The organism is Streptomyces sp. NPDC003691, from assembly GCF_053981115.1.
Genome location: NZ_JBSFNQ010000002.1, coordinates 173015 through 229907, shown reverse-complemented (window position 1 = coordinate 229907; position 56893 = coordinate 173015). Strand labels below are relative to the sequence as shown.

51 protein-coding genes and 1 riboswitch (2 of these 52 cut by a window edge) are annotated in these 56893 nt (G+C 73.4%); of the genes, 29 read left to right on the top strand and 22 right to left on the bottom strand.

What is annotated here, in order from left to right; genetic code table 11:
- The 6 genes from ACWDR0_RS02105 to ACWDR0_RS02080 all read right to left on the bottom strand — a co-directional run.
- Positions 1–112, bottom strand: the beginning of a protein-coding gene (locus tag ACWDR0_RS02105; protein WP_456349653.1) for an SLC13 family permease. 1304 nt of this gene lie to the left of the window's left edge; the window shows 112 of its 1416 coding nt (coding positions 1–112); its start codon is at positions 110–112; its stop codon lies beyond the left edge, outside the window.
- A 167-nt stretch (positions 113–279) separates the two neighbouring features.
- On the bottom strand, positions 280–942 hold the full coding sequence (locus ACWDR0_RS02100) for a response regulator transcription factor (RefSeq protein WP_456349652.1): 663 nt from the start codon (positions 940–942) through the stop codon (positions 280–282).
- Positions 939–2399, bottom strand: a complete 1461-nt coding sequence (locus ACWDR0_RS02095; protein WP_456349651.1) for an ATP-binding protein — start codon at positions 2397–2399, stop codon at positions 939–941. The genes ACWDR0_RS02100 and ACWDR0_RS02095 overlap by 4 nt, the downstream gene beginning before the upstream one ends.
- A complete protein-coding gene (locus ACWDR0_RS02090) occupies positions 2386–2817 on the bottom strand; it encodes a small secreted hydrophilic protein (RefSeq protein WP_456349650.1) in 432 nt (143 codons plus the stop codon). Before ACWDR0_RS02090 ends, ACWDR0_RS02095 begins: the two co-directional genes overlap by 14 nt.
- A gap of 236 nt (positions 2818–3053) precedes the next feature.
- A complete protein-coding gene (locus tag ACWDR0_RS02085; protein ID WP_456349649.1) occupies positions 3054–3335 on the bottom strand; it encodes an Lrp/AsnC family transcriptional regulator in 282 nt (93 codons plus the stop codon).
- The gene (locus ACWDR0_RS02080; protein ID WP_456349674.1) at positions 3332–3997 is read right to left on the bottom strand and encodes a rhomboid family intramembrane serine protease; all 666 of its coding nucleotides are present in this window, start codon (positions 3995–3997) and stop codon (positions 3332–3334) included. Before ACWDR0_RS02080 ends, ACWDR0_RS02085 begins: the two co-directional genes overlap by 4 nt.
- A gap of 374 nt (positions 3998–4371) precedes the next feature.
- Here ACWDR0_RS02080 and ACWDR0_RS02075 point away from each other — a divergent pair, with 374 nt between their 5' ends.
- The 5 genes from ACWDR0_RS02075 (at position 4372) to ACWDR0_RS02055 (ending at position 10024) form a co-directional block, all read left to right on the top strand.
- Positions 4372–4614 carry a hypothetical protein gene (locus ACWDR0_RS02075; protein ID WP_456349648.1) on the top strand — a complete coding sequence of 81 codons (243 nt, stop codon included), beginning with the start codon at positions 4372–4374 and terminating at the stop codon, positions 4612–4614.
- A gap of 46 nt (positions 4615–4660) precedes the next feature.
- Positions 4661–6022 (top strand): NYN domain-containing protein, encoded by a 1362-nt coding sequence (locus tag ACWDR0_RS02070; RefSeq protein ID WP_456349647.1) that lies wholly within the window; start codon positions 4661–4663, stop codon positions 6020–6022.
- A 398-nt stretch (positions 6023–6420) separates the two neighbouring features.
- A complete protein-coding gene (locus ACWDR0_RS02065; RefSeq protein WP_456349646.1) occupies positions 6421–7455 on the top strand; it encodes an NlpC/P60 family protein in 1035 nt (344 codons plus the stop codon).
- A gap of 212 nt (positions 7456–7667) precedes the next feature.
- The gene (locus tag ACWDR0_RS02060; RefSeq protein ID WP_456349645.1) at positions 7668–8702 is read left to right on the top strand and encodes an NlpC/P60 family protein; all 1035 of its coding nucleotides are present in this window, start codon (positions 7668–7670) and stop codon (positions 8700–8702) included.
- Between the two features lie 41 nt (positions 8703–8743).
- Entirely contained in the window at positions 8744–10024 is a 1281-nt protein-coding gene (locus ACWDR0_RS02055) for a hypothetical protein (protein WP_456349644.1), read from the top strand.
- On the opposite strand, the gene ACWDR0_RS02050 is transcribed toward ACWDR0_RS02055, so the two are convergent.
- On the bottom strand, positions 9981–11417 hold the full coding sequence (locus tag ACWDR0_RS02050; protein WP_456349643.1) for a glycosyltransferase 87 family protein: 1437 nt from the start codon (positions 11415–11417) through the stop codon (positions 9981–9983). The genes ACWDR0_RS02055 and ACWDR0_RS02050 overlap by 44 nt on opposite strands.
- A 151-nt stretch (positions 11418–11568) precedes the next feature.
- On the opposite strand from ACWDR0_RS02050, the gene ACWDR0_RS02045 reads away from it, so the two are divergent.
- Entirely contained in the window at positions 11569–12723 is a 1155-nt protein-coding gene (locus ACWDR0_RS02045) for a glycosyltransferase family 4 protein (RefSeq protein WP_456349642.1), read from the top strand.
- A gap of 946 nt (positions 12724–13669) precedes the next feature.
- Here ACWDR0_RS02045 and ACWDR0_RS02040 read toward each other — a convergent pair.
- On the bottom strand, positions 13670–15475 hold the full coding sequence (locus tag ACWDR0_RS02040) for an AMP-dependent synthetase/ligase (protein ID WP_456349641.1): 1806 nt from the start codon (positions 15473–15475) through the stop codon (positions 13670–13672).
- Positions 15476–15781: 306 nt separating this feature from the next.
- Here ACWDR0_RS02040 and ACWDR0_RS02035 point away from each other — a divergent pair, with 306 nt between their 5' ends.
- The 6 genes from ACWDR0_RS02035 to ACWDR0_RS02010 all read left to right on the top strand — a co-directional run bounded on the left by ACWDR0_RS02035 (position 15782) and on the right by ACWDR0_RS02010 (position 21049).
- Positions 15782–16564, top strand: a complete 783-nt coding sequence (locus ACWDR0_RS02035; protein ID WP_456349640.1) for a metallophosphoesterase family protein — start codon at positions 15782–15784, stop codon at positions 16562–16564.
- 160 nt (positions 16565–16724) lie between these two features.
- Positions 16725–17174, top strand: a complete 450-nt coding sequence (locus ACWDR0_RS02030; RefSeq protein WP_456349639.1) for an SRPBCC family protein — start codon at positions 16725–16727, stop codon at positions 17172–17174.
- Positions 17174–18382, top strand: a complete 1209-nt coding sequence (locus ACWDR0_RS02025) for an ArsA family ATPase (protein ID WP_456349638.1) — start codon at positions 17174–17176, stop codon at positions 18380–18382. The genes ACWDR0_RS02030 and ACWDR0_RS02025 overlap by 1 nt, the downstream gene beginning before the upstream one ends.
- Before the next feature lie 65 nt (positions 18383–18447).
- Positions 18448–18963 carry a DUF5304 domain-containing protein gene (locus ACWDR0_RS02020; RefSeq protein ID WP_456349637.1) on the top strand — a complete coding sequence of 172 codons (516 nt, stop codon included), beginning with the start codon at positions 18448–18450 and terminating at the stop codon, positions 18961–18963.
- Between the two features lie 139 nt (positions 18964–19102).
- Positions 19103–20050: an ROK family glucokinase gene (locus tag ACWDR0_RS02015; protein WP_456349636.1), complete on the top strand. Its 948-nt coding sequence runs from the start codon at positions 19103–19105 to the stop codon at positions 20048–20050.
- 234 nt (positions 20051–20284) lie between these two features.
- Positions 20285–21049 (top strand): endonuclease/exonuclease/phosphatase family protein, encoded by a 765-nt coding sequence (locus ACWDR0_RS02010; protein ID WP_456349635.1) that lies wholly within the window; start codon positions 20285–20287, stop codon positions 21047–21049.
- A 343-nt stretch (positions 21050–21392) separates the two neighbouring features.
- On the opposite strand, the gene ACWDR0_RS02005 is transcribed toward ACWDR0_RS02010, so the two are convergent.
- Entirely contained in the window at positions 21393–22019 is a 627-nt protein-coding gene (locus ACWDR0_RS02005) for a hypothetical protein (RefSeq protein ID WP_456349634.1), read from the bottom strand.
- A complete protein-coding gene (locus ACWDR0_RS02000) occupies positions 22012–22791 on the bottom strand; it encodes an alpha/beta hydrolase (RefSeq protein WP_456349633.1) in 780 nt (259 codons plus the stop codon). Before ACWDR0_RS02000 ends, ACWDR0_RS02005 begins: the two co-directional genes overlap by 8 nt.
- 300 nt (positions 22792–23091) lie before the next feature.
- Here ACWDR0_RS02000 and ACWDR0_RS01995 point away from each other — a divergent pair, with 300 nt between their 5' ends.
- The 5 genes from ACWDR0_RS01995 (at position 23092) to ACWDR0_RS01975 (ending at position 28466) form a co-directional block, all read left to right on the top strand.
- Positions 23092–23838 carry a lysophospholipid acyltransferase family protein gene (locus tag ACWDR0_RS01995; protein ID WP_456349632.1) on the top strand — a complete coding sequence of 249 codons (747 nt, stop codon included), beginning with the start codon at positions 23092–23094 and terminating at the stop codon, positions 23836–23838.
- Positions 23839–23927: 89 nt separating this feature from the next.
- Entirely contained in the window at positions 23928–25178 is a 1251-nt protein-coding gene (gene macS, locus ACWDR0_RS01990; RefSeq protein WP_456349631.1) for a MacS family sensor histidine kinase, read from the top strand.
- Positions 25175–25894: a response regulator gene (locus ACWDR0_RS01985; RefSeq protein ID WP_456349630.1), complete on the top strand. Its 720-nt coding sequence runs from the start codon at positions 25175–25177 to the stop codon at positions 25892–25894. The genes macS and ACWDR0_RS01985 overlap by 4 nt, the downstream gene beginning before the upstream one ends.
- A gap of 254 nt (positions 25895–26148) precedes the next feature.
- Complete coding sequence (locus ACWDR0_RS01980; RefSeq protein ID WP_456349629.1) at positions 26149–27177, top strand: 6-phosphofructokinase; 1029 nt, start codon at positions 26149–26151, stop codon at positions 27175–27177.
- 284 nt (positions 27178–27461) lie between these two features.
- The gene (locus tag ACWDR0_RS01975; protein WP_456349628.1) at positions 27462–28466 is read left to right on the top strand and encodes a 2-hydroxyacid dehydrogenase; all 1005 of its coding nucleotides are present in this window, start codon (positions 27462–27464) and stop codon (positions 28464–28466) included.
- Between the two features lie 2 nt (positions 28467–28468).
- Here the strand turns inward: ACWDR0_RS01975 and ACWDR0_RS01970 are convergent, their stop codons facing one another.
- On the bottom strand, positions 28469–30532 hold the full coding sequence (locus ACWDR0_RS01970; protein WP_456349627.1) for an anthranilate synthase family protein: 2064 nt from the start codon (positions 30530–30532) through the stop codon (positions 28469–28471).
- Between the two features lie 526 nt (positions 30533–31058).
- On the opposite strand from ACWDR0_RS01970, the gene ACWDR0_RS01965 reads away from it, so the two are divergent.
- Both ACWDR0_RS01965 and ACWDR0_RS01960 read left to right on the top strand, forming a co-directional pair.
- Positions 31059–32411, top strand: coding sequence for a class II 3-deoxy-7-phosphoheptulonate synthase (locus tag ACWDR0_RS01965; protein ID WP_456349626.1), 1353 nt, complete (start codon positions 31059–31061; stop codon positions 32409–32411).
- Positions 32412–32669: 258 nt separating this feature from the next.
- The gene (locus ACWDR0_RS01960) at positions 32670–33044 is read left to right on the top strand and encodes a (2Fe-2S)-binding protein (RefSeq protein ID WP_456349625.1); all 375 of its coding nucleotides are present in this window, start codon (positions 32670–32672) and stop codon (positions 33042–33044) included.
- Positions 33045–33103: 59 nt separating this feature from the next.
- Here the strand turns inward: ACWDR0_RS01960 and bfr are convergent, their stop codons facing one another.
- Positions 33104–33583, bottom strand: coding sequence for a bacterioferritin (gene bfr, locus ACWDR0_RS01955; protein WP_456349624.1), 480 nt, complete (start codon positions 33581–33583; stop codon positions 33104–33106).
- A 159-nt stretch (positions 33584–33742) separates the two neighbouring features.
- On the opposite strand from bfr, the gene ACWDR0_RS01950 reads away from it, so the two are divergent.
- A complete protein-coding gene (locus ACWDR0_RS01950; protein ID WP_456349623.1) occupies positions 33743–34375 on the top strand; it encodes a sulfite oxidase-like oxidoreductase in 633 nt (210 codons plus the stop codon).
- Between the two features lie 223 nt (positions 34376–34598).
- Here ACWDR0_RS01950 and ACWDR0_RS01945 read toward each other — a convergent pair whose 3' ends face one another.
- The 5 genes from ACWDR0_RS01945 to thiO all read right to left on the bottom strand — a co-directional run bounded on the left by ACWDR0_RS01945 (position 34599) and on the right by thiO (position 40238).
- Positions 34599–35465 (bottom strand): deoxyribonuclease IV, encoded by an 867-nt coding sequence (locus ACWDR0_RS01945; protein WP_456349622.1) that lies wholly within the window; start codon positions 35463–35465, stop codon positions 34599–34601.
- 106 nt (positions 35466–35571) lie between these two features.
- Positions 35572–37566 carry a Stk1 family PASTA domain-containing Ser/Thr kinase gene (gene pknB / locus ACWDR0_RS01940; protein WP_456349621.1) on the bottom strand — a complete coding sequence of 665 codons (1995 nt, stop codon included), beginning with the start codon at positions 37564–37566 and terminating at the stop codon, positions 35572–35574.
- A 207-nt stretch (positions 37567–37773) separates the two neighbouring features.
- Positions 37774–38559, bottom strand: coding sequence for a thiazole synthase (locus tag ACWDR0_RS01935; RefSeq protein ID WP_456349673.1), 786 nt, complete (start codon positions 38557–38559; stop codon positions 37774–37776).
- Positions 38560–38724: 165 nt separating this feature from the next.
- Positions 38725–38940, bottom strand: coding sequence for a sulfur carrier protein ThiS (gene thiS / locus ACWDR0_RS01930; protein ID WP_456349620.1), 216 nt, complete (start codon positions 38938–38940; stop codon positions 38725–38727).
- Positions 38937–40238: a glycine oxidase ThiO gene (thiO, locus tag ACWDR0_RS01925; RefSeq protein ID WP_456349619.1), complete on the bottom strand. Its 1302-nt coding sequence runs from the start codon at positions 40236–40238 to the stop codon at positions 38937–38939. The genes thiS and thiO overlap by 4 nt, the downstream gene beginning before the upstream one ends.
- Positions 40235–40348: riboswitch (TPP riboswitch) on the bottom strand. It overlaps the preceding gene by 4 nt.
- Before the next feature lie 105 nt (positions 40349–40453).
- Here thiO and ACWDR0_RS01920 point away from each other — a divergent pair.
- The 6 genes from ACWDR0_RS01920 (at position 40454) to ACWDR0_RS01895 (ending at position 45825) form a co-directional block, all read left to right on the top strand.
- A complete protein-coding gene (locus ACWDR0_RS01920) occupies positions 40454–40795 on the top strand; it encodes a hypothetical protein (protein WP_456349618.1) in 342 nt (113 codons plus the stop codon).
- Positions 40796–41164: 369 nt separating this feature from the next.
- Positions 41165–42445, top strand: a complete 1281-nt coding sequence (locus tag ACWDR0_RS01915; protein WP_456349617.1) for an NAD(P)/FAD-dependent oxidoreductase — start codon at positions 41165–41167, stop codon at positions 42443–42445.
- Between the two features lie 130 nt (positions 42446–42575).
- On the top strand, positions 42576–42941 hold the full coding sequence (locus tag ACWDR0_RS01910) for an Rv2175c family DNA-binding protein (RefSeq protein ID WP_456349616.1): 366 nt from the start codon (positions 42576–42578) through the stop codon (positions 42939–42941).
- 169 nt (positions 42942–43110) lie between these two features.
- Positions 43111–43776 (top strand): thiamine phosphate synthase, encoded by a 666-nt coding sequence (thiE, locus tag ACWDR0_RS01905; RefSeq protein WP_456349615.1) that lies wholly within the window; start codon positions 43111–43113, stop codon positions 43774–43776.
- A gap of 69 nt (positions 43777–43845) precedes the next feature.
- On the top strand, positions 43846–44763 hold the full coding sequence (metF, locus tag ACWDR0_RS01900; protein ID WP_456349614.1) for a methylenetetrahydrofolate reductase [NAD(P)H]: 918 nt from the start codon (positions 43846–43848) through the stop codon (positions 44761–44763).
- A gap of 39 nt (positions 44764–44802) precedes the next feature.
- Positions 44803–45825, top strand: coding sequence for a hypothetical protein (locus ACWDR0_RS01895; protein ID WP_456349613.1), 1023 nt, complete (start codon positions 44803–44805; stop codon positions 45823–45825).
- A gap of 136 nt (positions 45826–45961) precedes the next feature.
- On the opposite strand, the gene ACWDR0_RS01890 is transcribed toward ACWDR0_RS01895, so the two are convergent.
- The 4 genes from ACWDR0_RS01890 to ACWDR0_RS01875 form a co-directional block, all read right to left on the bottom strand.
- Complete coding sequence (locus ACWDR0_RS01890; protein ID WP_456349612.1) at positions 45962–47485, bottom strand: phytoene desaturase family protein; 1524 nt, start codon at positions 47483–47485, stop codon at positions 45962–45964.
- A 565-nt stretch (positions 47486–48050) separates the two neighbouring features.
- Entirely contained in the window at positions 48051–48659 is a 609-nt protein-coding gene (locus ACWDR0_RS01885; protein WP_456349611.1) for a TetR/AcrR family transcriptional regulator, read from the bottom strand.
- Between the two features lie 124 nt (positions 48660–48783).
- Entirely contained in the window at positions 48784–50862 is a 2079-nt protein-coding gene (locus ACWDR0_RS01880; protein WP_456349610.1) for a YhgE/Pip family protein, read from the bottom strand.
- A complete protein-coding gene (locus tag ACWDR0_RS01875) occupies positions 50834–51688 on the bottom strand; it encodes an ATP-binding cassette domain-containing protein (protein WP_456349609.1) in 855 nt (284 codons plus the stop codon). The genes ACWDR0_RS01880 and ACWDR0_RS01875 overlap by 29 nt, the downstream gene beginning before the upstream one ends.
- A 174-nt stretch (positions 51689–51862) precedes the next feature.
- On the opposite strand from ACWDR0_RS01875, the gene ACWDR0_RS01870 reads away from it, so the two are divergent.
- The 3 genes from ACWDR0_RS01870 (at position 51863) to ACWDR0_RS01860 (ending at position 54314) form a co-directional block, all read left to right on the top strand.
- Complete coding sequence (locus ACWDR0_RS01870; protein WP_456349608.1) at positions 51863–52444, top strand: SAV_6107 family HEPN domain-containing protein; 582 nt, start codon at positions 51863–51865, stop codon at positions 52442–52444.
- 414 nt (positions 52445–52858) lie between these two features.
- A complete protein-coding gene (locus tag ACWDR0_RS01865) occupies positions 52859–53641 on the top strand; it encodes a class I SAM-dependent methyltransferase (protein WP_456349607.1) in 783 nt (260 codons plus the stop codon).
- A gap of 256 nt (positions 53642–53897) precedes the next feature.
- Positions 53898–54314 carry a DUF3040 domain-containing protein gene (locus tag ACWDR0_RS01860; protein ID WP_456349606.1) on the top strand — a complete coding sequence of 139 codons (417 nt, stop codon included), beginning with the start codon at positions 53898–53900 and terminating at the stop codon, positions 54312–54314.
- Between the two features lie 361 nt (positions 54315–54675).
- Here the strand turns inward: ACWDR0_RS01860 and ACWDR0_RS01855 are convergent, their stop codons facing one another.
- Positions 54676–56893 carry the 3' portion of a transglutaminase family protein gene (locus tag ACWDR0_RS01855; protein WP_456349605.1) on the bottom strand. The gene runs 209 nt beyond the window's last position, so only the last 2218 of its 2427 coding nucleotides appear in the window; the start codon falls outside the window, past its right edge; its stop codon occupies positions 54676–54678.

Here is a 56893-nt window from a genome sequence, read left to right as displayed (position 1 = left end):
GGGTGATCCGGGCGTCGCCGCTCAGTCCGGGGAAGTTGCCGGGAACGACGAGCAGCGCGCAGATGCTGAGCGCCACACAGAGGGTCACGGCCTGTCGGAGGTTCAGTGTCACGGATAAGAGGTTTCACCCGGGCGGTGAGCACTTCATGAGCCGATGATGAAAGGAACTTCACCAAAGCGCCCGGCCGGGGGCGCATCGCAGCACGAGGGGTGACGCGAAGGAGCCGTACGGCGTGTTCACCGTACGGCTCCTTCGCGCGCGCCCCTGCCGGGCGCGGTTCACTCCGGCAGGCGGTAGCCCATTCCGCGCACCGTCTCCACCCGGTCGGCGCCCAGCTTCTTCCGCAGCGCGCGGACATAGACGTCGACGATGTTGGAGCCGGGGTCGAAGTCGTACCCCCAGACATGGGAGAGGATCTGCTCCCGGGACAGCACCTGTCCCGGATGGCGCAGAAAGAGTTCGAGCAGCACGAATTCACGGGCCGTCAGATCGACCATCCGCTCCCCGGAGCGGGCCCGGCGGGTCCGCAGGTCGAGGGTGAGTTCGCCGTTGCGCAGGACGGTGACCTCCGGCGCCCGGGCCGCCGTGCGCAGCCGCAGCCGGACCCGGGCCAGCAGCTCCTCGAAGCGGAACGGCTTGGTCATCCAGTCGTCGGCGCCGCCCTCCAGACCGGCCACCGTGTCGCGTACGGAGTCCCGGGCGGTGAGCACGATCACCGGCACCGTCACCTGGGCCTCGCGCAGTTGCCGCAGGACGGTGAAGCCGTCCCGGCCGGGCAGCCCGATATCGAGGATCACCAGATCGAAGCCGCCGGTGACGGCGTAGTCGTAGGCGGCGTCCCCGTCGTGGACGACGCTGGTGGTGAAGCCGTTGGCGCGCAGCCCCTTCTCCACGAACGACGCGATGCGTTCCTCGTCCTCGACGATGAGTATCCGGTTCACGGGGTGGCCTCCTTCTGGAGTACGAGGACGAAGGTGGCGCCGCCGCCCTCGGTGGGCCGCAGCTCGACGTGCCCGCCGTGCCCTTCGGCGATGGCCTTCACGATGGCGAGCCCCAGCCCGGCCCCGGTGGCCCGGGAGCCGCGCCGCGCGGTGCCGCGCCGGAAGCGTTCGAAGATGACCTGGGCGTCCTGGGGCTGTACCCCGGGGCCGCTGTCGGCGACGTACAGCTCGATCCGGTCGCCCTCGTCGCGCGAGCCGATGCTGACCCGCTGGCCCGTGGTGGTGTGCTGGACCGCGTTCTGCGCCAGCTGCACCATGGCCTGGGTGATCCGCTGCGGGTCGAGCATGACCTCGGCGTCGACCGCCTCGGCGAGCTGCCAGTTCCGCTCGCCCAGCGCCCGGGCCTTGACGAAGACATCGGCGGTCAGCTCCCCGATCTGGACCGGTTCCGGGGCGACGAAGTCCGGCCGCTCGGCCTTGGCGAGCAGCAGCAGGTCCTCGACGATCCGGCTCATCCGGTCGAGTTCCTCCATCACGATCCGGACGGTCTGCTCCCGTTCGGCCGGGTCGTCGCCCATCAGCTCCAGATGGCCCCGGACGATGGTGATGGGGGTGCGCAGTTCGTGGCCCGCGTCGTCGACGAACTCGCGCTGGGCCGCGAACGCCCGCTCCAGCCGGTCGAGCATGGCGTTGAAGGTCTCGGCGAGCGCGGCGATGTCGTCGCGGCCCTGGACCGGGATGCGCTGGGTGAGGTCCTGCTCGGTGAGCTGGGCCGCGGTGGTGCGGACCAGCCGTACGGGACGGAGGATGCGGCCCGCGACGACCCAGCCGATACCGGTGGTCATCAGCAGGGCCACCCCGGATATCGCGAGCAGCATATGGAAGACGTCGGCCGCCTTCTGCTGCTCGCCCGCGGGGTGGATGGCGACGACGAACGCCGCCGCCGGGTGCCCGTTGGGGGACTCGATGGGCACCTTGGCCCACCGGATGTCGCCCTCGGGGCGTTCGAGCACTCCGGCGGAGTCGTCGGCCCTGAAGATCTGCTGCCGGGACGGCTTGTCCTCCACCAGGGGGTAGGCCATGCCGTGGTCCCGGCTCTGCTGGATCTTGTTGTGGCCCTCGGCCGGATTGAAGACCAGGCCGAGCAGCTCCTCGTCCGGGTCCGGGTACTGGCGGGTCAGGAAGGTTTTCAGCAGTTGGTGCGGATCGGTGAAGGGCTGCCCGGTCGCCGGGTCGCGGCCGTGTTCGACGAAGCTGGCGAACTCGTTGGTCTCCTGCACCAGAAGACCGTTGATCCGCTGGTCGGCGTCGCGCAGCAGTACCGAGCGGGTGGCCAGGGCGACCGCGGCGAGTGCCACGGCCATGACAATGAGCAGCCAGAGGAGGATCCGGGCCCGGGCGGAGACCGTCCGGAGCCGTGCGACGACCCAGCGGCGCAGCGGTTCAGCCGTCGTCACCGAAGTCGTCGCCTCCCGGGCCGTCGTCGTCCCCGCCGTTGTTGCCCTGGCCGGGATTGGTCGCCCCGCCGCCGCTGCCGCCGCCCGTGGCCGCGCCGCCCGTGTTTCCGCCGTTGGTCCCCGGCCGGCCGGTCACGGCGCTCCGGGACGGGGAGGTGGTCACCGAGGGGCCGTCGTCGTCGCCGGGGTTCTCGCTCACCGGGGGCGCCACCGTCTCGTCGCCCTGGGTCGGTCCGGGGCTGCCGGCGGTGCCGGTGGGCCCGCCGGGCGAGCCGGAGGGTGTGCCCGAGTCCAGCTTCACCTTCGGCGGGACCTTCGGGGTGTCGGAGCTGTCGGTGAGGGCGTAGCTGGTCACCGCGATCCCGAGGGGGATCGCGACGACGGCGATCAGGGCCGCGATGCGGTGGGAGAAGAGCATGATGTCGATGGTGGGAGCCGCAGGGCGTCATCCGGATGAGAAGAGGATGAAGAATTCTTCATCTGAAGGTTTCCTGCGGGGAAACTCGCAGGTGGTGGGGCTGGTGCGCAGGCTGTGACGACGGCCACGCGCCGGGCGCGCCATGGCGGGCCGCCGGGCCGGGCCCGCTGTGCCCCCGGCTGCCGCGCTCGTGGTGCGCTTCCTGCGCCCACGGACTGCGGTGGCGCCGTACGCCGTCAGGCGTCGAGGCCGATGGCGAACGCGGCCTCCAGATCGTGCTGGGAGTACGTCCGGAACGCGACGTGCGTATCGGTGCCCAGGACCCCGCCGATCCTGCTGATCCGGCCCGGGATCACCTCCGCGAGGTCCTCGTGCCGGGCCACCCGGACCATGGCGATCAGATCGTAGGTCCCGGTCACCGAGAAGACCTCGCTCACGTTCTCCAGCGCCGCGATCTCGTCGGCGATCTCGGGGATCCGGTCCACGCTGGTCTTGATGAGCACGATCGCGGTGATCACGGCTGGCTGTCTCCCTCGGTGGCCGCTGCTGGGGCCTTCACTCTAGCCGGACGCCGGAATCGTCCCCACGCGTAGAGGAAGCCGGTCCCGAACCCCACCAGATGCGCCAGATAGGCCACGGCGGGCGAGCCCTGGCCCAGCCCGGTCGCCGCGAGCCACTGGAGCACGAACCAGAAGACCAGCACCACCCGGGCCGGGAACCGCAGCGGAAGGAAGAAGAGGAACGGGAAGAGACTGGTGACCCGGGCTTTCGGGAAGAGGAAGAGAAAGGCACCGAGCACGGCCGAGATCGCCCCCGAGGCGCCGACCAGGGTCTGCTCGGAGTCGGCGTTGGCGGCCGCGTAGGCGGCCAGCGCCGTATAACCGGCCCCCAGATAGAAGAGGGTGAACCGCAGTCGTCCCAGGTGTTCCTCGGTCATGGCGCCGAAGACGTAGAGGAAGAGCATGTTCCCGAGGAGATGCAGCCAGTTGCCGTGGACGAAGAGCGCGGTGAGCGGGGTGAGCAGGGTGCCCGGCGCCCCGTCGGCGAGCCGGGCGGGGATCACCCCCCAGCGGGCGAAGTACGCGCCCCGGGCCGCGGTGAGGGCCTCCCCGGAGCCGTAGGAGGGATGGAGCCCGGAGACCGGCCCCAGCAGGAAGGCCGCGCAGCAGACCGCGATCAGGGCCCAGGTGACGACCGGGGTCCCGGTGCCGGGGACCGCATCCGGCGGCGTAGGGCCCGCTCCGTCCTCCGGTGTACGCCCCGCTCCGGTCCCCGTCGTACGGCGTACGCGTGCGCTCGTCGCGGCGGCCCGCCGTACCGCCGCGACGAGCACGCGCCGGGCCGCTTGTTGCCAAGGACTCACGGGACAGATGATGGCGTAAGGGGTGCTATCGGTACAGGGTGCCTCGCCGTGTCACCGCACCCCCTCGAGGCCATAGAGTTACGGGCAGTACACCCGCAGTTCGACGGCGCACCGCGCGGTGACCGGATCAACCGCACGAACCGTAAGGGACAGACCGGATGCAATCCGCGACGAACAGGACGGACGGAACGATGAAGACGGTGCCCACGCCGACGGCCGACACCCGCTGGCGCTGCACGCTCTGCGGCAACCTCACCCGCTTCGATGTGACCCGCTCCTCCAAGGTCGTCGAGTACGTCCATCTGGACCTGGCCGGGGAGCCCGCCGTCGAGGAGCGGGAGGTGCTCAGTGAGACCATCGAGTCCGTGCGCTGCCGCTGGTGCAACGCCGTGGATCAGATCGAGCTGGTGGACAGGCCCGGCGCGGCCTCCTGAGCGGAGGCGGCCGGGTCTCGGTTGACGGGTAGTGGGGTGACGGAGCGTGGAGCAGCCTGAGAGCGGCGCCCGACCGGCCGGGCCGGCCGGTGATGCCGCGGAGGTGCTCGACCGGCCGTTGCCGGAAGGCGTCCGGCGCAGGGTCGTGGCGCTGGTCGCCGACGCCTTCGGCGGGCTGACCGTGTCGGAGCTGCCGGCCCAGCTGCGGCAGTACGCCCGTTTCACCCCCTCCCGGCGCGCCAGGCTCGCGGGGAACGCGATGGCGGCGGCGCTGGAGAGCGATCCCGTCTTCCGGCAGCGCATCGGCGACCGGATCACCACCGCCCAGCCGGAGCTGTGCGCCGCCCTGGCCGCCGGTGCCCCGCCGGCCGCCGCCGATCCGCTGGACGTGGCCGCCGCCGCGTACGTCCTGCGGCCCGCCGGATGGGTGAAGCTGGTCGCCGCCGCGGGCGAGGAGGCCCAGCGGGTGGACGCCGAGCGGGCCGACGAGGCCGGCCGGCAGGAGCTGGAGCGGCTCCGGGACGAGCTGACCGAGGCCCGCACCCTGACCCGCGGCGAGACCGAACGGCTCCGGGCGGAGCTGGAGAGCTCCCGCAAGGAAGCGGAATCGCTTCGCCGGAAACTGCGCAGCGCCGAGAGCGACATCAAACGCGGTGAGGCCGCGCTCCGCCGGGCCGGTGCCGAACTGGAGACGGCCCGGGCCGAGGCCGCGGCCCAGGTGTCCGCCGCCGAGAGCGAGACCCGCCGCCTCAAGGCCCGGCTCGGGGAGGCCGAGGCGGCCGTCGAGGCCGGGCGCCGGGCCGCCCGCGAGGGCCGGTCCATCGAGGACATGCGGCTGCGGCTGCTGCTGGACACCGTGCTCGACGCCGCCCAGGGCCTCCGCCGCGAACTGGCCCTGCCGCCCGCCTCCCTGCATCCGGCGGACACCGTGGACGCCGTGGCGCCCGGCCGGATGTCGCCCAAGGACATCGCGGCCCGCGCCCTGTCCGAGACGGATCCGGCGCTGCTCGACCAACTGCTCTCGCTGCCGCAGGTCCATCTGGTCGTCGACGGCTACAACGTCACCAAGACCGGCTATCCGACGATGCCGCTGGAGAAGCAGCGGCTGCGGCTGCTGGGCGGGCTCTCGGTACTGGCCGCCCAGACCGGCGCGGAGATCACCTGTGTCTTCGACGGCGCCGAACTGGCCGCGCCCGTACTGCTGGCCCCGCCGCGCGGGGTGCGGGTGCTGTTCTCCAAGGCCGGGGTGACCGCGGACGAGCTGATCCGCCAGCTGGTGCGGGCCGAGCCGCCGGGCCGGCCGGTGGTGGTGGTCTCCACCGACCGCGAGGTCGCCGACGGCGTCGCCAAGGCCGGGGCCCGCCCGGTGGCCTCGCTGCTGCTGCTGAAGCGCCTCTCCCGGGTCTGAGCCCCGGCCGCCGCCGCTGCCGGGCCGGGTGCCCCTTTTCGGCTCGGTGCACCCTTTGGTGCGGCTTCGGTTCTCCTGTGATCTCTTGTCAGTTCTTGTTGCCTGTTGTTGCCTCTTGGGGCGGAACGGTCGGTCAACCACCCCTGACACAGGGTGGGGCGAGGGTAAAGAATGCGCGAACGGCCGGAATTTTTCGGATGAGGATTTGAACTGATCACAAGAGTGTTACTAGGGTCGGGCCTCGAACCTTCGCACGGTTGATCACCCACCCGGGGTGGCAGCGAAGAACCGCCGAGTCCGCCACCGCCGGCCGTTGATACGGGGGAGCCGCCGGAGCGGAGCCGGGGATGTTCGTTCCCCCTCCGGCAGGCGGTCCCGAGGAGAAGGAGCCCGACTCCGTGGCGTCCCACCGTCGTGCCAAGCAGCCGGGCCGTACCCGTGTCACCGTGCTCACCGCGACCGCGGCTGCCGCCGTGGCCCTGAGCTCCCAGAGCGCCAACGCCGCCCCGCAGCCCAGCAAGAGCGAGGTCAAGGCGAAGGTCGACAAGCTGTACGAGGAGGCCGCGCAGGCCACCGAGAAGTTCAACGGGGCCAAGGAGAAGCAGGAGAAGCTCCAGAAGCAGGTCGACGCCCTCCAGGACCGCGTCGCCCGCGGCCAGGACGAACTCAACACCCTGCGGAACAACCTCGGAACGGTCGCCGCCGCCCAGTACCGCTCCGGCGGCATCGACCCGGCGCTCCAGCTCTTCCTCTCCTCCGACCCGGACACCTATCTCGACAAGGCGTCCGCGCTCGACCAGATCGGCAGCCGCCACAGCGATGCCATCGACGCCATCCAGGAGAAGCGGCGCGACCTCGCGCAGCAGCGCAAGGAAGCCCAGGGCAAGCTCACCGACCTGGCCGAGACCCGCAAGCAGCTCGGCACCAAGAAGCGCGAGGTGCAGGCCAAACTCGGCGCCGCACAGAAGCTGCTGAACACCCTCACCGCCAAGGAGCGGCAGGAACTCCAGCAGGAGCAGACCCGCGCCAACCGGTCCGACGCGAGTGCCCGCCCCGACCTCGGCAAGTCGCTGCCCGGATCGAGCACCGCCGCCGCCGCCTTCGCCGCCGGCCAGAGCAAGATCGGCAAGCCGTACCTCTGGGGCGCCACCGGCCCCAACTCCTTCGACTGCTCCGGCTTCACCTCCTGGGCGTACAAGCAGGCCAACGTCAAGCTCCCGCGGATGTCCCAGGACCAGGCCAACGCCGGTACCCGGATCTACAAGAAGAGCGACCTCAAGCCCGGCGACCTGGTCATCTTCTACGGCGACCTGCACCATGTCGCCCTGTACGCGGGCAACGGGCAGATCCTCCACTCGCCGCGCTCCGGAGCCGTCGTACGTTACGAGTCCATGAACAACATGCCGTTCCAGTTCGGTGTCCGGATCGGCTGACGCCCGCCGCCGGCACCTTCCCGCGCCACACCCGGGCATGCCGCCCGATCGGGCGAATCCCGCGCCCCCGCACTGACGCCGCGCCCCGCCGTTGACCTGTGGTCTCCCGGCGGGGCGCCGCCGTATCCGCCCGCGATGCCCGTGCCCGCGGTGTGACCATCCGGCTACTGTCTGCCGCGCACGAATCCCCGTACGCGGAAGGAGCGCGCTCCGTGGCGTCCCATCGACGGCCCCCACAGCCCGGCCCCACCCACGGTGCCCGGCTCACCGTCCTGTCCGCCGCCGCGGCCGCCACGGCGGCCGCGTTCGGCGCTGCCCCCGCGGGCGCCGCCCCCGGCGAGCCCGGCACCCCGCAGACCGCCCGCGCCGGAGTCGACAGACTGCTCGCGGACGCCGAGCGGGCCACCGAGGACTTCAACCTGGCCGGCGAGCGCGCCGCGAAGCTGCGGCAGCGCACCCGGGCCGCCCAGGAAGCCCTCGCCCGCGGCCAGGAACGGGTCAACCGGATGCGGGGCGCCCTCGGCGCCGTCGCGGGCGCCCAGTACCGCCTCGGCGGCACCGACCCCGCCCTGATGCTGCTCCTCTCCTCCGACCCCGATACCTTCCTGCGCCGGGCCGAGGTCCTGGACCGGATCGCCGCCCGGCAGGCAGGCACCCTCAACGCCTATCTGCACGCCCAGCGCCAACTCGCCCAGCAGCGCGCCGAAGCCGTCCGCGACCTCGCCGAACTGGAGCGCTCCCGGGCCGCCGTCGCCCGCCACAAGCGCTCCGTCGAACGGAAACTCGCCGCCGCCCGGCGGGTGCTGAACACCCTGCCCGCCGGGGAACGCGACCCCTACGCCAGGGCCTCCCGGTCCGGCCGGGGCCCGCTCTCCGGCCCCGGCGCCGGCGGCGCCCCCTCCGCCCGCGCCGCCGCCGCGGTGGAAGCCGCCCGCAGCGCCGTGGGCCGCCCCTACATCTGGGGTGCCAACGGCCCCTCCGGTTTCGACTGTTCCGGCCTCACCCAGTGGTCGTACGCCCAGGCGGGCATCGGACTGCCCCGTACCTCGCAGGCCCAGCGGTACGCCGGACAGCGCGTCCCGCTCTCCCAGGCCCGCCCCGGCGACCTCGTCGCCTACCGCGACGACGCCAGCCATATCGGCATGTACGTCGGCAACGGACAGGTCGTCCACGCGCCCTACCCCGGGGCCGCCGTCCGCTACGACCCGGTGGGCATGATGCCCGTCTCTTCGGTCACCCGCGTCTGAACACCCGTCCGCCGGGCCCCGCGTTCCGTACGATCTGCCGGGTGGCTGTGCACGGAAGGCCGGACCGGATCCGAGAGACCCCCGGGGACCGGCCGAGCGAACAGAACCGGGGACCGGGACGGCGGCGGGCCCTGGCGTCCGGCTTTGCCCTGGTGCTGGGCGGGGCGGCGGGCTGCGGCGTGGACCCCCGGGCGTCCGGCCATACCGTCGACTCGGTCCAGGAGACCCTCAACGCCCGGGCGGCCGCGCTGCTCCTCCGGGACGAGGAGGCATATCTGGCCGTTGTCATGCCCGACCGGGCCGAACTGCGGTCCACCGAACGCAGGCTGTTCCGCAATCTCGCGGGTGTGCCCATCGGCTCCTGGACCTACCGGCTCGGCGCGGTCCGGCGGGACGGCCCCCGGGTCTTCGCCGACGCCGAACTCCACTACCGGGTACGGGGCTACGACACCGCGTCCGTCGTCGTCCCCCGCCGCCTCGAACTGGGCCTGCGCGACAGCCGCTGGTTCGTGACCGCGGACCGGCCCGGCAAGGGCGCCGCCGAGCAACTGTGGCAGCAGGGGCCCGTCAGCGTCGTCCGCGGCCGCAACTCGCTGGTCCTGGCCGTCGGACGGCCCGAGGACCGGCTCCGGGCCCTGGCGGACGCCGTGGACCGTACGGTGCCCGCCGTGTCCCGGGCCTGGCCGGTCCCCTGGGCCGGGCGGGTCGTGGTCATGGTCCCCAAATCGCTGGAGGCCATGGGCGGCCTGCTGGGCACGCCCCCGGCCGCCTACCGCGGCATCGCCGCCGTGACCACGGGGGAGACCGGGACATCGGCGGCGGTCCCCGCCGACCGGGTCATCGTCAACCCCGTCGCCTACGACAGCCTCGGGGACGTCGGCCGGAACGTGGTCCTCACCCACGAGACCACCCATGTCGCCACCCGCAGCGCGACCTCCGCGGCCACCCCCATGTGGCTCTCCGAGGGCTTCGCCGACTGGGTCGCCTACCGGGAGAGCCCCCGGGAGACCGGCCAGAACGCCCCCGAACTGCTGCGCGCCGTCCGGCGCGGCGAACCGCCCGCTCTCCTCCCCGACGACCGCGAGTTCTCCTTCGGTGGCGACCAGTCGACCCTGGCCCGCGCCTACGAGGGCGGCTGGCTCGCCTGCGAGCTGATCGCCTCCGAATGGGGCGAGGACACCCTCGTACGCCTCTACCGCCGGATCGGCGAGGGCGGCGACCGCACCGCCGTCGTGGCCAAGGCCATGCACCAGCTCCTCGGCCTCGCCCCGGAGGAGTTCACCGCGCGCTGGCGGGAGTATCTGAAGGACCGGCTGAGATAGCGGGAGCCGGAGCCGCCGCGGCTCCCGGGGACCCGGTCGCGGCGCCCGCCCGGGGGACCGTGGCCCGCCACAGTGCCCGGCACGCCGTCAGCGACGCCGCGACCAGCAGGGCGTTCCGCACCACGATCAGCGCCACCCCCGCCGGGCTGCTCGTCACCACCTCGCCGAAGAAGACCGGGAACTCCAGCACGGTGACCGCCGTCGCCGCGAGCACCAGCACGGCGGGCGCCGTCATCCGCGCCGGGCGCCGCAGCAGACAGACGGCGGCCAGCCCGACCAGCCAGAGCAGGTACTGCGGGCTGATCACCCGGCTGGTGGTGGTGAACAGCAGCACCGCGGTGAACGCGGCATCGGCCACCACCCCCGGCCCGCCGCAGGCCCCCAGGATCCCGGGCCGGGCGCCGTAGGGCCTGCGGCCCGGGGTCGTCGCTCCGGTCCCGGTGGCCGTTCCGGCGGGGCCGGTCCCGCCACCGGCCGTTGCGGCGGACTCGGTCACTCCGCGGGCCGCCGCCGTGGCGCGCAGGCGCCACAGCACCAGCCAGGCCAGCGCGGCGGCGGCCAGCACCAGGGCGGCGCGGGACACCACCGGGACATACGGCCCGAGGAACTCCAGGGAGCCGTAGTGCAGCAGCACCTGCCCCTCCCAGTCGCCCACCAGCCGCCATACGTGGAACACCAGCGCCCCCAGGGACTCCACCTCCGTACCCCGGTCCCGCTGGTGGCCGAGGAAACCGAACGCCCCCGGCACGGCGAGCGAGACCGCCAGAACCGCCGCCGCCGTCACCGCCGCCGCCCGCCACACCGCCGCCCGGGCCACCCCCGCCAGGAGCAGCACCGGCCAGACCTTCAGCAGCGCTCCCAGCGCCACCAGAGCCCCCATGAGCCGCGGCCGCCGTACCCCCGCGACCAGCGCCGCGACCGCGACCGCCGTGACCATCAGGTCGTAGCGGGCGTACGCGGTGGGCCCCAGCAGCGGTACTCCCGCCACCCACACCCACACACCCCGCGACGACCCCCCGGGGCGGCGGGCCCCGGCCACCAGCAGGGCCGTCACCGCCGCGTCGCACAGCAGCGCCAGGACGAAGAACGCGGTCGCGTACTCCAGGAACGGCAGCGCGGCGGGGGACAGGATCGCCAGCGCGGCGGCCGGCGGGTACTGCCAGGTGACGTCCCCGAGCGGGAACGTCCCGGTGCGCAGCACCTCGTACCAGCCCCGGTAGATCACCGATACGTCCGAAGTGACATCGGGCCCGGGGACGGTGACCACCTTGAACACACAGAGCAGCAGAACGGCCCGGGTCGCCGACCACACGGCGGCCCCGGGCCACCCCAAGACCCGTCCTGCTCCCTCTCCGCCGTTCCCCACGGTGCCCTCGCGCCACCCGTCGGTCATCGCCGCCCCTTCTCCCGGCAGGCGCCGCCCCACGGTCCGGCGGCCGCACCCGCACATGATGCAGCGGCCGGGACCGCCGGACCGTGAGGCAGGGCCGGAGGGACGCCGTCCCCGGGCCGGCACCGGAGCCGGTTGGTACTGTCGGCGCACGATGCACAAGACCCTGATCGTGACCAACGACTTCCCGCCGCGGCCCGGTGGCATCCAGGCGTTTCTGCACAACATGGCCCTGCGGCTGGACCCCGGCATGCTCGTCGTCTACGCCTCCACCTGGAAGCACGGCCGTGAGGGCGCCGAGGCGACCGCCGCCTTCGACGCGGAGCAGCCGTTCACCGTCGTACGGGACCGGACGACCGTGCTGCTGCCGACCCCCCGGGTCACCAGCCGCGCCACCGGTCTGCTCCGGGAACACGGCTGCACCTCCGTCTGGTTCGGCGCCGCCGCCCCCCTCGGGCTGATGGGCCCCGCGCTGCGCCGCGCGGGCGCCCGGCGGATCGTCGCCACCTCCCACGGTCACGAAGCGGGCTGGGCCCAGCTGCCCGGCTCCCGGCAGTTGCTGCGCCGCATCGGCGAAGGCACCGACACGATCACCTACCTGGGCGAGTACACCCGCTCCCGGATCGCCGCCGCGCTCACCCCGGCCGCCGCCGGACGCATGGTGCAGTTGCCGCCCGGCGTCGACGAGAAGACCTTCCACCCGGACTCCGGCGGCGCCGCCGTACGCGAACGGCTCGGCCTCACCGGCCGGCCGGTCGTCGTCTGCGTCTCCCGCCTCGTGCCGCGCAAGGGCCAGGACACCCTGATCCGGGCGCTGCCGGCGATCCTGGCCCGGGTCCCCGGCACCGTCCTGCTGATCGTCGGCGGCGGGCCGTACGAGAACGACCTGCGGCGGCTGGCCGAGAACACCGGCGTCGCCGAATCCGTCCGCTTCACCGGCGCCGTGCCGTGGGCCGAACTGCCCGCGCACTACGGTGCGGGCGACGTCTTCGCCATGCCCTGCCGCACCCGCCGGGGCGGGCTCGACGTCGAGGGGCTCGGCATCGTCTACCTGGAGGCGTCCGCGACCGGGCTGCCGGTCGTCGCGGGCGATTCGGGCGGCGCGCCGGACGCCGTACTGGACGGCGAAACGGGGTGGGTGGTCCGCGGCGGCACCGGCGAGGCCGCGGTGGCGGAGTCGGCCGACCGGATCGCCACCCTGCTGGCGGACCCGGAGCTCCGCCGCCGGATGGGCGAACGGGGCCGCCGGTGGGTCGAGGAGAAGTGGCGCTGGGACCTCCTCGCCACGCGCCTCCAGGACCTCCTCTAGCGCCCTTGCGTGCGGGGGCGCCTCCCGCTGGGGTTCCTCGGCCCGGGTAGCCCCGGGGGCCCTGCTTCCCGCGGGGTGCGGGTTGCTTCTGCGCCTCAAACGCCGGCGGGGCGGGGGCGCCTCCCGCTCGGGTTCCTCGCGCCCAGGTCTCCCGGGGGTGTGCCTTGCCCGCGGGGTGCGGGTTGCTTCTGCGCCTCAAACGCCGGCGGGGCTGAAAGGCTTTGTGACCGTTGCTTCGTGGGGTCGTGACCGGTCTTGTCTGGGTTCGGGTGGGTCGTGGGCCTCCGGGCTCACCTCCTCGCCGACGGCGATGCACCGCCCCCGGGAGCAGCCTTGCTTGTCGCCATCGGCTGCGGGGGCGACCCTGCACCCCACTCCCACGTGACCCCGACTTGAGCAGCACCGCAAAGCCCCTGATGGTGTCGCCGTCACCGGGGGAGGACAAATCTTGCGGTCACCCACCCTCGGAGGGTGCGCCCCTCTCGGGGTGCGGTCACCCATCCCCGGGGATGTGCTCAGCCCGGAGGTTGGGCTCACCTGTCGGCGGCTTGGGGTCCGGGGGCTTCCATGCAACGGGTCCGTGGGGAGGGGGGTGCAGGGTCGCCCCCGCAGTGGGCTGCGACAAGACGGGACGCGTTTCAGTGGCGGTGCATCGCAGCCTGCGAGGAGGTGAGCCCGGAGGCCGCCGACCTGCCCGAACCAGACAGGACCGGGTGACGACCCCACGAAGAGCGTGACTCGACCACCCCGGGGCGCCCGCACCGGGCAAGGGCCGCAGGCACGAGTACCCAGGGGCGCGAGGAACTGCGCGACCAGCCACCAACGACCCCGCAGCCGGACACGCGGAAACAGCACCCACGGCGCCCCGGGCCCAACGCGCAGGCACCACGCAGGTGCGGCACCCCCAGGGGCCCCTGGACCACAGGCCCCCCCAGCGGGAGGCGCCTCAGCGGGAGGCGCTCCGGTAGAGGGATTCGATTTCGTCCGCGAAGTCCTTCGCCACCACACTCCGCTTCAGCTTCAGCGACGGCGTCAGATGGCCCGCGTCCTCGGTGAACTGCGCCCCCAGCAGCCGGAACTTCCGTACCGACTCCGCCTTGGACACCGCCGCGTTGCCGTCGTCGACGGCGCGCTGGATCTCGGCCAGCAGATCGGGGTCGTCCCGCAGGGACTCCGCCGTCGAGCCCGCCGGCTTGCCGCGCCCCGCGGCCCAGCGGCCCAGGAACTCCTCGTCGAGGGTGATCAGCGCGCCGACGAACGGGCGGCCGTCGCCGACGACCATGCACTCGGCGATCAGCGCGTGCGACCGGATCCGGTCCTCGATGACCGCGGGGGCGACGTTCTTGCCGCCCGCGGTCACCAGGATCTCCTTCTTCCGGCCGGTGATGGAGAGATAGCCGTCCTCGTCGAGGGTGCCGATGTCCCCGGTGTGGAACCAGCCGTCGCGCAGGGAGTCCGCCGTCGCCGCCTCGTTGTTCCAGTAGCCCTCGAAGAGGTGCTCGCCGTGGAGCAGCACCTCGCCGTCGTCGGCGATCCGCACCACCGTGCCGGGCAGCGGCTGGCCGACCGTGCCGATCTTCTGCCGGTCCCAGGGGTTGAAGGCGGTCGCCGCGCAGGATTCGGTGAGCCCGTAGCCCTCCAGCACCGTGAATCCGATACCGCGGAAGAAGTGCCCGAGGCGTTCGCCGAGCGGCGCGCCGCCGGAGATCGCGTACTCGCCGCGGCCGCCGAGTACGGCCCGCAGCTTGCGGTAGACCAGCCGGTCGAAGAGGGCGTGCCGGATCCGCAGTCCGAGGGACGGCCCCTGCGGGGTGTCCTGTGCCCGGCTGTAGTCGATGGCGGTCAGCGCGGCCCGGTCGAAGATCTTGCCCTTGCCGTCGGCCTGGGCCTTCGCCCGCGCCCCGTTGTAGACCTTCTCGAACACCCGGGGAACGCCGAGTATCACCGTAGGCCTGAAGGCCGCGAGATCGTCGGTGAGGGTCTTGATGTCGGGCAGGGTGCCGAGTTTGATCGGCGCCATGATCGCGGCGAGTTCGGTCATCCGCCCGAAGACGTGCGCGGCGGGCAGGAACAGCAGGACGGAGCTGTCGCCGGTGCGGAAGAGCGGCTTGAGGCGCTCCACGATGTTGCCGCACTCGGCGAAGAACGCGCGGTGGGTGAGGACACAGCCGCGCGGCCGCCCGGTGGTGCCCGAGGTGTAGACGATCGTGGCCACGTCGTCCGCCTTGAGCGCGGCGCTGCGTTCGTCGACCGCCGAGTCCGCCAGTTCCGCGCCCGCCGCGGTCAGCTCGTCGACGGCACCCGCGTCGATGCGCCAGACGGAGCGGAGCTTCGGCAGATCGTCCCGGACGGAGTCCACGGCGGCGACGTGCGCAGCGCTCTCGACGACGACGGCGACCGTGCCGGAGTCGGAGAGGATCCACGCGATCTGCTCCGCGGAGCTGGTCTCGTACACGGGGACGCTCACGGCCCCCGCGCTCCAGATCGCGAAGTCCAGCAGCACCCACTCGTAGCGGGTGCGGGACATCAGGGCGACCCGGTCGCCGGGCGCGACACCGGAGGCGATCAGGCCCTTGGCGACGGCGCGTACCTCGGCGAGGAACTCGCGGGCGGTGACATCGGTCCAGCCGCTGTCGGTCCGGCGGCCCATGACCGCGACCTCGGGGTACTGAGCGGCGTTGCGGTGGATGAGATCCGTCAGATTCCCGTCGGCCGGGACCTCGTACAGAGCCGGAAGGCTGAACTCGCGCAAGACTGCTGCTCCTCATCGGGCGCCGGCGCCACAGCTTCGTGGTGGGTGCACTGGGCTGCCCGGACGTTACCCACCGGTAGTCGTTCCGGGTAGAGGGTTCCGGCCAGATGTTCCGTGCGTCACACCCGCCGTCGGCATACCGCAGATCCTCCGGGCACGACCTGGTCCCACGGTAGTCCACCGGTACCGCAACCCGGAAGAACGGCAGGTCCGCCGCGCGGAGCGGGCCCCGCGGCCCGGCCGGACGCCCCGGATACGACTTACGCTGATCAGCGGGGCCGGCCGGAGTCAGGGGAGGGTGTACGGGTGGGTACCAGAATCAATGTCGTCAGCGATGTGCACGGCAACGCGGCGGACCTCGCCCGGGCGGGCGCCGGGGCCGATGCCCTGATCTGCCTGGGCGACCTCGTGCTCTTCCTCGACTACCACGACCATTCGCGCGGGATCTTCCCCGACCTCTTCGGCGTCGAGAACGCCGATCTGATCGTCTCCCTGCGCACCGCCCGCCGCTTCGACGAGGCCCGGGACCTGGCCCGCGGCCTCTGGGCCGGACTCGGGCTGGGCGAGGGGGGCCGGGAGGCGCTGATCGAGGGAGCCGTCCGCCGCCAGTACGCCGAGCTGTTCGCGGCCTTTCCCACCCCGACCTACGCCACCTACGGCAATGTCGACATCCCGGCGCTCTGGCCCGAGTACGCCCGCCCCGGCGTCACCGTCCTCGACGGCGAGCGCGCCGAGATCGGCGGACTGGTCTTCGGCTTCGTCGGCGGCGGGCTGAGCACCCCGCAGCGCACGCCCTACGAGATCTCCGACGAGGAGTACGCGGCGAAGGTCGAGGCGCTCGGCGAGGTCGACGTGCTCTGCTCGCACATTCCGCCGGAGGTGCCGGAGCTGACCTACGACACGGTCGCCCGCCGCTTCGAGCGCGGCAGCACGGCCCTGCTGGACGCCATCCGCCGGACCGCGCCCCGGTACGCCCTCTTCGGCCATGTCCACCAGCCGCTGGTGTCCCGGATGCGGGTCGGCGCGACCGAGTGCGTCAATGTCGGCCACTTCGCCTCGACCGGGCGGCCGTGGACCCTCCGGTGGTGACGCCCGGCCGCCGCCCCGCGTGATCGTCCGGGGCGTGGACCGGGGGCGTCCCCGGTCGCGATAGCCTGCACACCACATATTCACCCCTTCACCCCGGGACGTACGGCATGGGCCCGTGTCCCGGCCGGGTACCGGTACCGCACTGTGAGGAGCCGCGGCGATGGCGGAACACACCAGCTCGAGCATCATCATCGACGCGGCGCCCGCCGAAGTGATGGGCGTGATCGCCGACTTCGACCGCTACCCCGAGTGGACCGGCGAGGTGAAGCAGGCCGAGGTGGTCGCGCGGGACGCCGAGGGGCGGGCCGTGGAGGTCCGGCTGGTCCTCGACGCCGGGGCCATCAAGGACGACCACACCCTGGCGTACACCTGGAGCGGTGCCGACGAGGTGAGCTGGACCCTGGTGAAGTCGCAGATGCTGCGCGCCATCGACGGCTCGTACACCCTCCGCCCGGTGGACGGCGGCGAGCGCACCGAGGTCACCTACCGGCTCACCGTGGACGTCAAGATCCCCATGCTCGGGATGATCAAGCGGAAGGCCGAGAAGGTCATCATCGACCGCGCCCTTGACGGGCTGAAGAAGCGCGTCGAGAGCGGATCCGCGCACTGATGCGTACGGTCCTCGTCACCGGGCTCGGCGGCGCGGGCCGTACCACCGTCGCGGCGGCGACCGCACTGGCCGCCGCCCGCGACGGCCGCCGGACCCTGCTGCTCTCGCCCGGGCCGGGGGAGGCGCTGGCGGCCGTCCTCGGACTGGACGCGCCGCCGTCGGCCGTGCCCGGCGAGGCCGCTCCCGGGCTGCGGGTGGCGCGGATCGACGCGGGGGCCGACTTCCGTACCGAGTTCCTCGCCTTCCAGGAGCGGGCCGGGGCGGCCCTGGAACTCCTCGGCGCGGCCCCGCTCGCGGGCGAGGAGCTGACGGAACTCCCGGGCAGCGGCCAGTTCGCCCTGCTCCGGGCGATCGCCCGGCATACCCGCGGGGATACGGCACCCGATCTCGTCGTGGTCGATCTGCCGCCGCTGGCCGAGACCGTCGCCCTGCTCGCGCTGCCCGGCCAGCTCCGCCGCTACCTCCGCAGACTGCTGCCGGCGGAACGGCAGGCGGCCCGCGCCCTGCGGCCCGTGCTGGCCCAGCTCGCCGGGGTGCCGATGCCCGCGCAGTGGCTCTACGACACCGCCGCGGGCTGGGACCGCGATCTGGCCGCGGTGGAGGACCTGCTCGCCGCGCCCGGCACCGGTCTGCTGCTGGTCGCCGAGCCGACCCCGGCGGCCACCGACGCCCTGCGGGCCGCCCGGCCGGGGCTGGCGCTGCACGGGCTGCGGGTCGCCGCGCCCGTCGCCAACCGGCTGCTGCCCGCCCACTCCGCCGACCCCTGGCTGGCGGGCCTCACCGCCGAACAGAACAAATGCCTCGACGAATGGGGCGAGTGGACGGAGTGGGGCGAGGTGCACCGGGTACCGCATCTGGGGCGCGAGCCGCGCGGCGCCGACGACCTGGCCCGGCTGGCGGTCCCCGTGCCGGATCCGGTGGCCCCGGCGGACGGCCCCGGAGCCACCGGGGGCCTCGGGGACGTCGAGGACCGGCGGGCCGGGGACGGGATCCTCACCTGGACCATCCCCCTGCCGGGCGCCACCAAGGACCGCCTCGGTCTGGTCCGCCGCGGCCGTGAACTCGTCCTCACCGTGGAACCGTTCCGCAGGATCGTTCCCCTGCCGTCCGCGCTCCGCCGCTGCACGGTCACCGGCGCCGCACTCGCCGACGGTGTGCTCACCGTCCGGTTCACCCCCGACCCCGGGCTCTGGCCCGAGCGGGACTGAACGCTTCCCGCGGGGTCGGGTACCGTCGAAGGAGACCACCCGACGCGCCTGTGCAGGAGTACGAGATGAGCGATGCCACCGGACGTCCCGCCGACGCCGACGTATCCGCCGACCCCTGGGGCGACGCCTGCGCCGAGGACCTGGAGGCGGAGAAGGCCCGCCGCCGTGCCGAGTACGGCACCCCGCCCGGTACGCCCGCCGACGAACTGCGCAAACTGTTCGGCGCCGTCGCCGACAAGGTCACCGAGTTCCAGTCCTCGATCCCCGGGATGGCCGCGCAGAGCGCCGTCCAGCAGTTCGTGAACCAGGCGAAGTCGGCCGTGGAACCGGTCATCGAGCGCAACCCCCGGGTCTTCGACCATCTCGCCGCTGCCGGGGGCGAACTCCTCGCCGCCTACCGCTCCGCCGTCCAGGGCCAGGAACAGCGCTGGACCCGTGGCGCGGCCACCGGGAAGCCGGACGACGACGCACCCCGGGGCGACAAGCCCCACGAGGACGGACCCGGCGACGGACGCGACGACCGACGTGACGACGGGCGCGACGACGGCCCGGCCGGCGGCGAGAAGATCGACCTCGACTGACGATCCGCAGGAGCTTCCCTGCCGGGCCCGGCCGGTCACAACCGGTGCCCCGGTGATCACACCCGGCCGCAAAGCGTTCCCGCTCCGGTACGGTTGCCCCCGTCCGGGCTCGAACCGATCGCAGGGACAACAGGGACACATGGCACTCACCATCGGCGTTGACATCGGCGGAACGAAGATCGCGGCGGGCGTGGTCGACGAGGAGGGCACCGTCCTCGACACCCACACCGTCCCCACCCCGCCGACGGCCGACGGAATCACCGACGCGATCTGTGCCGCCGTCGACGGCGCCCGGACGAGCACCGGCGGGGAGATCGCCGCCGTCGGGATCGGCGCGGCCGGATACGTCGACGACAAGCGCGCCACGGTGATCTTCGCGCCCAATATCGACTGGCGTCACGAACCCCTGAAGGACAAGGTCGAACAGCGCGTCGGCCTGCCGGTCGTGGTGGAGAACGACGCCAACGCGGCCGCCTGGGGCGAGTACCGCTTCGGCGCCGGCCAGGGCCATCACGATGTCATCGTGATCACCCTCGGCACCGGTCTCGGCGGCGGCATCATCATGGGCAACAAGCTCCGCCGCGGACGCTTCGGCGTGGCCGCCGAGTTCGGCCATGTCCGGGTGGTGCCCGACGGGCTGCTCTGCGGCTGCGGCAGCCAGGGCTGCTGGGAGCAGTACGCCTCCGGGCGGGCGCTCGTCCGCTACGCCCGCCAGCGGGCGGCCGCCACCCCCGAGCGCGCCGGGATCCTCCTCGGCCTCGGCGACGGCACCGTCGACGGCATCCAGGGCCAGCACATCAGCGCCGCGGCCCGGCGCGGCGACACGGTCGCCGTCGACTCCTTCCGGGAGCTGGCCCGCTGGGTCGGGGCCGGGCTCGCCGATCTGGCGTCCCTCTTCGACCCGTCGGCGTTCATCATCGGCGGCGGCGTCTCCGACGAGGGCGAACTCGTCCTCGACCCGATCCGCAAGTCCTTCCGCCGCTGGCTCGTCGGCTCCCAGTGGCGCCCCCACGCCCAGGTCCTCGCCGCCGAACTCGGCAACCGCGCGGGCCTGGTCGGCGCGGCGGACCTGGCCCGCCAGGGCTGACACTCCGCCGGATCCTGCGGGGTCGTGTGCCGACCGCCGGGGGTGCTCTCCTCCGGTGCGCTCCGGGCCGGGCGCCCCCCCGACCGAGCTCCGGCAGGGGCAGACGGTGGTCCGGGGACGGCCCGATGGCCGGGGCACCCGGGCCTGTCGCCGCCGGGAACGTTCGCCGCCCCGGCCGGGGACTCCTGCGGAGAGCCACACCCCGGCGGCCCCGCTGTTGTCAGAATGGGGCGCATGCCGATCAGCGCGATGCCCAACTCCCTTACGCATACCGACGGATCCGTAGTCGTCCGGGCGCTCAGCTACAACGTCCGCTCGCTCCGGGACGACGAGGACGCCCTGGCCCGGGTGATCCGTGCCTGCGCCCCCGACCTGGTCTTCGTTCAGGAGGCGCCACGGTTCTTCCGCTGGCGCAAGCACGCCGCCCGGCTGGCGTCGAAGACCGGTCTCGTGGTGCTGTCCGGCGGGGCGACCGCCGCCGGGCCCCTGCTGCTGTGCTCGCTGCGGGCGACGGTGGACCGGACCGAGGACGTACTGCTGCCGCTCACCCGCGGGCAGCACCGCCGGGGCTTCGCGACCGCGGTCGTACGCTTCGGGTCGTCCGCCCCGCTCGGTGTGGTGAGCTGCCACCTCAGCCTGCATCCCCGGGAACGGTTCGCGCAGGCGGGAATGCTGCTGGACCGGCTCGCGGGGCTCGGTACGCCGTACACCGTCGCGGCGGGCGACATCAACGAGGAGCCGGGCGGGCCGGGCTTCCGGCGGCTTGCCGCCGGGCACCAGGACGGCTGGCGGACCGCGCCCTGGGGCGGGGAGCACACCTTCCCCCAGGACGCCCCGCGCAAGCGGATCGACGCCCTCTTCGCCAGCCCGGCGGTCGAGGTGCTGGCCTGCGGAGTGCCTTCGGAGCTGCCGGGAGTGACCGGGGCGGACCTCCGGGCCGCCACCGATCATCTGCCGGTCCTCGCCGCACTCCGGATCCCGGCCGCCGCCGGCAACTGAACCGGACACCGCTCGCGGACACCGGTCCGGCGCCGGCCGGTGGACCAGCGGTGTCTGATATCCGCGGCGGCGGACCGCGCCGAGGGGCGCTCACCGCCGGACCCTTCATTGCCGGGTCGCTCCGGGGGACGGGCCGCTCACGGGCCCGCCATCAGCCCGTTCGCCAGCCGCTCGGGGCCGCTTTCACCGGGTCCGGTTCATCGTGGGCGACGGCCGCGGACCGCGACTTCCGGGGCCGCGCCGGACCGGCCCCGGGCGGGTCGCCGCGGAGCCCCGGGCACCTCGCGCGGCCCGCCCCGCCGTGGCCCTGTTGCAGCCTCCGGCCGGATCCGGCCGGGCTCGGTCAGACCACCGCGCCCCGCCCCGGGTCCTCGTCCTCCTCGTCGTCGCCGTCGGCCATCCGGGCCACCAGTGTCGCGAAGCCACCGAGGAAGCCGCCCACCGAGAGGGTGGTCAGCCACCACGTCATATCCCACTGGAGCAGCACGGCGATCAGCATCAGGACCGGTCCGCCGACCACCGCGAGCCATGCGAACTTCGCCGTGACATCGGCCTCCGGCAGCGGCGGCGGCTCGGGCGGCACGAAATGGCCCTCGTCGCTCTCGTCGAGGTCGTCCTCCTTGGCCTCGGCGACCGAGTAGTCCCGGGGGCCCGCGCCGCCGACGCCCGGCGCGAAGGTGACGGAGCTGCCGAGCCTGGGCACATCACCCGGCCCGGCCGCCTCCCCGCCGTCCGCGCCGGAGTCCTCCGCCGCGGGCGGATCCGGCTCGTCGGCCGTGTTGCGGCCGGGCCCGGGCACCGGCTTCCGGTTGATCTGGCCCTCCAGCGCCGCCAGGTCCTCCACCGATTTGAACGGCTTGGCCCCCGGCGGGTCCGGCGGCTCGTCCCCGTACCCCGCGACGATCGCGGCCCAGGCCGCCTCCTCGTCGATGGGCTGCGGTTCGCGGTCGGCGTCGTGTTGTTCAGCCACCAGTCGAGCTCCCCTCCGTCTGCTCCTGCGGAGCGAGCCGGCCGATGAACGCGTAACTCCTGTCGAAGATCTGCTCCGCGTCATGGTCCAACGTCGCGACGTGGTAGCTCTGTTCCAGCACGACCTCGGTGACATCCGTGGACGACACCCGGCTCAGGATCCGGGCCGAGTCGGCCGGGGAGACCACATGGTCGGCCGCGCTGTGGAGCAGCAGCAGCGGCTGGGTGACCTGCGGCAGCTCGCCGTCGACCAGCGCCGTGAAATTCCGCAGGGAGTGCGCGGCACGCACCGGCACCCGGTCGTACCCCACCTCCAGCACACCCGGCTTGGCGATATCGCTGGCGATACCCGGGCCCGACCGGACGATGTGCCGCAGCAGCGGGAGCAGCGCCGGCTGGAGCCCGTGGAGCCGGTTCAGCGGATTGACCAGGACGATGCCCCGGATCGCGTCGCCGTGCCGGGCCGCCAGGCGCAGGGTCAGCGCGCCGCCCATGGAGAGCCCGAAGACGAAGACCGCCGAACAGCGGGCGGTCAGCTCCCGCAGCTCGCGGTCGACCTCCGCGTACCAGTCCTGCCAGCCCGTGAGCTGCATGTCCTGCCAGCGGGTGCCGTGCCCGGGCAGCAGCGGCAGCGAGACGGTGAGCCCGCGCTCCGCCAGATACTCGGCCCAGGGGCGCAGGGACTGCGGGGAACCGGTGAAGCCGTGGCAGAGCAGGACGCCGATCTCACCGCCCTCGTGGCGGTACGGCTCGGCTCCGGGGAGGACCGGCACCGGAATCTCCTTTCGGGGGGCGGGGCCGCGGGCGGCGGCCCCGGGCACGGGGTGGCGGAGCACGGTGGCTCGGAGGGTCTACTTCACGGTACGCGACGGGACTGACACCGACCAGGTCCGCCGCCCCGGCGGTCCGGCGGACACCCCTCCGCCGGCCAGGCCCGCCACCCCTCCGCCGCCGGCCCGGTCCGCTGTCCGTTCGCCGCCCGGCCGCCCGGCGCTCCGTGACCGGCCCCGGTGCGGGGAGACCCGACCCCCGTCGGGTTAAGGTCTGGACTACAGCAACAGGAGGCATTCGAGTTGATCTACGGCGCTATGAAGTTCTCCGTCGGAGGGGGCCTGAAGCTCGCCTTCAGACCCTGGGTCGAGGGATTGGAGAACGTACCCTCCGAGGGGCCGGCGATCCTCGCGAGCAACCACCTCTCCTTCTCCGACTCCTTCTTCCTGCCCGCGGTGCTGGACCGGAAGGTCACGTTCATCGCCAAGCAGGAGTACTTCACCTCTCCCGGGGTCAAGGGCAAGCTCACCGCCGCCTTCTTCAAGGGGGTCGGCCAGCTCCCGGTGGACCGCTCCGGCGCGCGCGGCGCGGGCGAGGCGGCCATCCAGGCCGGAATCAAGGTCATCGAGAACGGCGGGCTCTTCGGTATCTACCCCGAGGGCACCCGCTCCCCGGACGGCCGCCTCTACCGCGGCAAGTCCGGCGGACTGGCCCGGGTCGCCCTGGCGACCGGCGCCCCGGTGATCCCGGTCGCGATGATCGACACCGAGAAAATCCAGCCGCCCGGCAAGGTCGTCCCCAAGCTGATGCGCCCGGGCATCCGGATCGGCGCACCGCTCGACTTCACCCGCTACCAGGGCCTGGAGAGCGACCACTTCATCCGCAGGTCGCTGACGGACGAGGTGATGTACGAGATCATGAAGCTTTCCGGCCAGGAGTACGTCGACATCTACGCCACCGCCGCCAAGCGACAGCTCGCCGAGGAGAAGAAGGCGGCGGAGAAGGAAGCGGCGGAGCGCAAGGCCGGCGAACGGGCGCAGGCCGCCTGAACCGCCGCTCCGGCGGCCCGTACCGGGGGGGTACGGACGCCGCACGGCCCGCGGTGAGCAGGAGCAGGGACACGGGGGGAACGGGGATCATGGCCAAGCGCGAGCGGGTCGTACGGATGTCGGTCGAGCTGCCGCTGTGGCGCGCCCTCGCGGGCTACCGGGTCCTGACGATGCTCTACGCCCTGCTGCTCCTGCCGCTCAACCCGGACAAGTTCGAACGGCCCTGGGTGGCGTACGCCTATCTGGCCTTCCTGACGGTCTGGACGCTGGCCACCCTCCCGTACGTCCGCAACGCCGCCGCCTGCACCCGGCCCTTTCTCGCCGCCGATCTGACGGTCGCGCTCACCGGCATCATGCTCACTCTGGTCGCCGACGCCGACGCCCAGCGCATCGACGGGCCGACACTGCCGTCGATATGGACCGCCGGTGCCGTCCTCGCCTTCGCCCTCAAGGGCGGCTGGCGGTGGGCCGGTTTCGCCTCGTCCCTGGTGGCGGTGGCCAATATGGTCGAACGCGGCGACCCGACCGGGGACACCTTCCACAACGTCCTGCTGGTCTGGGTGGCGTCCATCGCCATCGGATACGTCGTCGAGGTCGCCCGCGCCTCCGAACTCACCCTCGCCCGGGCCCTGGAGATCGAAGCGGCCACCCGGGAGCGCGAACGGCTCGCCCGCGATATCCACGACAGTGTGCTCCAGGTGCTGGCGATGGTCCAGCGGCGCGGTACCGCGCTCGGCGGCGAGGCCGCCGAACTGGGCCGGATGGCGGGGGAGCAGGAGGTGGCGCTGCGCACCCTGGTCTCCAGCGGGCTGGTCCCGTCGAGCCGTGCCTCGGAGGACGCCTCCCGGGGCGCCCTGGTCCGGGCCGTCGACGACGACGGGCCCGCTGCGGGGCGGTACGGGGACGGCGGCGAGGAGCCCGGCGAGTGCGATCTGCGGTCGCTGCTCGCACCCCGGACCGGGGCCCGGGTGACGCTCTCCGAGCCGGGCGCCCCGGTGCTGCTGCCCGCGGTCGCGGCGACCGAGCTGGCGGCCGCCGTCGGTGCCGCGCTGGACAATGTGGAACGGCACGCCGGGGACGGTGCCCATGCGTGGATCCTGGTCGAGGACTGGCCGGACGAGGTGATCGTCACGGTCCGGGACGACGGCCCGGGGATCCCGGAGGGGCGGCTCGCCGAAGCCGAGGGGGAGGGCCGACTGGGGGTCGCGCTCTCCATCCGGGGCCGGCTGCGGGATCTGGGCGGCACCGCCGAGCTGATCTCGGTCCCGGGGCAGGGCACGGAAGTCGAGTTGAAGGTCCCGCGGGCCGCGGGGACCTCCAGGGGGAAGGACGGAGCATGACGGAGCAGGTACCGCAGCCGGGAGCGGTCCGGGTGATGGTCGTCGACGACCATCCCATGTGGCGGGACGCCGTGGCGCGCGATCTGGGTGCCGCCGGGTTCGACGTGGTCGCCACCGCGGGCGACGGACAGCAGGCCGTCCGCCGGGCCAGGGCCGTGGTGCCCGATGTGCTCGTCCTGGACCTCAACCTGCCGCTGAAGCCGGGGGTGCAGGTCTGCAAGGAGCTGGTGGCCGCGCTGCCCGGACTGCGGGTGCTGGTGCTCTCCGCCAGCGGTGAGCACGCCGACGTACTGGAAGCGGTGAAATCGGGCGCCACGGGCTATCTGCTGAAGTCGGCGAGTACGGAGGAGCTGGCCGACGCGGTCCGGCGCACGGCCGACGGCGACCCGGTCTTCACCCCCGGCCTGGCCGGGCTGGTCCTCGGCGAGTACCGGCGGCTGGCGACCGATCCGGCCCCCGCCGCCGGGCCGGGCGACAGCAAGGCGCCCCGGCTCACCGACCGCGAGACCGAGGTGCTCCGGCTGGTGGCCAAGGGTCTGTCGTACAAGCAGATCGCCGAGCGGCTGGTGATCTCCCACCGCACCGTCCAGAACCATGTCCAGAACACCCTGGGCAAGCTCCAGCTGCACAACCGCGTCGAACTGGTGCGATACGCCATAGAGCAGGGCATCGACGTCCCGGACGACCCCGCCGCGGCCGGCGGTACCGCGGGCTGAGCCGCCCCCGGAAGGGCCCGGCGCGGCCCCCGGGGGCGTACCCGGCAGTGGTCCGAGCAGCTCCCCTCGTACGGGTGAAATACGGCCCAAAGCCCGGCGAAAGCCTCCGGGCCCGCAACCCCGGTCCACCGCGCTGACCAGGGCTTCGAACGCCGCCTACCGCAGGGGGATTGACCCTCACCGCCTACTCGTAGTGACCTGGATCACGATTAGCGTGACGGTCCTAGGGCTCATCTGGCGAAGGGATTTCTTCCATGCGCGTCGGAGTACTGACCGGAGGCGGGGACTGCCCCGGCCTCAATGCCGTCATCCGCGCCGTCGTCCGCAAAGGCGTCCAGGAGTACGGGTACGAGTTCACCGGCTACCGGGACGGCTGGCGGGGACCGCTCGAGGACGACACCGTTCCGCTCGGCATTCCCGCCGTCCGGGGCATCCTGCCCCGCGGCGGCACCATCCTCGGTTCCTCGCGCACCAATCCGCTCAAGTCTCCCGACGGCATCCGCCGTATCAAGGAGAACCTGGCCAAGGCCGAAGTCGACGCACTGATCGCGATCGGCGGCGAGGACACCCTCGGCGTCGCCGCCCGGCTGCACGACGAGTACGGCGTCAAGTGCGTCGGGGTCCCCAAGACCATCGACAACGACCTGTCGGCCACCGACTACACCTTCGGCTTCGACACCGCCGTCGGCATCGCCACCGAGGCGATCGACCGGCTGCACACCACCGCCGAATCCCATATGCGCGTCCTCGTCGTCGAGGTCATGGGACGGCACGCCGGCTGGATCGCCCTGCACTCGGGCCTGGCCGGCGGCGCCAACGCCATCCTCATCCCCGAACAGCGCTTCGACCTCGACCAGGTCTGCGCCTGGGTCACCTCCCGCTTCAAGGCCACCTACGCACCCATCGTGGTGGTCGCCGAGGGCGCCATGCCCAAGGACGGCGAAGTGGTCCTCAAGGACGGGACGCTCGACTCGTTCGGACACGTACGCCTGTCCGGCGTCGGCGAGTGGCTGGCCAAGGAGATCGAGAAGCGCACCGGCAAGGAAGCCCGGACCACCGTCCTCGGCCATGTCCAGCGCGGCGGTACGCCCAGTGCGTACGACCGCTGGCTGGCGACCCGGTTCGGGCTGCACGCCATCGAGGCCGTACGCGACGGCGACTTCGGCCTCATGGTCGCCCTCAAGGGCACGGACATCGTCCGGGTCCCGATCGCCGAGGCGACCGCGAAGCTGAAGACCGTCGACCCCGCGCTCTACGAGGAGGTCGGGGTCTTCTTCGGCTGACCGCGGCCGGACCGGACCGGCCCCGGCCCGCCGGTCCGGCCGCCCGGCACCGGTCGCACCCCGTCTCCGCGACCGGTCGCCCCCGTACCGCCCGTTCCCGTGCCACGTGCCCGTGCCACGTGCCTCTGCACCATGTGCTTCCGCACCGCCCGCTCTCCGTACCGAGCGCGCCGCGCGACGACCGGCGCGTCCGGCCGCGGGTCGCCCCCGGGGTTCGTATAGTCGCCCCGGAAGCGGCCCGCGGCCACCACGGCCCCGGGCGCCGGGCGGACGGGAGACACCGCGTGGAGATCCTCGCCTTCGGAGTGCAGGCCGACGAGCGGCCGCTGATCGAGAAGGCCTTCGCCGGACGGTTCCCGGTCCGCTGCCTGGACGTCTTCCTCAACGCCGACACCGCGCCCATCGCCGCGGGCCACCAGGCCGTCTCCACCAGCGTCAACGCCGATCTCGGCGCCGATGTGCTGCGGACCCTCGCCGCCGGGGGCACCCGGATGATCGCCCAGCGCTCCACCGGCTTCAACAACATCGACCTCGACGTCGCCGCCGGACTGGGGATGACGGTCGCCCGGGTCGAGACCTACTCCCCGTACTCCGTCGCCGAATTCGCCTGGACCCTCGCCACCGCCGTCAACCGCCGCATCGTCCGCGCCGCCGGACGCACCCGGGACTTCGACTTCCGGCTCGACGGACTGATGGGCCGCGACCTCCACGGCCGGACCGCGGGCGTCCTCGGCACCGGCCGGATCGGCGCCGCCTTCGCCCGGATCGCCCACGGCTTCGGCATGCGCCTGCTGGGCTGGGACCTCGCCGAGAACCCCGACTGCACGGCCCTCGGTATGACGTACACCGACCGGGAGCACCTCTTCGCCGAGGCCGACCTGATCAGCCTGCACGTCCCGCTGCTCCCCGACACCCACCACATCGTCGACGCCGCGGCTCTCGCCGTGATGAAGGACGACGCCGTCCTGATCAACACCAGCCGCGGCGGACTGATCGACACCGAAGCCCTCGTCGGCGAACTGCGCCGGGGCCGGTTCGGCGGCGTCGGACTCGACGTCTACGAGGCGGAGGCCGGGCTCTTCTTCCTCGACAAGTCCCTGGAGGCGGTCGCGGACGACACCCTCGCCCGGCTGATGACCTTCCCGAACGTCCTGGTCAGCTCGCACCAGGCGTACTACACGGAGGACGCCGTCACCCAGATCGTCGAGACCACCGCGCGGAACGTCTCCGACTGGGCGGCGGGCCGCCGGTCCGGGAACGTCCTCGTCCCGGCGGCCCCCGCCCCCTGAGTTCAGCCCGCGGCGAGCACCGACTCCCGCAGCAGACCGGCCACCAGCGCCGGACCGTCCAGCGTCAGCACCGACTCCGGATGGAACTGCACCGACGCGAAACCGGGCGCCCGCAGCGCATGGACCTCACCGCTCAGCGGATCCCGCGCCACCTCCACCGCCCGCGCCGCCAGCCGCCGCGCCGCGTCCTCGTCGCAGCGCGCCGTGAAGCTGCTGTAGAAGCCCACCGTCTCCGGCCGTCCGAAGAAGTCGATCCGCTCCTGGGCACCCTGGTACGGCGTCCGCTTGCGGACCAGCGGCAGCCCCAGCTCCGCGGCGATCAGCTCGTGCCCGAGACAGACACCGAGCACCCCGTGCGGATGCCCGCCCAGCAGATCCGCCGCCAGCCCCCGCAGCAGCCGCATCTTCGGATCGGCGGTGTCACCGGGATCCCCCGGGCCGGGGCCCAGCACCACCGGTCCGTGGTGGGCGCCGACCGCCTCCCGCAGCCCGGGCTCGTCGAACCGCCGTACGGTCACCTCCAGCCCCGTCGACCGCAGCAGATGGGCGAGCATCGAGGTGAACGTGTCCTCGCCGTCGACCACCAGGGCGTGCCCGCGCAGCCGCCGGTCCACCGGGCCCGCGGCCGGCTCCTGGAGCCGCAGCCAGAACGGGGCGAGGGAGGAGCGGCGGGCGTCGAGGGCGGCCCTGACCCGGGGGTCGTCCGCCAGCCGGGGCCGCCCGGCCTCGGCCGCGGGCCGCCCCGGGCGCACCCCCAGCGCCGCCAGGACGCCCGCCGCCTTGGCATGGGTCTCGGCGACCTCGTGGGCGGGTACCGACTGCCGGACCAGCGTCGCCCCGACCGGCACCCGCAGCCCGCCGGCGGCATCGATATCGGCGGTACGGATCAGAATGGGCGAGTCCAGCGTCTGCGCACCGCTGCCGTCCCGCCCGATCAGCGCCAGCGCGCCCGCGTAGTAGCCGCGGCCGCCCACCTCGTGGCGTTCGATCACCCGGCAGGCGTTCTGCACCGGGGAACCGGTGACCGTCGCCGCGAACATGGTCTCCCTGAGCACCTCCCGGACATCCAGCGACGACCGGCCGCGCAGCTCGTACTCGGTGTGCGCCAGATGCGCCATCTCCTTGAGCCGGGGCCCGACGACCACCCCGCCCCGGTCGCCCACCGTGCACATCATCTTGAGTTCCTCGTCGACGACCATCGACAGCTCGTCGCGCTCCTTGGGGTCGTCGAGGAAGCGCAGCAGCGCACCGGCGTCCGGGCCGCCGGGCGGATAGCGGAAGGTGCCGCTGATCGGATTCATCACGACGGTGCCGCCGCTCATCCGGACGTGCACCTCGGGGCTGGCCCCGGCCAGCGTCCGGCCGCCCGGCCCGGTGTGGACGACGAACGTCCAGTACGCGCCCCGCTCACCCGCGAGCAGCCGGCGGAACAGGGCCAGCGCGTCGGCCCGCCCGTAGCCGGGGATGGTCCCGGTGTACGTCCTGCGGATCACGAAGTTCGCGCCCTCGCCGCCGCCGATCTCCTCGTCGACGACCCGGGTGACGATCTCGGCGTACTCCTCGTCCGGAACGTCGAAGGCACCGCCCTCGACCCGGACGGCACGGTCCGGCAGCGCGTCGAGGACCTCGGCGAGCGGCAGCTCGTACAGCTCGTCGGCGATCAGCACGCTCAGCGGGGTGCCGTCGTCGCGGACGTCGAACCCGCGCTCCCGGATCTGCCGGAAGGGCACCAGGGCCAGAGACGGCCGGTCGGTGAAGACGGGCAGCTCGGCGAGGGTCTCGCAGGTACGGACCGGGCCGAGCAGCACTTCGACCGTGTCCCCGTCGTGCCCGGGGGTACGCCTGCGGAGCAGGGCGAAGGGGCGGTCACCGGAGAGCAGGCGGGCGATCACCCCGGCGGCGGACGGCCGGGGCGCGGTGGGGGCGGACCCGGCGGCGGGTCCCCCGGCGCCGGGGGACGCCGTGGCACGGCCGGGTGCGGGAGGGGCGGGCAAGACAGGAGAGGTGGACGAGACGGCTGGTGCTGCTGGTGCGTCCGGCGTGTTCAGGGCTGGGTTCGGGGACATCCGGGTTCCTTCCGGCGGGGCTCGGACGGCGGTGCTGCCGTCGGCTTCGGGAGCCGCGGGGGAGAGGACGGCCGGTGTCCGCGGAGTGCGGACGGCGGAAAACACGAAGGCCGCCCCTCGGGCGGCCTGGTCGTCTGCTTCGCTGCGTCTGCTGGGAACGCGCAGTCAGTGGGCCGCCGGATGAGCGGTCCACCACCACTGGGTGCGGTGCTGCGTCGAATTCATGCCGCGACTGTAGCGCACGCCGGGCGAGCGGCGTCCCGGAACCGCCCGGGCCATCCCCTGCCGCTCCGGGGCGGCAGGGGCCCGTCCGGTGGGGCATGCCTCGGGGGCGGTGCCGGATGTCCCTTCGGATGCCGCCGGGGGCGGTGCCGGGTGTCCCCGGGCCGGGACGATCAGCGGATCAGCCGTAACACCGGTAAACGGATGAGGCCCGGTGTGATTTATGTGACGGAATGCTGGACCACACGTCTCATTGGGTGGGCGGCGACCGGGCGCCGGGCGCCGACCCCGTACTGTTGGCGGTGTGACCGTGAACGCTAAGACCACCGCCTCCGGTGGCAACACCTGGCGAGACCTGCCCGCGGCGCAGCAGCCCGAGTACCCGGATGCCGAGGCTCTGCGCGATGTGATCGCCGAGCTCGAAAGCTATCCGCCACTCGTCTTCGCGGGCGAGTGCGACCAGCTCAGGGCGCGCATGGGCGCCGTTGCCAGGGGCGAGGCGTTCCTGCTCCAGGGCGGCGACTGCGCCGAGGCGTTCGACGGCGTGTCCGCGGACCATATCCGCGGCAAGCTGAAGACGCTGCTCCAGATGAGCGCCGTCCTCACCTACGCCGCGTCCGTCCCGGTCGTGAAGGTCGGCCGGATCGCCGGCCAGTACTCCAAGCCGCGCTCCAAGCCCACCGAGACCCGCGACGGCATCACCCTGCCGACCTACCGCGGCGACTCCGTCAACGGCTTCGAGTTCACCGAGGCCGCCCGGATCCCGGACCCGGAGCGGCTGAAGCGGATGTACCACGCCTCCGCCTCCACGCTGAACCTGGTCCGCGCCTTCACCACCGGCGGCTACGCCGACCTGCGGCAGGTGCACGCCTGGAACCAGGACTTCGTGAAGTCGTCCCCCTCCGGCCAGCGCTACGAGCAGCTCGCCCGGGAGATCGACAACGCGCTCAACTTCATGAAGGCCTGCGGGACCGACCCGGCCGAATTCCGCGCGGTCGAGTTCTTCTCCTCCCACGAGGCGCTGCTGCTCGACTACGAGGGCGCCCTCACCAGGACCGACTCCCGGACCGGGCACCTCTACGACACCTCGGGCCATATGGTCTGGGTCGGTGAGCGCACCCGCCAGCTGGACGGCGCGCACATCGAGTTCGCCGCCCGGATCCGTAACCCGATCGGCATCAAGCTGGGCCCGACGACCACGGTCGACGAGGCGCTGACCTACATCGACCGGCTGGACCCCGAGCGCGAGCCCGGCCGGCTGACCTTCATCGTCCGGATGGGCGCCGACAAGGTCCGTGACAAGCTCCCCGAGCTGGTCGAGAAGGTCACCGCGTCCGGTGCCACCGTTGCCTGGGTGACCGACCCGATGCACGGCAACACCTTCGAGGCTGCCTCCGGCCACAAGACCCGGCGCTTCGACGACGTGCTCGACGAGGTCAAGGGCTTCTTCGAGGTCCACAAGGGGCTCGGCACCCACCCCGGCGGTATCCATGTCGAGCTGACCGGTGACGATGTCACCGAGTGCGTGGGCGGCGGCGACGAGATCTTCGTCGACGATCTGCACCAGCGGTACGAGACGGCCTGCGACCCGCGGCTGAACCGCAGCCAGTCCCTCGACCTGGCGTTCCTGGTCGCGGAGATGTACCGGGACCAGTGACCGGCGACCGGTGACGGACCGGTGACCGTACGTCCGGCGCGAGCGCCGTGCGTACGTCCTCCGTACGAGAGTGGGGCGCGGATCCTTGTGATCCGCGCCCCACTCCGTTTTGTCCACTCGCCGAGGCGGGTAAGGTTAGGTTAGCCTCACCGATGAATCGGGTCGATTGTGTCGGAAAGGGCAAGAGCCCAGGGTCCCGTCCATGCCGGACGGAACCCGGCGCACCGGACCCCAACAGTCCATCGGGAGGTGAACCGCGTGTACGTCTGCTCATGCTTCGGCGTTACGGAGCAGCAGGTCAGAGCGCACGCGGCCGCGGGCGCCTGTACGCCCCGCCAGATCGCCTCCGCCTCCAAGGCGGGCACCGACTGCGGATCGTGCGTCCGTACGATCCAGTCCATCCTCGGCCGGGGGGCCTGCCCCCGGCGCGAGCTGATCGACCAGGGCCGGCCCGCGCTGGCGGCCGTCGCGGAGGCGCCGTCCGCACCGGACGCCGCCGGATCCGCCGCCGCCGTCCCCGGTGTGCCGGGGATTCCGGGTGTGCCGGGGATTCCTGGCGCTCCGCCGGTCACCGCCGTACCGGGTGTACCCGGTCTGCCCGGCGGAGGTACGGGGCTGGGCGAAGCCGCCTAGCGGTCCCCGCCGTCCGGCCACCGCCCGGTCGCCGCGCCCGCCGGCCGCCGCCCGGTGGATCAGCTCTCCGGCTGCTCGATCAGCTGGGCGAGATAGAGCGGCTCTCCGAGCTTGTCGATCAGTGCGAGCTGGGTGTCGAGGTAGTCGATGTGGTGCTCCTCGTCCTCCAGGATCGTCTCGAAGATATTCGCCGAGGTGATGTCCCCCTTGGCGCGCATCACCTCCACGCCCCGCTTCAGCCGGTCGATCGCCTCGACCTCGACCTGGCGGTCCGCCTGGAACATCTCCGTCACGGTCTGGCCGATCCGGACATGGAACAGCCGCTGGTAGTTCGGCAGGCCGTCGAGGAAGAGAATCCGGTCGGTCAGCACCTCGGCGTGCTTCATCTCGTCGAACGATTCTGCGCGGGTGTACTTGGCGAGCTTGGTCCAGCCGAAGTTCTCCTGCATCTTGGCGTGCAGGAAGTACTGGTTGATGGCGGTCAGCTCGGCGGTCAGCTGCTCGTTCAGAAACTCGATGACCTCGGGGTCGCCCTGCATTGCAGCGGCTCCTTCCACGGGAGTGGTGGCTCTGGGCCAGGTCCGCGCATCCTTGCACCGCCACCGGTGGCCGTCCAGTAAGTGCCTCCTTAGTAGGAGTTGCCCGAATCGGGCCAGACCCGGTCATGACCACCCCTCCCGGTCTGTCACCATGGGGATATGGGTCAGCCGGAGAACAGGAGTCGCCGAGCAGCAGTGGAATCCGAGCTTCCGCCGGGTCAGCGGCTCCAGCGGGGCTGGCCGGTCACCCACTACGGCCCTGTTCCCAAGTTCCGTCCGGAGCGCTGGGAATTCCGTGTCTTCGGTGCCACGGCGGACGGCGGCAAGCGCTGCTGGACCCATGAGGAGTTCTCGGCGCTGCCCTTTTCGACGGTCGTGGCGGATCTGCACTGCGTGACGAAGTTCAGCATGCTCGGGGCCGAATGGGGCGGTGTGCCCGCCCGGACGATTGCCGAGCTGGCGCCGCCTGCCGCCGATGTCACCCATGTGATGGTCTGGGCCGAGTACGGGTTCAGCGCCAATATGCGGCTCGCCGATTTCACCTCCGAGCGGTCGATTTTCGCCACCCACAAGGACGGTGAACTGCTCACCGCCGAGCACGGCTTCCCGCTCCGGCTGGTGGTGCCCCATCTCTATGCCTGGAAAGGGCCCAAGTGGGTACGGGGCGTCGAATACATGACGGCCGACCGCCGGGGCTTCTGGGAGGAGCGGGGGTATCACAACATCGGGGACCCCTGGAGTGAACAGCGGTACTCCTACCAGGAGGATCCGGGCGACGGCCCCGAGCTCTGACGGCCCGGGGCCCTCTTTCGGCCGATCGGTTGACTCGTGTCACTTGCATCACCTGCACATGTCACCGGCACTTTCGGGACGGGTCCGGAGGTACCGGTGACACTCCGCTGCCGGCGCCGCGTCCCACCGTCCGCGGCTCCCGGGCAGCACCGGCGGGTCGGCCGGACGGGCCCCGCAGGCCGTTTCCGCCCTTCCGGCGGCCTCCCCGCCGGCCGGCAGCCGTTCAGCGGCCGGGGACCGGCTCCCGCAGCTCCTTGAGCAGGGCGATGTCCGCCGCGTACTTCTCCTGCCCGCCGGGCGTCTCGATGATCAGCGGTACGCCCTCGGTCGCCGGATGGTGCAGCAGCTCCCGGAACGGGTCGGCACCGATATGCCCCGAGCCGATGTTCTCGTGACGGTCCTTGTGGGCGCCGCTGGCCTCCTTGGAGTCATTGGCGTGGACCAGCTTCAACCGCCCCTCGCCGACCGTCGCGACCAGTTCGTCCAGTGCTCCGGACATCCCGCCCGGGGCCGCCAGATCGTGTCCCGCCGCATGCACATGGCAGGTGTCGAGGCAGACGCCGAGCCGGGGGTGGAAGTCCAGAGCCTCGAAGTACGGTCCGAAGTCCGCCACCCGTGAGCAGAGCGACGAGCCCTGGCCCGCCGTCCCCTCCAGCAGCAACATCGGATCGTCGTCCGCGGTCAGCTCGTCGAGCAGCGGCAGCACCAGCTCCCTGACCTGCGCCAGCGCCGTCTCCCGGGACCGCCCCCCGGTCGCCGAGCCGGTGTGCACCACCACACCGAGCGCCCCGATCTCCCGCCCCCGCCGCAGCGAGTGGCGCATGGAGGCGACGGACCGGAGCGCGGTCTCCTCGGTATGGGAGCCGAAGTTGATGAGGTAGGGGGCGTGGATCCACGGCGAGAGTCCCTCCGCCGCGCACCGCTCGCGGAAGGTCTCGTCCTCCGCCGGACGGCCGTCGGGTGTCGCCCAGCCCCGGGGGTTGGCGACGAAGACCTGGACGGCCTCGGCGCGGATCTCGCGGGCGTACCCGAGTCCGGTCGTGGCGAGTCCGCCGGCCACGGGGACATGGCCGCCGACGGGATTGCGCATGGCTTTTCCTGCTGTCCTTCCTGATGGCCGTGGATACGGCCGGTACTGGGGCCGGGGCGGTGCGGGGCGGCCCGCCGCCGGTGACGGCTCGGAGTCCCCCGCGGGCTCAGAGCCCCTTGAGGGTGATGGTGACCGTGCTGCCCTCGGGTGCCTGTTCGTCCGCGGACGGAGACTGGCGGGCGACCTTGTCCCCGAGGTACGGGAAGGTCTTCGCCACCTTCACCTCGAAGCCCGCCGCCTCCAGATCACGCCGGGCATCGCCTTCGGAGGCGCCGGAGACATCGGGAACGGTGATCATCCGGGGGCCCTTGGAGACCGTGAGCGTGATCGTGTCGCCGGTGGCCAGCCGGGTGCCCTCGGGGGCCGACTGGCGGGCGACGGTCCCGGCCGCCTCCGGCGAGTTGACCTGCTCGGGTGCCACCTCGACCGCGAAACCGGCGCCTTCCAGGGCGGCCGTGGCCCCGGCGACCGGGTCGCCCGTCACATCCGGCACCTCGACGGGCGCGCCCTTGCTGACGACCAGGGTGACGGCCGTATCGGGGCTCCGTCCGGTGCCCGCGGGCGGATCCGTGCGGATCACCGCGTCCCGCGGCACCGAGCCGCTGAACTCCCGGGAGACCTCACCGGGCGTCAGTCCGGCCTTGCTGAGCCGCTCCTCGGCGTCCTTCAGGGGCACGCCCGCCAGGGACGGCACCCGGACGATCTCGGGGCCGCGCGAGACGACGAGCGTCACCGAGCCGTTGCCCCGGATCCGCTCGCTGGTCGCCGGATCCGTACCGATGACGGTGCCCCGGTCGACCGTGTCGCTGAATTCCCGCCGGACGCCCTTCACGCCCAGCCCGGCGTTCTCGATCCGCTTCTCCGCCTCCGCCTCGGTCTTCCCGATCACGGCCGGGACCCGGGTGAACTGCCCCGAGGTGACGTACCAGACTCCGGCGACCGTGCCGAAGACCGCCAGTACCGCCACCAGGATCGTGATTACGCCGCGCCGCGGCAGCCTGGGCAGCTCGCGCCGGCCCGGGCGGGCGGCGCCGGCCGGGGGCAGCGGCGGGACCGCCAGCCGGGCCGTGTGCTGGGCCCGCTGTTCCTCGGGGAGCGCGGCGGAGGTGCGCGGGATGACGTCCGTACGCTCCTCGGAGCCCCGCCGCCGGGCCCGTCCGCGAACCCGGCCGGACGGCTGGTCCCCGGACGGCCGGTCCCCGGACGGCTGGTCGCCGGGCTCCCGGGCAGCGGGCGGCAGCAGGTCGAGCTGGGCATCCGTGAGGGCGGCCCGTACGGCCCTGGTCCGCGCCAGCAGGGCCACCGCGTCGTGGGGCCGGACGGCGGGGGTGCGCGCGGTCGCCCCGGCCACCAGCTCGTCCAGCTCCACGGCGAGGCCGGGGACCGCGGCCGACGGGGCGGGAACGGCGTCGTGGAGATGCTGGTACAGCACCTGCGCGGGGGTGTCGCCGGTGTACGGCTTGGCGCCGGTGAGCATCTCGTAGAGCACGACTCCGCAGGCGTAGACGTCGGAGCGGGTGTCGGCGGTGCCGTCCTCGATCTGCTCGGGCGCCAGATAGGAGACCGTGCCGAGAACGCCGCCGGTGGTGCTGGTCACCGAGCCGACGGACCGGACCAGCCCGAAATCGGCCACCTTGACCCGGCCGTCGTCCCCTATCAGGACGTTCTCCGGCTTGACGTCCCGGTGGACGAAGCCCGCCCGGTGCGCCGCGCCGAGCGCCGCCAGCACCGGCTCCAGGATGTCCAGCGCGGCCCGCGGCCGCAGCGCGCCGCGCTCCCGCAGCACGTCCCGCAGGGTGCACCCGGCCACGTACTCCATGGCCAGATAGACATAGGCACCCTCGGCGCCCTGGTCGAAGACCCCCACCACATTGGGGTGCGCCAGCCGGGCGACGGACTTGGCCTCCCGGATGAACCGCTCCACGAAGGTGGCGTCCGTCGCCAGCGCCGGATGCATCACCTTGAGCGCCAGCTCGCGGTCCAGCCGGGTGTCCAGGGCCCGGTAGACCGTGGCCATCCCGCCGACGGCGATGCGCTCGTCGACGCGGTATCGGCCGTCGAGCACCTGCCCGACGAGAGGGTCCTGGAGGGTCGTGTCCACGGGCCGATTCTACGAGCCGGGACCGACATCCCCGCCGCGGCCGGTCCCCGCGGGGGCCGCACCGGGGCAGGATCGGATCAGGAACGATGCCGAGCCGTGACGCTCCGCCGCCGCGCCGCTCCCGCCGCGGGTGCCGGAACGGGGCCGCGGAGCGCCGGGCCGCTTTCCCGCCCCTCGCCGTATGCGGGCGTACGGGGGCGTGCGCCCTTACTGCCGGAACGCCGGCCGCTCCGGGTCGGGCGGCTCGTGGTTCGCCGTCCCGGAGGCGTCCGGGCCGAGGTCCGCGATACCGGCCGCGGGGGAGGAGGCGCGGGCGAAGTGGCGGCGCGGGATACGGCCCGCGCGGTAGGCGAGCCGGCCCGCCTCGACCCCGTACCGCATCGCCTCCGCCATCAGCACCGGCTCCTGCGCGCGGGTCACGGCCGACGCGAGCATCACCGCGGCGCAGCCCAGCTCCATCGCCAGGACCGCGTCGGACGCCGTACCGGCGCCCGCGTCCAGGACGACCGGTACCCCGGCGTTCTCGACGATCAGCTGGAAGTTGTGCGGATTGCGGATCCCGAGGCCGGAGCCGATGGGTGAGCCCAGCGGCATGATCGCGGCGCAGCCGACGTCCTCCAGTTTCCGGGCCAGCACCGGGTCGTCGCTGGTGTACGGCAGGACGGTGAAGCCGTCGTCGACCAGGGTCTCGGCCGCGTCGAGCAGCTCCACCGGATCGGGCAGCAGGGTCCGCTCGTCCGCCACGACCTCCAGTTTCACCCAGTCCGTGCCGAGGGCCTCGCGGGCGAGCCGGGCGGTGAGCACGGCCTCCCCGGCGGTGAAGCAGCCCGCGGTGTTGGGCAGGACGCGGATGCCGAGCCGGGTGAGTACGGAGAGCACCGAGCCGTGGACCGTGGGGTCCACCCGGCGCATGGCCACGGTGGTGAGCCGGGTTCCGCTGGCGATCAGCGCGCGCTCCAGCACATCGAGGCTGGGCGCGCCGCCCGTGCCCATGATCAGCCGGGAGTCGAAGGAGGTGCCGGCGATGGTGAGGGGGTCGGCAATGGTGAGGGGATCGGCGGTCGTGCGGGGGGCGGAGCCGGGACGGGTTTCGCCCGGGTGTTCGTGGTGGCCGCCGGGGGTGGCCGGCGCGGCCGGGGTGAGGTCGGACACGGCGGGTCAGCCCCCCTGGACCGCGGTGAGGACCTCGACGCGGTCGCCGTCGCCGAGGAGCGTGCCGGGCCACTGGCCGCGGGGGACGACTGTCTCGTTGACCGCGGCGGCGACCCCGGCCGGTGCCGAGGTGAGGGTGGCGACCAGGGCGTCGAGCGTGGTGCCGGTGGCGAGTTGACGCCACTCGCCGTTGACCGAGACGAGCGCGGGAATGCTGTTCATACGAGCTGCTCCTGGGAGGCGGGGGCGGCGGGGAGGAAGCGGTCGGGGGTGAAGGGATGGGCTTCCTCGGGCAGGGCGCCGGTGGCGAGCGCCGTCGCGATCGCGTCGCCGGTCAGGGGGGTGAGAAGGACACCGTTGCGGTAGTGGCCGGTGGCCAGCAGCAGCCCCGGCAGGGTGCTCGGGCCGAGCAGCGGCGCGTTGTCGGGAGAGCCGGGGCGGAGCCCGGCCCGGGTCTCGGTCAGCGGCAGCTCGGTGATGCCGGGGACCAGTTCGTGGGCGTCGCGCAGCAGTTCGTAGATCCCGCCGGCGGTGACGGTGGTGTCGAAGCCCAGTTCTTCGCTGGTCGCGCCGACGACCAGTTCGCCGCCCACTCTGGGCACCAGATAGACCTGGCTGCCGCGGACCACGGCGCGCACGGTCCTGGAGAGGAAGGGCGCGAGCGGCGCGGGCACGGTCAGCCGGAGGATCTGCCCCTTGACCGGGCGTACGGGGGGCAGCGCGTCGGCGGGCAGGCCCGCCAGCCGCCCGCTGAGACTGCCCCCGGCGAGTACGGTCCGGCCGGCGCGCAGTTCGGTGCCGTCGGCCAGGGCCGCGCCCGCCGCCCGGCCGCGCTCGACCAGCAGCCGGGCCGCCCAGTGCCGGTGGAAGCGCACCCCGGTGCGTTCGCAGGCGGTGAGCAGGGCCGCCGTCAGCCGCCGGGGGTCGACCTGGTGGTCGCCGTCGACCCGGAGTCCGCCGCGGACGCCGGGGGCGAGCATGGGTTCCAGCTTCCGGCACTCCCGGCCGGTCAGCCACTGCGAGTCCAGCCCGGACCGCTGCTGGAGGGCGTGCAGTTCCCGCAGATGGGCGCGGTCGTCGGCATCGAGGGCGACGGCGAGCGTGCCGCAGGCCCGGTAGCCGACGGACTGCCCGCTCACCTCCTCCAGTTCGGCGGCGAAGGCGGGATAGCGCCGGGCGGACTCCAGGTTGAGCGCCAGCAGGGCCTGCTCGCCGTAGTGCAGTTCGGTGACGGCGGCGAGCATGCCCGCCGCCACTCCGGCCGCGCCGCCGCCCGGCTCCGGATCGGCGACGGCGACCGTGAGTCCGCGCTGCGCGGACCGCCAGGCGACGGCGAGACCGATGATCCCGCCGCCGACGACCAGGACGTCGGGGCATCCGGCGAGCCGGTCCGGTGTGCTCCCGGCCGGTCCCGGGGTCCTGGTACGGGGCGGTGCCGCCGCCGGGGAGTGCCCGGCCGCCGCAGGCGGCGGGACCGGCCGTGCGGCGGCCGTTGCGGATGGTTCGGGGGTACGCGACATGGGTGTCCAGCTCCTCCCTTCGCCGGCATGACCCGGATCAGGTTCGTACGGTCGGAGGCCGGCCAGCCTCCCTCTCAGCCCGGTGCGTCCGGGCTCCCGCGAGTGCTTTACGGTGGCCAGCCTAACCCCCGGATCCGCGGCGCAGTAAGACGGTCGGGACGGCACCCGGCCGCTCCGCCCCCGGGGATCCGGACCCGAGGGAGGGGCTTTCACCCATGGCGAGTTCGCTCGACGGACGCGTGCTGTTTCCGGTCGCCGACCAGGCGCCCGGCCAGGTCGGCACCCGTACCCGCTTCGTCTACCACGAGGAGGAGGGCCGTATCTGGGCCGAGTACGAGGGCGGCGACGTGGTCCGCGGCCATCTCGTCGGTACCCGCGACGCCGACCGGCTCGACTTCCGCTACGTCCAGCTCAAGACGGACGGCGCCACCTCGTCCGGACACTGCGTCTCCACCGTCGTCGAACTGCCCGACGGGCGGCTGCGGCTGGAGGAGAGCTGGTCCTGGGAGTCCCAGGACGGTAGCGGCACCAGCGTGGTCGAGGAACCCCGCCCCTGACCACCCCGCCGCCCGGCGACCCCGACCGCGCCCGATGTCTCCGTGCCGTGAGGTGGGCCGGTAGCCGCTCCGGAGCGGCGGGAGGGCATCCGGGAGCGGCCCGGGTGCGCCAGGCGTCGCCGTGCCGTGAAGTGGCCGGTCACCGTGCTTCCGGCGCGGGCGGGAGAGCACCGGGTAGCCGTACGGCCGTGGCCGCCCGGGACCTGCGCCTGCGCTCGGCGGCTCCGGGCCCGGGGTCCGGTAGGCCGCGGTCCCCGGGACGAGTGGTGTCGTATCCGGTGGTCCGCTTGCCTGCTCGGGTGGACGGTGCCCGGCCCGGTTCCCCGGGGGCAATGTTCTGACTGGGTGTCAGATGTTTAAGGTGGAGGGGTGAGCGATCAGCAGGCGGAGACGGAGCAGGGACAGCCGACGGCGGGCGTGGTCGTCGTCGGGGCGGGCATGGCCGGGGTGCAGACGGCCGTCGCCCTGCGGGAGCTGGGGCACACCGGCCCCGTGACGGTCATCGGGGCCGAGCCCCATCAGCCGTACGACCGGCCGCCGCTCTCCAAGGCGGTCCTTCTCGGCACGGCCGAGGGCTCCGCCTTCGACGTGGACTTCGAGGCGCTCGGGATCGTGCTGCGGCTCGGCGTCGCCGTGACCGGGCTGCGCCCCGCCGCCCGCGAACTGGACACGGAGGCCGGACCCGTCCCGTACGACGTGCTCGTCGTCGCCACCGGCGCCGAGCCCGTCACCCTGCCCGGCTCCGAAGGGGTGCCCGGGGTCCATCTGCTGCGCACCCTGGACGACGCCGAGCGGCTCAGGCCCGTGCTCGCCCGCCGCCACGACATCGTGGTCGTCGGCGCGGGGTGGATCGGCGCCGAGTTCGCCACCGCCGCCCGTGCCGCGGGCTGCGCGGTCACCGTCGTCGAGGCCGCGGACCGCCCGCTGGCGGGCGCGCTGCCCGCCGAGGTCACCGCCCCGATGGCCGACTGGTACGCCGGAGCCGGGGTGGAGCTGATCACCGGCGCCCGGGTGGCCTCGGTGGAGCCCGGGGCCGTCGTCCTGTCCGGCGGTCGCCGGATCCCCGCGGACGCCGTCGTCGTCGGCATCGGCGCCCGGCCCGCCACCGCCTGGCTCGACGGCTCCGGAATCGACACCGGCCCCGACGGCTCGGTCACCGCGGACGAGCGGCTGCGCACCACCCTGCCCGGGGTCTACGCGGTCGGGGACTGCGCCTCCTTCCCATCCGTCCGCTACGGCCGGCGCCTGCTGGTCCACCACTGGGACAACGCCCTCCAGGGCCCCCGCGCGGTCGCCACCAACATCCTCGCGGACCTGGAAGCCGCCGCCCGCCCCGAGGGCGCCCCGCCCGGACCCGCCGTAGCCCCCGCCGTCTACGACCCCGTGCCGTACTTCTGGTCCGAGCAGTTCGGCCGCTTCGTGCAGTACGCGGGCGACCACGGCGGCGCCGACACCCTCCTGTGGCGCGGCGACCCCGCCGCGGCCGCCTGGTCGGTGCTCTGGCTCCGCGACGGCGCCCTCGTCGCCGTGCTCGCCGTCGGACGGCCCCGAGACCTCTCCCAGGGCCGCCGGATCATCCAGTCGGGCGGACGGCTGGATCCGGCGGCCGCGGCGGACCCGGCGACCCCGCTGAAGTCCGCCGCCCGCTGAACTTCCCGTGCCGCGGCGCGCCCGCCGCGGCCCCGGCGACCAGGAGACCCCTCGTTAACATGGGCCGGATGGCCGTCTTCCGGCGGGGCTCCCGCTACCCACTGCCGGTCCCGGATGGCACGCTTGTCCCGTGACCGAGATTGACGCAAAGATCGATGCCCTCGTCCCCGCCTGGCTGACGCTGCCCGATATCGCCGAGCAGCTGGACGTCGAGGTGACGCGGGTGCGGCAGCTGGTGAAGGAAGGCGGCCTGATCGCGGTGCGCCGCGGGGAGAACCGCGTTCTCCAGGTCCCCGCCGCCTTCATCAGCGGGGACAAGGTCGTGAAGGGCCTCGCCGGCACCCTGACCCTGCTCAAGGACGACGGCTTCACCGACGAAGAGATGCTGGAGTGGCTCTTCACTCCCGACCCGACCCTGCCGGGCACTCCCGCCCAGGCCCTCAACGAGAACCGCGGCACGGAAGTGAAGCGCCGGGCCCAGGCGCTCGCCGTCTGACCCCGCCGGGCCCCGGCCCGGGACGCCCGCACCGCGCGGGCGCCCCGGGCCGCCCACCGGTGCGCGCCGGCTCCGCGGGCCGTCCGAAGGCCGCGCCCCGGAACGGCGCCCGTGCCGGGCCCCGGCGCCCGCCGCCGTACCGCCGAACCACCTCTGGGGGGAATCCGCCATGCCCGCGACACCGAACCGCCGTGCCCGGCTCGCCGACGCCCGGCTCTACCTCTGCACGGACGCCCGCACCCGCCAGGGCGACCTGCCCGGCTTTCTCGACGCGGTGCTCTCCTCCGGCGTCGACATCGTCCAGCTGCGCGACAAGGGCATGGAGGCGGCCGAGGAGCTGGCGCATCTGGAGGTCTTCGCCGACGCCTGCCGCCGCCACGGCGCCCTGCTCGCCGTGAACGACCGCGCCGATGTCGCCCATGCCGCCGGAGCCGACGTGCTCCACCTCGGCCAGGGCGATCTGCCGGTCCCCGCCGCCCGTGCCCTCCTCGGTGAAGGGGTCCTCATCGGCCGCTCCACGCACAGCGAGCCCGAGGCCGGGGCCGCCGCCGTCCAGCCCGGCGCCGACTACTTCTGCACCGGCCCCTGCTGGCCCACCCCCACCAAGCCCGGCCGGACCGCCCCCGGCCTCGGCCTGGTCCGGGCCGCCGCCGCCCTCGATACGGACCGGCCCTGGTTCGCCATCGGCGGGATCGACGAGGGCAATCTCGACGAGGTGCTCGACGCGGGCGCCCGCCGGATCGTCGTGGTCCGGGCGATCACCGAGGCCGATGACCCGGGTGCCGCGGCCGCCCGTCTCAGTGCGCGGATACGCGCCCGCTCCGAGCAGCCATGACGCGATCCGGGGCTGTCCGATGGGTGGACTGCGGTTGGGACACCCCTCCACCCCCGATAGCCTGCGGGTATGGCCCTAGGAACAGCATCGACCAGGACGGACCGCGCGCGGACCGTGCGTGAGCTCCTCGCGACCGGGCGGACCTCCTACTCCTTCGAGTTCTGGGCACCCAAGACCGAGAAGGGTGAGCGGAACCTCTGGAACGCGCTGCGCCGGGTGGAGGCCGTCGCGCCGAGCTTCGTCTCCGTGACGTACGGCGCGGGCGGCTCGACCCGCGCGGGCACGGTGAAGGCGACCGAGCAGATCGCCTCCGACACCACCCTCACCCCGGTGGCCCACCTCACCGCGGTCAACCACTCCGTCGCCGAACTGCGCAATATGATCGGCCAGTACGCCGACGCCGGGATCCGGAACATCCTCGCGGTCCGCGGCGACCCGCCCGGCGACCCGATGGGCGAGTGGGTCCGCCACCCCGAGGGGGTGACCTACGCCGCCGAACTGGTCCGTCTCATCAAGGAGTCCGGTGACTTCTGCGTGGGCGTCGCGGCGTTCCCCGAGATGCACCCGCGCTCCGCCGACTGGGACACCGACATCGGGCATTTCGTCGACAAGTGCCGCGCCGGGGCCGACTACGCCATCACCCAGATGTTCTTCCGCCCCGCGGACTATCTGACGCTCCGTGACCGGGTGGCGGCAGCAGGCTGCGACACCCCGATCATCCCCGAGATCATGCCCATCACCAGTACGGGACAACTGGAACGATTCGCTCAGCTCAGCAACGCGGCGATTCCCGCCGAGTTGAAAGAACGGATCCTCGCGGTCAAGGACGATCCCGCCGCTGTACGCTCCATAGGTATCGAGTTCGCAACGGAGTTCTGCGCGGAGCTGCTCTCGGAGGGTGTGCCGGGGCTGCACTTCATCACCCTCAACAACTCCACGGCGACGCTCGAGATCTACGAGAATCTCGGACTGCACGAGCAGGTGTGACCGGCCGTACCCGACGACGGCCGGAAGAGAGGGGCGGGGATGGGTCTTACGGTCCTCTACATCGCTTTCGGCGTCGTGGCGCTGTGGCTGCTGGGTGAGGTACTGCTCCAGTACAAGGCACGGCTGCGCTGGCGGCTGCTCGCCTTCGGCGGCTTCCTCACGGTCGTCCTGGGCGTGCTGGTGGCCTCCCGGGTGGTCATCGCCCTCGGCGCGATCGCCTTCGCCGTGGGGCAGACATATGTGACGCTCTCCTTCCGGAAGGGCTTCTCCACCGGCTGGGCGATCGGCGGCCGGCCGGGCGCCAGCCGCCGCCGCAGGGACGGCGTGAAGGAGGCCCGCCGGGCGGCCGCGGCCCCCGCGGCGGAGCCCGGACCCCGGGACGCGTACGGCACGCCCCGCACCGACGGCCCGGACCTGCCGGACATGCCGGACCTGGCGGAAACCCCGGGCCACGGCTTCCCGGCCACCCCCGACGGCTTCCCGGCCACCCCCGATGTGGGGGTGCTCGCGGGCGCCGGCGCGCCGGGCGTCCCCGGCTCGGTGTACGAGCCGCAGCCGATGCCGGACGAGACCGGTCAGTACGGCGTCTACAGCGACACCGCCTATATGCCCACGGTGCAGGCCCAGGACGAGGTGATCCTGCCGGACGGAGCCCCGGACGGCGGTTCCTACGACGGGGGTTACGCCCCCTACTACGGCGGCCAGCAGGCCCCCGAGGCCCCCGCGGGAGCCCCCGGCGGTTACGACTTCGGCCAGGACCAGCAGCAGTACCCCGCCTACTCCGACCCTTATGTGGGCGGCGCCCAGCAGGAGTTCGCCCCGTACGAGGGCGGCTACGACAGCTTCGGCAACCCCCAGCCGTACGGCTCGCAGGACCCCGCCGGCTACTACCCGCAGGACGGGCTCACGGACACACCGCCCGGCGGGGTGTGGGTGCCCCAGCAGCGGGACACCGACACCGGTCATCAGCCGGGACCCGGTGAACAGCCCCCGTACGACTACGGAGGTCCCCAGGGCCACGGCCCCGGATACGACAACGACCAGCAGCAGTACCGCTACTGACCCGCGGGACCCGGATCCGGGCCGGATCCGGAGGGCAGTGCGGAAGCGAGCGCCAAAGGGGACGGGCCCGCCGGACATCCGGCGGGCCCGTCCCCTTTACGGCCCGTGCCCGGTGCGGGCCTCCCGGCCCGCCCGCTCACTGCGAGCCGCGGAACCCCGCGCCCTCCACGATCAGCCCCGCCACCAGCGCCCCCGACATCCCCGCATGGGCGAGGCCGCCGCCCGGATGGGCCCGGCCGCCGACGAGATACAGCCCCGGCACCCGGGTGGCGTTCCCCGGGTGCAGCCAGCGGCCCCCGGGACCGGCCAGCGCCGGGGCGGGCAGTGCCCCCGTCTCCGCGGGCGTCAGGATCTCCCGCCACAGCAGCCGCTCCCGCAGCGCGCCCGGTCCGCCGAAGTCCGGGTCGGCCGCGGCGACGGTGTCGGCCAGCAGCTCCGCGTACCGTTCGCGCAGGGCCTTGTCGGTCCAGTCGGGTCCGGCCCCCGGAGAGCCCGGGGCACGGTGCCCGGCGACCGTCGCGGTCAGGGTGACGGCCTCGTGGGCACCGTCGGGACGGGTCCGGGGATCGCCCGGCCGCAGAACCGTCACCGTGGGCCGGTCGGCGAGCCCGCCGCCGAAGACGGCCGCCGCCTCCGCCGCGGTGTCGGGGGAGTGCACCACCGTACGGTGGGCCGTACCCTCCCCGGCCGCACCCCGCAGCGCCAGCAGGACCGTGAACCGGCCGGGCGGTACCCGGTCCGAGAGCCCGACGTCCCCGTCCTGCCAGAGCGCCCCGGCGCCGCCCGGGGTCAGCAGCGCCGCCGTGTCCGCTCCCGCGACCACATGGTCCGCCTCGACGGCGGTGCCGTCCGCGAGGACGATTCCGGCCGCCCGGCCCTCCCGTACGGTGACCGACGCCACCTCGGTGCCGAAGGAGAATTCCACCCGGCGCTTGCGGCACCGCTCGTACACCGCGCGGGCCAGCTCCCGCACCCCGCCCGCCACGTACCAGGTGCCGAAGGTCTGCTCCATGTACGGCAGCAGGGCGGCGCCCGCCGGAGCGTGCCTCGGGTCGAGGCCGTACGCCAGGGCGTACCAGGAGAAGAGCGTCGCCAGCCGGGGGTCGGCCAGCTCCAGATCGCCCACCCCGGCCACGGTCGACGCCCGGCGGCTGCGCAGGAAGGTCCGCTTCCGGAGCGCCGGATAGGGGTCGCGCTCCAGCACCTGCCAGTCGGACCAGAGCGGTTCCTCCAGCAGCGGACGGCGGGAGCGGTCCCAGGCGTCGCGGGCCCGGCCGAGGAACTCGCCCCACCGGCCGCCCGCGTCCCCGCCGAGCGCCCCGTCGAGCGCGGAGACGATTCCGGCCCGGGAGGCGTCCGGCAGTGCCACGGCGGTGCCGTCGGCGAAGAGATGACGGCTCGCGGGCGAGACCGGGACCAGCCCGACGCACTGCTCCAGCGGTTCCTTGCCGGTCTTCAGAAAGAGATCGCGCCAGACCGCGGGGAGATGGACCAGCCCGGGGCCGGTGTCGAAGGCGAAGCCGTCCCGCTCCAGCACGCCCAGCGCGCCGCCGTACGTCTCCGAGCGCTCGTACACCGTCACCCGGTGGCCGGCCACGGCCAGCCGCGCGGCCGCCGCCATTGCGCCCATTCCGGCGCCGATCACCGCAATCCTTGCCATGACCCCGACTCTATCGACCCGCGCCGACCATCCGGTCAGCCGCCCGGACGGCCCCGGCGGCGCACTCACTCTGTGGCGGGTGTGACTGCGGAGGTCTGAGTATGCGTACCTAGCGCGGCAGATGAGTAGGTACGCGGATGGGGCGGGACCCCGCCGCGCGGGAGAGTGGAACCACCGAAGGGGAGAGGGCCGGTACCGCCGGCACGGGGCTGCGGAACGGCGCTCCCCCCGAGGGAACGGGGTGCAGGGAGGAGGACCTCTCCGGAGGTTTTCCTCGACCGCGGGGGAACAGCGGTTACGGGGGTCGGGAGTCCACGGGGGGTCTCGGGGGAGACGGACTTCCGGTGCAGTGAGAAAAGGGGGGAACAGGGGGGAAATCGGGGGAACAGGGGGAACGGCCGAGTGCCGGTCCGCCCGGGCCGGGACAGCGGGCCGGGGCGGACCGGCACCGTCCTGCGTTCCGGCCGCCGTCCCGGAGGCCGGGTCCGTACGGTGTTGTACACCCGGCACCGGACTCGCCCCCGCACCGCGCCCGGCCCGCTCCGTACGCCCGGACCGTCCCGGATCAGCGCCCGCCGACCCGCCCGTGCAGCAGCCGCGACAGCGCCGCGTGCACCTCGTCCAGCGAACGGCCCGGCTGGAAGGACTGCCAGTCCAGGGCGGCCACCAGCACCATCCCGACCAGCGCCGCCGCGGTCAGCGAGATATCGATCTCGGCGCTGAGTTCGCCCTCCTCGACGGCATCGGCGAGTACCTGCTCCACCACCGCGACCGCCTGCTGCCGCACCACCAGCAGGGTCTCCTGCCAGGCCCGGTTGGTCCGCCACAGCTCGGCGACGAACAACTGGGTGAAGGCCGGATAGCGGTCGATGAAGACCAGTCCGGCCCGGATCATCGCGTCCAGCGCCTCGACCTTGGAGCCACCGCGCTCCGCCGTCTCCTCGGCGGCCGTCCGGAGGGACGCGGTCAGCAGCCCGACCCCGTACCGCAGCAGCTCCTCGAACAGCTCGGTCTTGCTCTTGAAGTTGTAGTAGACCGTGCCCTTGGCCACTCCGGCGCGCTCGGCGATCTCGTCCACGGTGGTGGCGGAGAAGCCCTGCTCGGCTATGAGGGTCACCGCGGCTTCGTAGAGCTTGGCCCGGGTCGCCCGGCGGCGGGTGCTGGTGCTGTCCATGGCGTCCATGGTGTCGATTCTCACAGGTCCCGTACGTTTCACGGACCGCCTTCCCGTACGGTCTCAACTGGTGATATCGGCACGGTCCGGGCGGCCGCCGGCGGCCGTACGGGAAGGCGGGGGGTCACAGGCTCAGCTCCGGATGGAGCCGGTCCAGCGTCCAGACCTGCTTGCGGCGTGCCGTCAGCGCGGTGAGCGCCAGGGCCCCCGCGGTGAAGAGCAGCAGGACCGCGGCGGCCTGCCACACCGGCCCGGTGGGGCCGCCGGTGATCAGTCTCCGCAGCGCCTCCACCACATGGGTCATCGGCAGGAACGGATGGATCGCGTTGAAGAAGCCGGGGCTGGTCTGTACGGGATAGGTGCCGCCGGCCGAGGTCAGCTGGAGCATCAGCACCGCGAGGACCAGGATCCGTCCGGCCGCCCCGAACCGGGCGTTCAGCCACTGGATGATCGCCGCGAAGCAGCCGACGGCCAGGGCCAGGAAGGCGACCGTCGCCACGCCGTGCACCGGGTCCAGGCCCAGCCCCCAGTGCAGGACCGACATCAGGACGGCGACCTGGGCCAGCCCGATGGCGAGCACCGGCAGCCAGCCCGCGAGCGCGATCCGCCCGGCGGACGCCCCGGCGGCCAGGGCACGCCGGTTCATCGGCTGGACGATCATGTAGGCGACCATGGCGCCGACCCAGAGGGCGAGCGGGATGAAGTACGGGGCGAAACCGGTGCCGTAGTTGGGCGCGGTATGCAGGGAGCTGCTGGCCAGCTTCACCGGGTCGGCCATGACCTCGGTCCGGCGCTCGCGGTCCGCCTGCTCGTAGTCGGGGATCTTCGCCGCTCCGTCGCTGAGCCCGGTCGCCAGTTCGGCCGAGCCGTCGACCAGCTTGAACAGCCCGCCGTCGAGATTTCCGGCGCCCGTCCTGAGCCTGCCCACCCCGGAGTCGAGCTCGGCGGAGCCGGAGGTGGCCTTCGTCAGTCCGCTGTGCAGGCCGGCCGCGCCTTCGGCGACCTTCTTCGCCCCGGCGTCGAGGGCGTTGACACGGGAGACGGCCGCCTTGAGGTCGCTGCCCAGCTTCGGCGCGCTCTCCGCCAGCTCGGCGGACTTCTTCTGGAGGTCGGCCAGCCGGGTGTCGAGCTGCTTGAGGCCGGTCTGCTCGCCGTCGAGCAGGGTGCCGAAGCGCTCGGCGACCGTACGGACCTCGGTCGCCGAGTCCCGGGCGCGCTGGAGTGCCGGGCAGAGCTCCGGGTCGGGGGCCGCGGCCCGCTCGCACTCCGTCCCGTACAGCTCCGTCAGCTCGTCCGCCGACGTCCGGGCCCGGGCCTCGGCGGGCGGGGCCGTCCCGGTCAGCCGGCCGAGCTGTCCGCGCAGGGACCCGGAGGCCTCGGAGACCTGGCGGGCGGTCGCGCCGATCGCCGCCCCGCCGTCGTCGAGACGGGTGCCGGTGAGGCCGTTCACCTTGTCGGCGAGGGTACGGGTGCCCTCGGCGATCTTCCGGGAGCCGGACTCCAGTTCGCTCGCCCCGCGGGTCAGCCTGCTCAGCCCGCCGGACAGCTTTCCGGCGCTGTCCTCGGCGTTCCTCAGCCCGTCGGCCAGATCGGCGGAGCCCTTCTTCGCCTTCCCGATGCCGCCCTTCAGCTCGTCGGCGCCCTTGGCGGCCTTCTCGGTCCGGTCGTGGATGTCCGAGAAGGAGATGAAGATCCGGTCGAGGAAGGAACGGGACGCCTTGGTGGAGGCGGCCGTGCGCACCTCCGCGAAGACGGTCCGGGAGATCTGTCCCACGATGTAGTTGTTGGCGTCGTTGGTCCGCACCTGGAGGGCGCCGGTCCCGGGGGAGTCGCCCGCGCCGGACGCGACCCTGCTGCTGAAGTCGCCGGGTACGGTGAGGGACAGGTAGTACGTCCCGTCCTCGACGCCCTTGCGGGCCTCGGCCGCGCCGACCTCGTGCCAGGAGAAGACGTCGCTGTCGCGCAGGCCCTCCGCGATCTCGTCGCCCGCGGTGACCTTCTCGCCGTCGGTGGTGGCCCCCTTGTCGTCGTTGACCAGGGCGACCGGGATCCGGTCGAGCTGTTCGTACGGATCCCAGAAGGACCAGAGGTAGAGCGCGCCGTACAGCAGCGGCAGCAGGACCACCGAGATGATCGCGGCCCGGGGCAGCCTGCCCCGTCCGAACCGCTTGAGCTCAAGCGCGGCCAGTTTCGGCGAGCGCATCGGCCGTCCCCTCCCCCTCGTTGTTACCGGCACCGGCACCGGCACCGGCACCGGCACCGTCGTCCGGCCGGTCCGCGGCCGACTCCGATGCGGCGGCTGTTTCCGCGGCTGTTTCCGCGCCCGTATCCGATTCCGTTCGGACGACGGCGGTGCACAGGTCGGTCCGCGCCTGGCTGCACACGGCGAGGACGGTGGTGCCGGTGTCCGCGACGGACCGCAGCAGGGTCCACGCGGCACCCCGGTCGCCGTCCGGAAGCTTCAGATCGGTGTCGTCCACGGCGAGCAGGGCCGGGCGGCCGATCAGCGCCAGCGCGACCGACAGCCGCAGCGCCTCCGTCCGCTCCAGATCGCGTACCGCGGTACGCCCCTCCTTGACCAGCGACGCCGGGTCGAGACCGGCCGTGGCCAGCGCCTCGTCGATGCGGCGCCGGGCCCGCCCGGCGCGTTCGGCGCGCGGGCGCAGCAGGGACCGGAAGGAGTCGTCGTAGCGGCGCCGGAGCAGGGCCCGCTCGTACAGGTGCTCGTCGACCGTGAGCGCCGGGTCGAGATCGCTGACCCCCGGTACGGGGCCGAGGGCGCTGATCCGGCGTACGGCCGCCATCCCGTGGGGCAGGGTGTGCCCGCCGACCACGGCCCGGCCCTCGGTGGGGCGCATCCGCCCGGTGAGCGCCAGCAGCAGACAGGTACGGCCGGAACCGGACGCGCCCTCGACGGCGATCAGGGAGCCGGGCGCGGCGTCGATGTCCACCGAGCGGAAGGCCCAGCCCCGCGGCCCCTTCACTCCGAAGCCCTCGGCGACGACGGCCGCCCCTCCCGGGCTGTTCACGTGCTCTCCCCCTCCGGAGCTGTTCGGCCAGTTTTTGAACTGACCAGTCAGTGCAAAAAGTATCGCGAACCAAGATCGGGCACAAAACCGCAGGTCGGAGCGGATTGTCAGTGGTGGCAGCCACCATGGACACCTACGGCCACTGAGCCGTCACACGACGACAGGAGGTTCGTCATGGCCCGTCACCACGCGGCTGCCGCCCACCGGCGCCGCGCCACCGGCCCTGTCCCCTCACTGACCGGGCCCGCGAGCGATGTGCACCCCGTTCCGCGGCGTGCCTCCGCCCCGCCGGCCGCTCTCGATCTGCTCGCCCAGGCCCGCGCCTGCCTGGCGGAGGCCGCCGGCCTCGACACGCCCAACGAGCGCTATGCCACCGCCCATCTGGCCGCCCTGCGGACGGCCGCCGCGGTGCTCGCCGCCCGGGGATACCCCGACGGCCCGGCCCCGGCGGCCGGCGGCACCCCACCCCGCCGCGGCCGCCGCGCGGCCATCCGCAGCGCCTGGGAGCTGCTTCCCGAGTCCGCCCCGGAGCTGTCCGAGTGGAGCGCCCACTTCGCGGCGGGCGCGGCCCGGCGGGCCCGCGCCGAAGCCGGTATCCGCGGGGCGGCCGGCCCGGAGGACGCCGAGCGCCTGCTCCATGACGTGGAGGTCTTCCTCCGCCTCGCCGAACGGCTGCTGATGCTCCAGCCGGTGCTGCCCCGGCCGAGACCGGAGCCCCCTCCTCCGGCGAGCGGGGCGGGCAACCGGGCAAGCTGATGCGCACGGCCCGGACCGGCGCCGCGCCGCGGCACCCGGCCGGGCGGATGCCGCGCCGGGCCTCCCTGCCGCCCCGCCCCGGGCCGGTACAGGGCGGGCGCGCCGCGCGGCATCCGGCTTCCCCGTCCTGGTGCCGTGTCCCCGCCGGGTCCGGCTCTTCCGTCCGGGGCCGTATCCCCGCCCCGGCGCCGTATCCCCGGCGGGGCGGAGTCGCGGGGCAAGGCCGGGCTCCCCGCGTACGGGGGTGTCGCGTCCCCGCCGGGGCGGAGGCGCGGTACCCGGCGGGCGAGGCCATAGGGTGGGGTATGTCGGCCTGCCGGACATCCAGCCCGGCGCCGCCGACCGCAGACCGCCCGCCGCCCGTCCGGACCGCCCCGCGCGACCGGACCGCCACCGTCCGAGGAGTCAACTGCCGTGCCGGACCAGGCCCCCCGTGGGGAGACCCCGACGCGCTCGCCCCGCGCCTCCCTCCGTACGTCCGTCGTGTGGGAGGTGCTGAAGGAGGCCATCGACCGCCGGGCCGAGTCCGTCGGATCACCCGTGCTCGACATCCTCGACACCGGTGGCGGCAGCGGCTCCTTCGCCGTGCCGCTGGGCCGGCTCGGCCACCGGGTCACCGTCGTCGACCCCAGCCCCAACGCCCTGTTCGCGCTGGAGCGCCGGGCCGCCGAGGCCGGGGTCGCCGATCTGGTCCAGGGCGTCCAGGGCGATGTCCACGGCCTCTTCGAGGTCGTCGCGCCCGGGGGCTACGACGCGGTCCTCTGCCACGGTGTTCTGGAGTACGTGGACGACCCGGCGGAAGGCGTGCGCAACGCGGTGGACGCACTGCGGCCGGGCGGGGCCCTGAGCCTGCTCGCCGCCGGACTCGGCGGTGCCGTGGTGGCCCGCGCGCTCGCCGGACACTTCGCCGAGGCCCACCGGGCCCTCGGCGACCCCGCGGGCCGCTGGGGCGAGAGCGACCCGGTGCCCCGCCGCTTCACCGCCGAACAGCTGTCCGAGCTGGCCCGGAACGCCGGGGCCGAACCGGGTGCCGTCCACGGGGTGCGGGTCTTCGCGGATCTGGTCCCGGGGGTGCTCGTGGACACCCAGCCGGGGGCCCTGGACTCGCTGCTCGCCCTGGAAGCCGCCGCCGCCGAGCTGCCCGCCTTCCACTCCGTGGCCACCCAGCTCCATGTGCTGGCGCGGAAGCCGGGCTGATCAGCGGCGCAACCGCAGACGGAGTACGCCGCGGACCCCCCGAACGAGTCGTTCGCACCGTATGATCGAGGGACACCGTCCGGCATGACGGATCGGAGGCCGGGGAATCAACGTCTCAGCAGCCGAGCCGCCGTGGCGGCCCGAACCAGCGATTTGACGTACTGACATAGAGGGCGGGTTTCACGGGGGCGATTCCCTGCCTATCCTGAAAGGGCCGCAAACGGTCGCCCCCGCGGCCGACGACTAGGAGGACTCCGTGCCGCTCTCGGAGCACGAGCAGCGAATGCTCGAGCAGATGGAGCGAGCGCTGTACGCCGAAGATCCCAAATTCGCGACAGCGCTTGAGGGAAGCGGGCTGCGTACGTACACCCGGCGACGGGTCTACCAGGCGACTGCCGGCTTCCTGGTGGGTATCGCGCTCCTCATGGCCGGAATGGTCGCACAGCAGATCTGGATCAGCGTGGTGGGTTTCCTCGTCATGCTGGGCTGTGCAGCCCTTGCGGTCACCGGCTGGCGCAAAGCGCCCAAGCCGGGTGAGAAGCCGACCCCGGGGGACGCGCCGGCAGGCGCGGGCGGCGGTCGTCGCCATCCCCGCAGGACCGGTCAGCGCAAGTCGATGATGAACCGCATCGAGGAGCGGTGGCAGCGCCGCCGTGACGAACAGGGCCACTGAACGCCGCCGCCCCTGAGGCGGAGCCGTCGTCCGGTGTGCCCACCGGACACCACCGCCCGGAACCGGCCTCCGGTCCTCCGGCGCGGAACGCTCTCTTCCGACCCCGTCACCCCGTGGTGACGGGGTCTTCGCATCCCGTCACCCGTCCCCGTCACCCTGCGCCCGGTGGCCCGGGAGACGACCCGTGTGTCCGCGAAGCGGGAAGCCGGGTGCCCCCGGCCTCCCCTTCCGTCCCGGCCGGGCGAGCACCCCTCCCGGCCGGGCGAGCACCCCTCCCGGCCGGGCGAGCACACCCCTCCCGGCCCGGAGGGCACCCCTCCGGGGCCGGAGAAGTACTCTCCGGCCCCGGAGACACGGCGTATCAGCCCCGGCGGCCCAGGGCCCGGCGCGGACCGGCCGGCAGGCGGTCGGCCCAGGCGCCGGTGCGGTCGCGGAGCCGTCCGGCCAGCGCCGACCGGCGGGCCGAGAGCGCCCAGAGCACCCGGACGGCGGAGCGGGGGAACAGCCTGGCCCGGATCCGCTCCCACCGGCCCGCACCCGCCGCGAGACCGGCCCGCACCCGGGCCACGTCGTCGACGAGCCCGGGCACCGGGCGGGGCTCCTGCGCGTACAGCACCTGCTCGACCGCACCGGCGACCCGGTGCACCGAATCCGCCGCCGCCCCGTCCAGCCTGCCCAGCAGCACGATCCGCACGGCCGACCGGCGGGCGGTGAGCGACTCGTCCGGGAGGATCCCGTGATCCCACGCCGTATCGGTCACCTCCCGCCAGGCCAGCAGGGCCCGCTCGGCGGTGTCCTCGCCGGTACGGCCCCGGGAACCCAGCCGCCGGGCCGTCATCCGGGTCCGCCAGAGCAGCGGCAGCAGCGGCAGCAGAAGCAGCGCCGCCACGGCGGGCACGAGCAGCAGCGGCCCCCAGGACGACGATCCGCCCGAGCCCGTGGCCGCGGCGTCCCCGGGCGCGGCGCTGGTGTCGCACTCGCCGCGCAGCCGGGCGTCCGCCGGGCAGGTGTCCTCGGCGGACGCCGTCGGCGCGGGAGCCCGAGAAGCGGTCTCCTCCGGCTGCTGGGGCGCCGAGGACTCACCGTCGGACGGCGCGTCCGGGAGGGTGTAGTCGGGGGCCGTGCCGATGCTCGGCGTCGGCTCGAAGCGGGTCCAGCCCACCCCCTCGAAGTACAGCTCGGGCCAGGCGTGGGCATTGCGGTTGCTCACCGACATAAAGCCGTCACCGCGCGCGGTGCCCGGGGTGAAGCCGACCGCGACCCGGGCCGGAATGCCCAGCGACCGCGCCATCGCCGCCATGGCGGCGGAGAAGTGGACGCAGAAGCCCTCCTTGTCCCGGAGGAAGCGGGCCATGGCCCCCGGGCCGCTGCCCGAGTTCACATCGGTGTCGTAGCGGAAGCCCCCGGTGCTGGTGAACCACTCCTGGAGCTTCACGGCGGCCTGGTAGTCGCTCTCGGCCCCCTTGGTGACCTGCCGGGCGGTGTCCGCCACGACCTTCGGGAGCGACGCGGGCAGCCGGGTGTACTCGGAGACCAGGGCGGCGGGCGGGGCCGGGGCCGTCGCCAGCTGCTGGGCCGTCGGCTGCACCAGCAGACTGCGGACCGTGTACTCCAAGCCCCGCGTGTTCTGCCCCCGGTCGCCGACGAGGGTGCGCCCCTCGGGCTCGAAGCGCCACTTCCCCCCGGCCTCCACCCAGGTCACCGGATACGGCATCGGCAGCCACTCCTGGGCGAACGACCCGGCCGCGGTGATCCGGGTCTCGACCTCCTGCGCGCGGACCGAGGAGCTGAGCCCTTCGGGCCGCGGCATCTGGCCGGGCAGGTCCTCGACATCGCGTTCGGACGTCAGCCACCGGGATCCGTCGAACCGGTCGAGGGCGACCAGCCGCAGATACAGACCGCTGGTGTCCCCGGCGTTCGTCCGGTAGCGCAGCCACTCGCGCTCGGCGGGCTGGTTCAGATTGTTCTGGAGGGACACCATCGGGTTGACCGCGTTGATCGTGCCGCCGCCCGATCCGGAGCCGTCGCCCCCGTCGAGGTCGGACAGCAGACCGCCGTCGAGCGCGGGCAGCGCCAGCGGCACCACCAGGGCGACACCCAGGGCCAGCGCCCCGATCCGGCGCCCGGTGCGCACCGGGGCCCCCGGAGTACCCCTGCCCAGGGCCCGTTCCCCCCGCACCGGGGCCGACGGGGTCCCCGCGAAGACCCGGCCCCACTGGGAGAGCCGGTCCCGGCTCTCCGCCAGCAGGAGCAGCAGATAGCCGGAGGCCGCGAGCAGGAACCACAGGGCGCTGGCGGCGCCCCCGGCCAGCCCGGCGGCCACCGAGTAGAGCGCGAGCAGCGGCAGCCCGGCGGGGGCCGCGCTGCGGAACGTCACCGCGATGGTGTCGACCATCAGCCCGATCGCCAGCACCCCGGCGACCAGCATCAGCCGGATGCCCTCGGACGCGGGCGCAGGTATCGCGTACCGCTCGATGTCCTGGCCGCCGGTGCTCAGCAGCTCTCCGAACCGGGCCAGGGTGTCCGGCCCCGGCAGCACCCCCAACAGCGCCCGGTCCCCGGCGAAGACCACGGTGAGC

Excerpts from the sequence above, each read along its gene's own strand:
- ACWDR0_RS01890 (WP_456349612.1), bottom strand. The coding sequence starts at position 47,485 with ATGGCAAGGATTGCGGTGATCGGCGCCGGAATGGGCGCAATGGCGGCG.
- metF (WP_456349614.1), top strand. The coding sequence starts at position 43,846 with ATGGCCCTAGGAACAGCATCGACCAGGACGGACCGCGCGCGGACCGTG.
- ACWDR0_RS02030 (WP_456349639.1), top strand. The coding sequence starts at position 16,725 with ATGGCGGAACACACCAGCTCGAGCATCATCATCGACGCGGCGCCCGCC.
- ACWDR0_RS01895 (WP_456349613.1), top strand. The coding sequence starts at position 44,803 with ATGGGTCTTACGGTCCTCTACATCGCTTTCGGCGTCGTGGCGCTGTGG.
- ACWDR0_RS01970 (WP_456349627.1), bottom strand. The coding sequence starts at position 30,532 with ATGTCCCCGAACCCAGCCCTGAACACGCCGGACGCACCAGCAGCACCA.
- ACWDR0_RS01880 (WP_456349610.1), bottom strand. The coding sequence starts at position 50,862 with ATGCGCTCGCCGAAACTGGCCGCGCTTGAGCTCAAGCGGTTCGGACGG.
- ACWDR0_RS01935 (WP_456349673.1), bottom strand. The coding sequence starts at position 38,559 with ATGGGCACGGGCGGCGCGCCCAGCCTCGATGTGCTGGAGCGCGCGCTG.
- macS (WP_456349631.1), top strand. The coding sequence starts at position 23,928 with ATGGCCAAGCGCGAGCGGGTCGTACGGATGTCGGTCGAGCTGCCGCTG.
- ACWDR0_RS02025 (WP_456349638.1), top strand. The coding sequence starts at position 17,174 with ATGCGTACGGTCCTCGTCACCGGGCTCGGCGGCGCGGGCCGTACCACC.
- bfr (WP_456349624.1), bottom strand. The coding sequence starts at position 33,583 with ATGCAGGGCGACCCCGAGGTCATCGAGTTTCTGAACGAGCAGCTGACC.
- thiS (WP_456349620.1), bottom strand. The coding sequence starts at position 38,940 with ATGAACAGCATTCCCGCGCTCGTCTCGGTCAACGGCGAGTGGCGTCAA.
- ACWDR0_RS02045 (WP_456349642.1), top strand. The coding sequence starts at position 11,569 with ATGCACAAGACCCTGATCGTGACCAACGACTTCCCGCCGCGGCCCGGT.
- ACWDR0_RS02075 (WP_456349648.1), top strand. The coding sequence starts at position 4,372 with ATGAAGACGGTGCCCACGCCGACGGCCGACACCCGCTGGCGCTGCACG.
- ACWDR0_RS02090 (WP_456349650.1), bottom strand. The coding sequence starts at position 2,817 with ATGCTCTTCTCCCACCGCATCGCGGCCCTGATCGCCGTCGTCGCGATC.
- thiO (WP_456349619.1), bottom strand. The coding sequence starts at position 40,238 with ATGTCGCGTACCCCCGAACCATCCGCAACGGCCGCCGCACGGCCGGTC.
- ACWDR0_RS02010 (WP_456349635.1), top strand. The coding sequence starts at position 20,285 with ATGCCGATCAGCGCGATGCCCAACTCCCTTACGCATACCGACGGATCC.
- ACWDR0_RS01920 (WP_456349618.1), top strand. The coding sequence starts at position 40,454 with ATGGCGAGTTCGCTCGACGGACGCGTGCTGTTTCCGGTCGCCGACCAG.
- ACWDR0_RS02020 (WP_456349637.1), top strand. The coding sequence starts at position 18,448 with ATGAGCGATGCCACCGGACGTCCCGCCGACGCCGACGTATCCGCCGAC.
- ACWDR0_RS01870 (WP_456349608.1), top strand. The coding sequence starts at position 51,863 with ATGGCCCGTCACCACGCGGCTGCCGCCCACCGGCGCCGCGCCACCGGC.
- ACWDR0_RS02050 (WP_456349643.1), bottom strand. The coding sequence starts at position 11,417 with ATGACCGACGGGTGGCGCGAGGGCACCGTGGGGAACGGCGGAGAGGGA.
- ACWDR0_RS01980 (WP_456349629.1), top strand. The coding sequence starts at position 26,149 with ATGCGCGTCGGAGTACTGACCGGAGGCGGGGACTGCCCCGGCCTCAAT.
- thiE (WP_456349615.1), top strand. The coding sequence starts at position 43,111 with ATGCCCGCGACACCGAACCGCCGTGCCCGGCTCGCCGACGCCCGGCTC.
- ACWDR0_RS01950 (WP_456349623.1), top strand. The coding sequence starts at position 33,743 with ATGGGTCAGCCGGAGAACAGGAGTCGCCGAGCAGCAGTGGAATCCGAG.
- ACWDR0_RS01885 (WP_456349611.1), bottom strand. The coding sequence starts at position 48,659 with ATGGACAGCACCAGCACCCGCCGCCGGGCGACCCGGGCCAAGCTCTAC.
- ACWDR0_RS01945 (WP_456349622.1), bottom strand. The coding sequence starts at position 35,465 with ATGCGCAATCCCGTCGGCGGCCATGTCCCCGTGGCCGGCGGACTCGCC.
- ACWDR0_RS01985 (WP_456349630.1), top strand. The coding sequence starts at position 25,175 with ATGACGGAGCAGGTACCGCAGCCGGGAGCGGTCCGGGTGATGGTCGTC.
- ACWDR0_RS02015 (WP_456349636.1), top strand. The coding sequence starts at position 19,103 with ATGGCACTCACCATCGGCGTTGACATCGGCGGAACGAAGATCGCGGCG.